Here is a 56,227-nt window from a genome sequence, read left to right on the forward strand (position 1 = left end):
CTTCGCCGCCCGCGGGGGAGAGATCGCCGCGGTCATCACCGAGGCGGCCGCGGGCAACATGGGCGTCGTGCCGCCCGCCCCGGGCTTCACCGAGGCCCTGCGCCGGGTCACCCGCGAGCACGGCGCGCTCCTCATCTCGGACGAGGTCATGACCGGCTTCCGCTGCAGCAAGGCGGGGTGGTTCGGTCTCGAGGGCCCGTATGCCGCCGGCGCACCCGACCTGTTCACCTTCGGCAAGGTCATGGGCGGTGGCTTCCCGGCTGCCGCCTTCGGTGGCAGCGCCGAGCTCATGAGCCACCTCGCGCCGCTGGGCCCGGTCTACCAGGCGGGCACGCTCAGCGGGAACCCCGTCGCCACCGCGGCCGGACTCGCCACCCTCAAGGGCTGCACCGACGACCTCTACCCGCGGCTCGAGGCCACGGCCCACACCATCGCCGACGCGGCCAGCGCGGCGCTGTCCGCCGAGGGAGTGGCGCACACCGTGCAGTGGGCCGGCTCGATGTTCTCGGTCTTCTTCCGCGACTCCGCGGTCACGAACTACGACGAGGCGCGCGACCAGGACACCGCGGCATACGGGCGGTTCTTCCACTCGATGCTCGAGTCGGGAGTGCACCTGCCGCCGAGCGCCTTCGAGGCCTGGTTCGTCAGCGGTGCGCACGACGACGAGGCCATCGGCCAGGTCGTCGAGGCGCTGCCCGCGGCGGCCCGGGCGGCCGCCCACGGGGGTTGACGGAACGCTCAGGTTCGTTTGCGACAATCGGCGTCATGACCCCGCCCGCCCACGCCTCCGACGCGGTCGACCGCACGGTCGTGCACCTCGTGCGGCACGGTGAGGTCCACAACCCCGACCGGATCCTCTACGGCCGGCTGCCGGAGTTCCACCTCTCGCAGCTCGGCCGCGAGATGGCCGACCTCGTCGCCGTGCACCTCGCCGACCACGACGTCACCCAGGTGATCTCGAGCCCGCTCGAGCGCGCGCGCGAGACCGCGGCCCCCATCGCGGCGGCGCACGGTCTCGAGGTCGAGCTCGACGAGCGCGCGCTCGAGGCCGAGAACGCGTTCGAGGGGCGCGCCGTCGCCGGCGGCAAGGGCATCTTCCGCGACCCGAAGATGTGGCGTCTCATGGCCAACCCGATGCGCCCGTCGTGGGGCGAGCCCTACGTCGACCTCGCTGCGCGGATGCAGGCCGCCGTGGACTCCGCCCGCGAGCTGGCCCGCGGCCACGAGGCCGTCATCGTGTCGCACCAGGCCCCGATCTGGATGCTGCGGCTCGCGATCGAGGGCCGCCGCTTCGTCCACGACCCCCGCAAGCGCCAGTGCACGCTCGCCTCGTTCACCTCGCTGACCTACCGCGGTGACGAGCTCGAGTCGCTCGCCTACAGCGAGCCCGCCGCCGCGCTGCTGCCGATGGCCCACTCCGGAGCAGGTGCATGACCCCTCGAACCCCGCGGTATGCCGTGTCCCGCCGCCGTGCCCTCGGCGTCGCCTCCGTCGCTGCGCTCCTCGCGCTCGGCGCGTGCTCGTCGGACCCCAACTCGATCGCCGAGCAGGCCAAGAAGGGCGACCAGAAGGGCTACATCGCTGGCGACGGGACGATCGAGCAGATTCCCGTCGACCAGCGGCTCGACCCGATCACGCTCGAGGGCGAGACCCTCGACGGCCGCCAGTGGTCGAGCACCCGCGAGCGCGGCAAGCAGGTCGTCGTCGTCAACATGTGGGCGTCGTGGTGCGGCCCCTGTCTCGTCGAGATCCCGCACCTCGAGAAGGTCTGGACCGACGTCCAGGCCGCCGGCAAGCCGGTGCAGTTCATGGGGATCAACTTCCGCGAGAGCCCTGAGCGCGCTGCTGCCGCCGCCGACAAGGCGAAGATGACCTACCCCAGCCTCAGTGACGAGTCGGGCGTGCTCATCCTCGCCTTCGGCCGGCAGGCCCCGACGACGACGCCGTCCACGCTCGTGCTCGACACGCAGGGCCGGGTCGCCGCCCGGGCCAGCGGTCCGGTGTCGGAGACCACGCTGCGAGGCCTCGTCGACGACGTGCTGAAGTCCGAGTCCTGACCGACGTGACCGACCAGATCGCCTCCGGAGCGCTCCCGCTCGCCGTCCTCGTGGCGGCGCTGGCCGGGCTCGTCTCGTTCGCGTCCCCGTGCGTGCTGCCCCTCGTGCCGGGCTTCCTCGGCTACGTCACGGGGCTGAGCGACACCGCGCTGGAGCAGCGGTCGAAGGGTCGGATGGTGCTCGGCGCCCTGCTCTTCGTCCTCGGCTTCGCGCTGGTCTTCGTGGTGGGCTCGATCTTCATCGCCACGCTGGGCCGCTCGCTCGTCGAGAACCGTGTGCTCCTGATGCGCGTCGGGGGCGCGTTCGTCATCCTCATGGGGCTCGTCTTCCTCGGGGTCGGTGCGCGCGCCGGGTCCCAGCGGCAGTTCGCCCCGACGTGGCGGCCGCGCGCCGGCCTCCTCGGCGCCCCGGTCCTCGGCGCCGTGTTCGGCCTTGGCTGGGCGCCCTGCACCGGCCCGACCCTCGCTGCCGTCATGACCCTGTCCGCCTCGACCACGAACCCGAGCACGGGCCGCGCGATGACGCTCGCGACGGCATACGCGCTGGGTCTGGGACTGCCGTTCATCCTCGCGGCGGCCGGGATCGAGAGGTTCGGGAGCGTCTCGCGGTGGGTCAGCCGGCACCACCGCGTCGTCCAGCTCGTCGGTGGCGGGCTCCTCGTCGTCGTCGGTGTGCTGCTGCTCACCGGTGTGTGGGAGTCGCTCACGCGCTGGCTCCAGTCCGAGCTGGTCAACGGGTTCCAGGTGCCGATCTGATGAGTCTGTCCACCCAGCCCAAGGACCCGCGGACCGAGCGCGACGACATCACCCAGCCCTCCCTCGGGCCCGTCGGGCTGCTGCGGTTCGCCTGGCGCCAGCTCACGTCGATGCGCACGGCGCTGTTCCTGCTGCTCCTGCTGGCCGTGGCCGCGCTGCCCGGCTCGATCTTCCCGCAGCGCTCCATCGACGCCGTCCGCACCGCCGACTGGATCGCCCGGCACGAGACGGCGGGCCCGTGGCTCGACAAGCTCGGCTTCTTCGAGGTCTACGCGTCGCCATGGTTCGCGGCGATCTACCTGCTGCTCCTCGTCTCGCTCGTCGGCTGCGTCCTGCCGCGCTCGAAGGTCCACTGGAAAGCCATGCGCTCGCAGCCCCCGCGCGCGCCCAAGCGTCTCGAGCGGCTCGCCGCGCACGACAGCGTGACCGTCGACGGGACGCCCGACGAGGTGCTGGAACGCGTGCGCGGCGCCCTCAAGGACGGCCGCTTCCGCACCCACTCGCACGACGCCTCGACGGTGTCGGCCGAGAAGGGCTACCTCAAGGAGACGGGCAACCTCTTCTTCCACCTCGCGCTCATCGGCGTCATCCTCGGGATGGCCGGCGGCCACCTCTTCGGCTGGAAGGCCGACATCATCCTGCCGGTGGGCGAGTCGATGGCCAACGTCGCGGCCCGCTACGACACCCTCAACACCGGCCCGCTCGTGGACCCGGCCGACTTCACGCCGTTCACGATGAAGCTCACGCGCTTCGACGCCGAGTTCGAGAGCGACGTCAAGGGCAAGGGCCAGTTCGGCTCGCCGCGTGACTTCACGGCCCACGTCGACTTCACCAAGGAGCCCGGCGCCAAGGTCGAGAAGAAGGTCATCCGGGTCAACGGCCCGCTCGAGACCGGCGGCGGCACGGCGTTTCTGCTCGGCAACGGCTACGCGCCGAAGATCACCGTCAAGGACGCCCAGGGCAACGTCACCTACTCGGACGCGACGCCGTTCCTCGCCCAGGACAACAACTACACGTCGGTCGGCGCGGTCAAGGTCGCCGGCGCGGGCCCTGCCGGCAAGCAGCTCGGGTTCGCCGGGCTCTTCCTGCCGACCGCGGTCCTCGACGAGCAGGGGCCGCACTCGGTCTTCCCCGACCTGCTCGAGCCGGCGCTCGCGCTGTCGGCCTTCGAGGGCACGCTCTTCCCGGGTGGGCGGCCGCAGTCGGTCTACTCGCTCGACACCGAGGGCATGACCCAGCTCAAGAACAAGGAGGGCACCGACCTCCTGCGCATCTGGCTCAAGCCGGGCGAGACCTACACGCTGCCCGGTGGTCAGGGCTCGATCACGTTCGACGGGGTCGAGCGGTTCGCCGGGATCTCGGTGCGCAACGACCCGGGCAAGGAGCTCACTCTCGTCGCCGCGCTCGTCGCGCTGCTCGGGCTCATCCTCTCCCTGACGATCCGGCGGCGCCGGGTCTTCGTGCGGGTTGTGCCCGCGCAGGAGGAGGGTCGTACCGTAGTGAGCATCGGCGGACTGGCCAAGGACGACGACGAGGGCATGGGCGATGAGCTCGAGGACGTCCTCACCCGACTGAAGGAACGACGCACGTGACCCACGAGACCCTGGCGAGCTACTCCAACCTCAGCCTGTACTCCGCGATGGCGGTCCTCACGCTCTCGATGCTCGGGTATGCCGGCTACCTCGCCGGCCTGCTCCCGGCACGTGAGCGACGGGGCGAGTCCGTCGACACCGCCGAGGCTCCCGAGCGCGAGCTCGTCGCGGCCGGTGGCGGACCCGTCGGTGGCGGCTCCGCTGCCGCGGCGGCTGCTGCGCCGGGCTCCGACTCCGAGGGCGAGGTGCCGTTGCGGGCCCGCAAGGCCGGCGGCGTCGCGCACATGTTCGCGATCCTCGGCACCGTCCTGCTGTTCGTGTCCGCCGCGCTGCGCGGTGGGTCGGTGGAGCGCTGGCCGCTGGGCAACATGTTCGAGTTCGGTGTGGCCGCCGCGCTGTTCACGATGGTCGTCTTCGTGGGCTGGGGCGTGCGCCGCGACCTCACGTGGCTCGGCCTGTTCGTCGTGGCGCCCGTGCTCATCCTGCTCGGCCTCGCCAACACGGTCTGGTACACCGAGGCCGCCGAGCTCATGCCGTCGCTCAAGAGCGTCTGGCTCATCATCCACGTCACCGTCGCGACGATCTCAGTGGGCCTGTTCGCCGTCGGGTTCATCGTCGCCCTGCTCTACCTCGCCAAGGACCGGTTCGGGGCCGACCGCGGCATCCTGCGTGCCCTGCCCTCCGAGAAGTCGCTCGAGCGCCTGACCTACGGGCTGCACATCGTCGCCTTCCCGCTGTGGACGTTCACCCTCATCGCCGGCGCCATCTGGGCCCGCCAGGCCTGGGGCTCCTACTGGAACTGGGACCCCAAGGAGGTCTGGACGTTCATCATCTGGGTCGTCTACGCGGCATACCTGCACGCGCGGGTGACCCGGGGCTGGCGTCGGCAGTCGGCCAGCTGGGTCGCCGTCGCGGGGTTCGTCTGCATCATCGTCAACTACGCCGTCGTCAACGTGTACTTCGTCGGCCAGCACTCGTACTCGGGACTCTGACCACATGTCGATGGTTCGCTACCTCATCCTGCGCACGCTGATCTTCGTCGGCTGCCTCGCCGCGACCTGGCTGCTCGGCATGCGTGACCGCGAGGAGCAGCTGCTCGCCGTGGTCATCGCCGCTGTCGCCTCGCTCGTCATCTCGGCGTTCGTGCTCAAGCCGTTCCGGCAGCAGGCCTCGGCCGCCCTCGCCGAGCGCGTCGACCGACGGGTGGAGCGCCGGCGCGAGCACACCACCGGCGTCGACGAGGACGCCGAGGACGCCGAGATCCAGCGCCCGCAGCGGCGTTCCGACGACACGGGCAGCGACTCCGACTTCCGCTAGGCCGCCCGAGGCAGCCGCATGTCGCGGCACGGCGACGGTCGAGATAGCACGACACGCCGCACCGAAGCGTCGGTGGCGGCGTGTCGTGCTATCTCGACCCGGCGGGGTCGTGGGAGCTGCGCGGTCGCGGGTCAGGCGAGGACGCGCGAGGCGAGGATGCCCGCGAAGACCGCCACGGCATACACGAGCTCGTAGCGACCGGTGGACCCGAGCACGGGCACGAGCCCGCGGCCCTCGACGCCACCCATGACAACCTGGACCGCGCGCCAGATGGCGGCGATCGACAGCAGGCCGACGAGCGCCCACGGGTCCCAGATGGCCATGACGCCGATGCAGAGGATGCTCAGCACGATGAGGCCGAGCCAGAGGCGGCGGGTGCCCGCGTCGCCGAGGCGCACGGCGAGGGTGTGCTTGCCGGTCTGCGAGTCCGTGGGGATGTCGCGCAGATTGTTGACGACGAGGATCGCCGACGCGATGGCGCCCACACCGACCGCCGCAGCCACGCCGAACCAAGTGAGGGTGCCGACCTGGGCGTACTGCGTGCCGAGGGTGGCGACCAGCCCGAAGAAGACGAAGACGAAGACCTCGCCGAGCCCCATGTAGCCGTAGGGGTTCTCGCCGCCGGTGTACTTCCACGCCGCGACGATCGACAGGATGCCGAGCGGCAGCAGCCACCACGCTTCGGCCAGCGCGACGAGTGCGAGCCCGGTGACCGCCGCGAACCCGAACGACAGGAACGCCGCCGCCTTGACGCTGCTCGGCTGCGCGAGCTTCTGCCCGACGAGACGCACCGGTCCGACGCGCGAGTCGTCTGTGCCGCGGATGCCGTCGGAGTAGTCGTTGGCGTAGTTCACACCGACCTGGAGCGCGAGGGCGACGACGCCTGCGAGGATCGCGATCGCGTAGCTCGGGTGGGAGTGCTGGGCGGCCGCGGCGGTGCCGATGACGACGGGGGCGACGGCAGCGAAGAGCGTGCGGGGGCGCGCACCGGCGACCCACTGATCGAAAGTGGCCATGAGCAGGGGTGCCTAGAGTCCTTTGAGGAAGTCGGGGTCGTCATCGGGTCCGCGCGGCATCGGGCGACGCGGCGCGGGCGGGGCCGCCTTGGGCCGTCCGGCGAGGAGCCAGGCGGCGGAGCCGGCGAACGGGAACAGCAGGATGACGAAGACCCAGATGAGCTTGGGCAGGCCCCGGACCTGCGAGTCGTCGGTCTGAACGCAGTCGACGACGCAGTAGATCGACAGCGCGAGCGCGAGCAGGAACGGCAGGAAGCGGAGCACGCCCCTATTCTCCCACGGCCCCGAACAGCGCCCGGATGGCCGCCCGGTCGGGCTTGCCGGGCCCGCGCACAGGGATCGCGTCGACCTCCCGGACCGCTCGGGGCAGGGCGTGGTCGGGGAGTATGCCGCGCAGCTGCTCGCGCAGCCCGCTCACCGTGGGTGCGGGGCCGGGTGTGCTCGACGAGCGCTCGCGGACGACTACGACGGCGAGCACCTCGCCCCACTCGGGGTCGGGGACGCCGACGGCGACGGCCTCGCTGATGCCGTCGAGGCGGGAGACGGCCTCCTCGACGAGGCGGGGTGCGACCTTGAGCCCGCCGGTGTTGACGAGGTCGTCGATGCGCCCGTCGACCCGCAGCCGTCCGTCGGGGTCGAGGTGGCCGATGTCGTCGGTGCGGAAGGTGCCGGGGCTCGGGAAGGCGTCGTGGGTGCGGGCGGGGTCACCGAGGTAGCCGGAGGCGACGGTAGCGCCGCGCAGCGAGATGCGGCCGTCGGTGTCGAGGTCGACGGACATGCCGTCGAGCGGGCGACCGTCGTAGACGCAGCCGCCGGCGGTCTCGCTCATGCCGTAGGTCGTCACCGCGGTGACGCCGGCCGCGGCCGCGCGGGTGAGCAGGTCGGGGTGGGTGGCGGCACCGCCGACGAGGACGGCGGTGAACCGGGCGAGGCGCCCGGTGGCGTCGTCGTCGGCGAGGAGGCGGGTGAGCTGGGTCGGGACGACCGAGACGTAGGTCGGCAGGTCGGTGTCCGGCATCGCGTCGACGGCGGCGACCCAGGTGGCCGGGGAGAAACCGTCGGAGAGGTCCATGACGTGAGGGGTCGTCCCGGCGACGACGGACCGCAGCAGCACCTGCAGCCCGGCGATGTGGTGCCCGGGGACGGTGAGCAGCCACTGGCCATGGCCCCCGAGCCGGGCAGCGGTGGCGTCGATGCTGCTGCGCAGGTTGGCGGCCGTGAGCATCGCCCGCTTCGGGGCGCCGGTGGAGCCGGACGTGCCGATCGCGACGGCGAGGCCGGCGGGGGGCTCGTCCACACCCTCGTCCACGGCGGCGGGTGCGAGGTCCGGGGGAGGTGAGCCCACGGCATACGGGGCGACGGGGGACCCGCCCTCGAGGGCGAGCGCGAGACGGGGGAGGACCTCGAGCGCGGCCGCGCCGGCGGGCACGGCGAGCGGCTCGATCCTCATGGGACAACTCTAGGCAGGGCGGGTCCCGGTGAGGATGATGGGCGCATGGACCCCGAGTTCGCGGCCTACCTCGAGCGGGTTCGCGCCCACCGAGCCGAGCTCGGCGAGTCGCTGGCCGCGCTCGACGCGGCGCTCGCGCTCCCGATCGGGCTGGGTGTGCTGTGGCGGCGGCGCGTGCGGGCTGCGCTCACCGAGCTCGAGCACGACCTGCGCGACCACCGTGCCATCACCGAGGAGCCCGGAGGCCTGTACTCCGACGCGGTGGCCCGGGCGCCCCGGCTGGCCTCCCTGGCGAAGCGCCAGATGGAGGACCACCTCGACTTCGTCGAGGTCGTGCAACGGCTCCTGGGCGAGCGCGAGGCCGGGCTCCAGAGCGCCGAAGCCGTTGCGGCGCACCGCGAAGCGGCGACCGAGCTCGTCGGGCGGATCATCCGTCACCGGCAGCGCGGCGCCGACCTCATCTACGAGGCGTACGAGGTCGACATCGGCGGCAGCGGCTGACCGGTCAGAAGTACCACGGGAACGGCGACCAGTCGGGCTCGCGCTTCTCGAGGAACTGGTCGCGCCCCTCGACCGCCTCGTCGGTCATGTAGGCGAGGCGGGTCGCCTCACCGGCGAAGACCTGCTGGCCCATGAGCCCGTCGTCGGTGAGGTTGAAGGCGAACTTGAGCATGCGCTGCGCCTGCGGCGACTTGGACATGATCTCGCGGGCGACCTGGAGGGCGTCGGACTCGAGCTCGGCGTGGGCGCTGACGATGTTGACCGCCCCCATCCGGTGCATGTCGTCGGCGGTGTAGGTGCGGCCGAGGAAGAAGATCTCGCGGGCGAACTTCTGCCCGACCATCTTGGCGAGGTAGGCGCTGCCGTAGCCCCCGTCGAATGAGCCCACGTCGGCGTCGGTCTGCTTGAAGCGGGCGTGCTCGCGCGAGGCCATCGTGAGGTCGCAGACGACGTGCAGCGAGTGGCCACCACCGGCCGCCCAGCCGTTCACGAGGCAGACGACGACCTTGGGCATCGTGCGGATGAGGCGCTGCACCTCGAGGATGTGGAGCCGCCCGCCCTCGGCCTTGACCCGGCGCTCGTCCACGCCGGCGGCGGTGACGTCGTCGGTGCCCTCCTGGGCGTACTGGTAACCCGAGCGTCCACGGATGCGCTGGTCGCCGCCGGAGCAGAACGCCCACTTGCCCTCGCTGCCCGTGCCCGACGGGCCCGGCCCGTTGCCCGTGAGCAGGACGACACCCACGTCGGCGCTGCGGCGGGCGTGGTCGAGCGCGCGGTAGAGCTCGTCGACGGTGTGCGGCCGGAAGGCGTTGAGCACCTCGGGCCGGTCGAAGGCGATGCGCACGGCACCGAGCCCGCGAGCCCGGTGGTAGGTGATGTCGGTGAAGTCGAAGCCCTCGACCTCGTCCCACGCCGCCGGGTCGAACGTCTCACTCACACCATCGATCGCAGTCACGCGTCGGAGCCTAACCGCGAGACGTGGAACGGCGTCAGGGCGTCAGCGCTGCCAGTCGTAGTCGGCGGCACCCTCGGCCGCCACGAGCTCGTCCGGCACGACGACGAAGTGGGTGCGCTCGGCCTCGGTGAGCGTGGCCGGGTCGACGGTGCCGTCGGGGTCGACGACCTCGAGGTGCGCTCGCAGGGCACCTTCCGCGAACTCGTTCCACGTGAGGCCCGAGCGCTTGGCGTAGGCGCGGGCCTGCTTGAGGAGGGCGGAGTCGAGGCTGATCGTGGTCTGCATGCTCCCAGAGTAGGTTCGCACCATGTGTTTGCTCCCTCCCACACGCGGCCGATGAGCCGGCCGACCCTCGACGACGTCCTCGCCTCGCTGCGGGTCGTGTCGATCCCGATGCGGGTGCGCTTCCGTGGCGTGACCGAGCGCGAGGTCGCGCTCGTCGAGGGCCCGGCCGGGTGGGGCGAGTTCGGGCCGTTCCTCGAGTACGGACCGGCCGAGGCCAGTCGCTGGCTGGCGTCCGCGGTCGAGGCGGCGTGGGTCGGGTGGCCGGACGCGGTGCGCGACTCGGTGCCGGTCAACGCGACCGTCCCGGCGGTGGGTCCCGAGGCCGTCCCCGGCGTGCTGCAGCGCTTCCCGGGGTGCACGACGGCCAAGGTCAAGGTCGCCGAGCCCGGGCAGACCGCGGACGACGACGTATGCCGTGTGGCCGCCGTCCGTGATGCGATGGGACCTGCCGCTCGGGTCCGGGTCGACGCCAACGGCGCCTGGGACGTCGACACCGCGACCGACGTGCTCGGGCGGCTCACGGCATACGACATCGAGTACGCCGAGCAGCCGTGCGCCACGGTCGAGGAGCTGCGCGACCTGCGAGTCGTGCTGGCGCGCAGCGGGATCGACGTGCCGGTCGCTGCCGACGAGTCGATCCGCAAGGCCGAGGACCCCATGCGCGTGCGCGACCTCGAGGCCGCCGACATCATCGTCATCAAGGCGGCGCCGCTCGGGGGAGTGCGGCGGGCGCTCGACATCGTGCAGGAGTGCGGGCTGCCCGCCGTGGTGTCGTCGGCCCTCGACACGAGCGTCGGCATGGCGGCCGGCGTGGCACTGGCCGCCGCCCTGCCACGGCTCGACCACGCGTGCGGACTCGGGACGGTGGCGCTGCTCGACGGTGACGTGACCACCGAGTCGCTCACGCCGGTCGACGGCGCCCTCCCGGTGCGCCGGGTGGTCGCCGACCCCGGCCTGCTCGACCGTCACGCCGCGGCGCCCGAGCGGGCCGCGTGGTGGCGCGACCGGGTGAGCGCTGCCTGGGGGCTCGCATGATCGACGTCCGTTGGGTCTGGGCCTTCCTCGACACCGTCGAGGCAGACGCCGACCGCTCGTGGGAGTTCTGGAGCACGGTGACGAGAGCTGCCCTCGCGCCGGCTCGTGGCCCGCGCGACGAGTTCTCGACGCTCGTCCCTGCCACTGGCGACGCGTGGGTCAAGCTCCAGAAGGTCCTCGACGGCGGTGGCGTGCACCTCGACCTGGACGTCGACGTCCCGCTGGCGGAGGCGGCGGAGGAGGCGGCCCGGCTCGGTGCCGCCGAGGTCCACCGCGCCGACGACGTCGTCGTCATGCGGTCACCGGCCGGCTTCACCTTCTGCCTCACGTCGTGGACCAACGCCGGCTCGGCCGCGGCACAGGTCCGCGACGGCGAGCCCGACCTGCTCGACCAGGTCTGCCTCGACGTCCCCGCCGACGGGTACGCCCGTGAGGTGGACTTCTGGGAGTCGCTCACCGGCTGGCCGAAGCGGCCCGGGTCGCTCCCGGAGTTCGTCTCGCTGACGCGACCGGACGGCATACCCGTGCGGTTGCTGTTCCAACGTCTCGGTGAGGCGAGCGGTGCGGCCCGCGGCCATGTCGACTTCGCCTGCCGCGACCGCGGGGCGAGCCGGGAGGTCCACGTCGCCGCCGGGGCGGGCGTCGTGTCCGAGCACGACTTCTGGACCGTGATGCGCGACCCCGTGGGGCGGGTCTACTGCCTCACCCACCGGCAGCCCTGAGGATTCGCCCGCCACGTCACAGGCTGGCGGGTTAGCGTCGTCGGGAGCGACGGAGATGGAGGGTCGATGGCGACCAAGGGTCTGCGAGGTCGGCGCAGTGCGCTCGAGCGTGCGCGCTCGGCGTGGGCGGACCGGCTCGGCCCCCGCCCCGTGACGACCGACGTCGACGACACGATCGTCGACAGCTGGGACCGCAGCGCCGGCCACGTGTCCGAGGGCATGACCGAGGCGCCCATGGCCGACCCCGACCAGACCCGCGCCGAGTTCGAGGACTCGCCCCTGCACGTCGCCGTCGGCAACATCTCGACCGAGCTCCGCAGGGCCGCCGAGGACGGTGACCTCGTCGTCGCCGTCACCGACCGCGACACCCGGATCCTGTGGACCTACGGCGGACGCGTCATGCGGCGCAAGGCCGAGCGGGTGAACTTCGTCCCCGGTGGGCGGTGGGACGAGGAGAGCGTCGGCACCAACGCGCTCAGCCTCGCGCAGCAGACCGGCCGGACGCAGACGGTCTTCTCGGCCGAGCACTTCGCGCCGATCGTCCACAACTGGGTCTGCTGGGCCGCGCCGGTCCACGACCCGACGACGGGCGAGCAGATCGGCGTCCTCGACCTGTCGACGACGTGGGACCGCACCCACCCCATCGGCGCCGCCACCGCGACGGCCCTCGCGGCCCTCCTCGAGCGCGAGATCCCGCGCGGCGGGCTCGCGGGGGTGACGCCCCAGCTGGGCACGGGGCTGACGCTGCGGATCCTCGGTGCCGCCGAGGCCCACCTCGACGGGGCCCGGCTGCTGCTCACCCGGCGCCAGAGCGAGATCCTCGCCCTGCTCGCCCTCCATCCCGAGGGGCTCACCCTCGACGCCCTGCACGCCGCGCTCTACGGCGATGCCCGGGTCTCGCCGTCGACCCTCAAGGCCGAGGTGTCGCACTTGCGGCACGCCCTCGGCGGCCGGCTCTCGTCCCGGCCCTACCGCCTCGACCTGCCCGTGACCTGCGACGCCCTCACCGTCACCGAGGCGGTCCGCGCCCGGGATGTGCAGCGAGCGGTCGAGCACTACGGCGGGGACCTCGTCCCGGGCACCGAGTCGCCCGAGCTGACGTCCACGGGGGAGTACCTCGCCGTCGCCGTCCGCGAGTCGCTGCTCGCCGACCCGCGCCCGGACGTCGTCGTCCGCTACGCCCGGGCGGTGCCGTGGGACGTCGAGGTCGTCGAGCGGGCGCTCGCGGTCCTGGGCGACCGGCCGCACCCGGCGCGGGCCGAGCTCGTGGCCCAGGCGCGCGCCGCCAACCTCTGACGGGGTCGGCCAACCTTCGACCAACCCTCCCCGACCTAGCGTCCGTCCCAGACGGTGATGCAGTGGCGCGTCGCCCGTGGACAAGGAGGTCCGGTCATGGTCTTTGCACCCCCGAACACCGACGGCTCGAAGGTGACGCTCCCGTCGCACCTCGACAACTTCATCGGTGGCAAGTGGGTCCCGGCGCAGGACGGTGAGACGTTCGAGGACATCTCGCCGGTCGACGGCAAGGCGTTCGTCACCGTGGCGCGCAGCAAGGCGGCCGACATCGACGCCGCCGTGCAGGCAGGGACCGACGCCAAGGATGCCTGGGGTCGCACCTCGACCACGGAGCGCAGCAACATCCTGCTCAAGATCGCCGACCGGCTCGAGTCACACCTCGAGGAGCTCGCCGTCCTCGAGTGCTGGGAGAACGGCAAGCCGGTGCGCGAGACCCTCGCAGCGGACCTGCCGCTCGCGATCGACCACTTCCGCTACTTCGCCGGCTGCGTGCGCGCCCAGGAGGGCGGCATCTCCGAGATCGACCACGACACGATGGCCTACCACTTCCACGAGCCGCTCGGCGTCGTCGGCCAGATCATCCCGTGGAACTTCCCGATCCTCATGGCGACGTGGAAGCTCGCCCCGGCCCTGGCCGCCGGCAACTGCGTCGTCCTCAAGCCGGCCGAGCAGACGCCCGCGTCGATCCTCAAGGTCGTCGAGCTCATCGCGGACCTGCTGCCCGACGGTGTCCTCAACGTCGTCAACGGCTTCGGCGTCGAGGCCGGCAAGCCGCTCGCCTCGCACGACGGCATCAGCAAGATCGCCTTCACCGGTGAGACGACGACCGGCCGCCTCATCATGCAGTACGCCTCGCAGAAGATCATCCCCGTCACCCTCGAGCTCGGTGGCAAGAGCCCCAACGTCTTCTTCGGCGACGTCATGGCACAGGACGACGCGTTCCTCGACAAGGCCCTCGAGGGCTTCACGATGTTCGCGCTCAACCAGGGCGAGGTCTGCACGTGTCCCTCCCGCGCCCTCGTCCAGGAGTCGATCTACGACGAGTTCATGGAGAAGGCGATCGCCCGGGTCGAGGCCATCACGGTCGGCAACCCGCTCGACCCGAACGTCATGGTCGGCGCCCAGGCGAGCAACGACCAGTACGAGAAGATCCTCAGCTACCTCGACATCGGCCGCCAAGAGGGTGCCAGGGTCCTCACCGGCGGCAGCAAGCGCACGGTCGACGGTCTCGAGGGCGGCTTCTACATCGAGCCGACCGTCTTCGAGGGCGACAACTCGATGCGCGTGTTCCAGGAGGAGATCTTCGGGCCGGTCCTGTCGGTCACGAAGTTCACCGACCAGGAGGACGCCCTGCGCATCGCCAACGACACCCTCTACGGCCTCGGGGCGGGAGTCTGGTCGCGCGACACGAACACGGCATACCGGATGGGCCGCGGCATCGAGGCGGGACGCGTCTGGGTCAACTGCTACCACCAGTACCCCGCGCACGCCGCGTTCGGTGGCTACAAGCAGTCCGGCATCGGTCGCGAGAACCACAAGATGATGCTCGACCACTACCAGCAGACGAAGAACCTGCTCGTGTCCTACAGCCCCGACAAGCTCGGGTTTTTCTGAGATGACCAAGCCATCGGTGGCGACCCGCGTCGAGCTCACGGACCCTGCCGCGGAGCTCCTCGCGCGACTGGAGCGCATCCACGGTGCGCTCATGTTCCACCAGTCGGGCGGGTGCTGCGACGGGTCGTCACCGATGTGCTTTCCGGCCGGGGAGTTCATCACCTCGGATGCCGACGTGCTGCTCGGCACGTTGGCGCCCGAGGGCGTGACGCCGATCGAGTTCTGGATGAGCCGCTCGCAGTACGAGTACTGGAAGCACACCCACCTCACCGTCGACGTCGTCCCCGGGCGCGGCTCGGGGTTCTCGGTCGAGGCACCCGAGGGCGTGCGCTTCCTGATCCGGAGCCGGCTCATGACCCAGGAGGAGCTGGAGGCGTTCGACCTGCTGTGAGACGGCCTCCGTCGCGTATGCCGTCCGCCCACGTCCGGACATAGGCTTCCTCGCGTGCCGCTGCTCCTCGACCTCGAACCGCTGAGGAGCAACACCGACTACCGGCGCCTGTATGCCGGGTTCACCCTGTCGAACATCGGCTCCCAGCTCGCTGTCGTCGCGATCGGGCTCCAGGTCTACGACCTGACCCGGTCGACGGCGTCGGTGGGCGTCGTCGGGCTCTGCGCCCTCGTGCCGCTCGTCGTCATGGGCCTCTACGGCGGGACGCTCGTCGACCACTTCGACCGGCGCATCGTCGGGCTCGTGGCGCAGTCGGTCGCGTTCGTCGTGTCCGTGCTCTGCGCGCTGCAGGCGTGGATGGGCAACAGCTCGGTGCTCGTGCTCTACGCGCTCGTCGCCGCGTGGAACGCCGCGTTCGCGGTGTCGTCGCCGGCCCGCACGTCGATCTATCCGCGCATCCTGCGCCGCGAGCAGCTGCCCGCCGCCAACGCGCTGTCGGTGTTCGCGATGAACGCCTCGATGACCGTCGGGCCGCTGCTCGCCGGCCTGCTCGTCGACTGGGGCGGGTTCCGCGCGGCCTACACCGTCGACGCCGTCATCACCACGGCCGCGCTGTGGGGCCTGGCCCGGTTGCCCTCCCTCCCACCGGAACCCGGCGACTCCGGTGAGGCGACGTCCACGAGGCGAGCACCCGGCATACGGTCGGTTCTCGATGGCTTCTCGTTCCTCGCGACCCGGCCCAACGTCCGGATGACCTTCATCGCCGACATCTGCGCGATGGTGCTCGCCCAGCCCCGCGTGCTCTTCCCGGCGGCCGGTGCGGTGATCTTCGGCGGGGGCGCGACGACCGTCGGGCTGCTGTCGGCGGCGGCCGCGGTGGGCGGCATCGGGGCGATGTTCTTCTCGGGCCGGCTGGGCTCGGTGATCCACCAGGGCAGGGCGATCCTCGTCTCGATCGTCGGGTGGGGCGCGGCGATCGCGGGGCTGGGCGCGGCGATGCTCGCCGCCGGCGACGTGCTCACCCGTGGGCAGGCGCTCTGGGTCGGGCTCGTGGCGATGGCCGTCGCGGGTGGGTCGGACTCGGTGAGCGCGGTGTTCCGGACGACGATCCTCCAGTCAGCGACGCCGGACCACCTGCGTGGTCGCCTCCAGGGCGTGTTCATCGTCGTCGTCGCGGGTGGGCCGCGCCTGGGTGAGCTGCTCGGCGGGTTCGTCGCCGAGAACATCGGTGAGGGGATGACGGCTCTGGTGGGCGGGTTCGCCTGTGTCGCAGCGATCGTCGTCCTCGCGCGGGTGACGCCGGGGTTCCTGCGCTACGACGCGCGCAACCCCACCCCCTGACCGTTCACGCCCCGGTCGGCGGCTCGATCCACGTGCCGGTGTCGTCGACGACGCGGGAGCCGTCGAGGTCCGCGAGCGAGAGTCCGACGAAGGTCCGCGCGGCCTCGGAGGTCTGCCACCGGAAGCGGTACTCGGCGCTCGTCGCCGCGTCCGCGACGGCCGCACCGGCGTCGGCGGCGCTCTGGGCGTTGGCGAACGACCCGGCCGCGCGCGCCAGGTAGGCGTCGAGCTGGGCGGCATACGGCCCGGGGGCGATGCGCACGCCGTTGTCGACGAAGTCGCTCCCGACGGCGGCGGGCTCGACGACGCTGACCCACACCCCGACCGAGCGGGCGACCGGGGCGAGCGACTGCATGAAGCCCTCGACCGCGAACTTCGCGCCGCAGTAGGCATCGGCGAACGGCTGGCCGACGACACCACCGACGCTGCTCACGGTGAGGATGCGCCCCTCGCCGGCCTCGCGCATGAGGGGGAGGGCGGCGCGGGTGAGGTTCACCGGGCCGAGGTAGTTGACGTCGAGCTGGGCCTGCACGTCGGCCGTCGACAGCTGCTCGGCCGTCCCCACGAGCCCCTGGCCGGCATTGTTGACGAGGACGTCGAGCCGGCCGTGGTCGGCGTGCACCTGCTCCACGAGGGCCGTCGCCGCGGCGTGGTCGGTGACGTCGAGCGGCCGGACGTCGAGCGTGACGCCTGCTGCGTCGGCGGCCTCGCGCAGCCGTGTCGCACGACCCGTGTCGCGCATCGTCGCCACGACCGTGTGGCCGCGGCGGGCCAGCTCGACGGCGGCGTGCAGGCCGATGCCGGAGGACGTGCCGGTGAGAAGTGCGACGGGTCCCATGGTCACTCTCCGGGGAGGTCGAGTCCGAGGAGGGCGTTCTCGACGACCTCGGCGAGGGCGGGGTGGATCCAGTACTGGCCGCGGGCGACCTCGCGCGCCGACTGCCCGAACGACGCCGCCTGGATGAGCGGCTGGATGAGCGTCGACGCCTGCGGGCCCATGCAGTGCGCGGACAGCAGCAGGCCCGTGGTCGGGTCGGCGTAGACGGAGAGGATGCCGGTGGTGTCCTCGAGGGCCCACCCGTATGCCGTGTCGCCGAAGGACTGCGTGTAGCTCACGTAGGGCGTGCCGGCCTCGTCGAGCTCGGCCCGCGTGGGTCCGAACGCGGCGATCTGGGGGTGTCCGAAGACGGCGTGCGGGACGAAGCGGTGGTCGGCGTCCATGGGCGTGGCGTCGGGGTCGCGGTGGCGGCCGGTGTCGACGGCGAGGTTGTGCGCGACGACGCGCGCCTCGTGGTTGGCGACGTGCTTGAGCTGCCACGTGTTCGCGACGTCACCGAGCGCCCAGACCCCGTCGGCGGTGGTGCGCTGCTGCTCGTCGACGACGACCACGCCGCGGTCGTCGAGCTCGATGCCGGCGGCCTCGACCCCGAGCCGTGAGCCGTTGGGCGTGCGGCCGACCGCGACGAGGACCGCGTCGACCTCGACGTCGGTGTCGCCGTCGAGCCCCTTGAGGGCGAGGGTCCACGTGCCGGTGTCGGAGCGCGTGGCCGACGACACGACGGTCTCGAGCCGCAGGTCGTGGCGCCCGCGGGCCAGCTCGGTGTAGCGCCGCGAGATGGCCTCGTCCTCGGCCCGGAGCAGGCGGCCCGAGCGCTGGACCTGGGTGACCTCGACGCCCAGCGAGCTGAAGACGTGCGCGAACTCGCAGGCGACGAACCCGCCGCCGATGATCGCCATCCGCTGAGGCAGCTCGTCCATGCGCATCACGGTGTCGCTCGTGTGGACGCCACGGGCGGGGTCGACCCGGTCGAGACCGTCGACGTCGAGCAGGTCCGCGCGCGAGCCGGCGGCCACGACGACGCGGTCGGCCGTGATCTCCTCACCGGTCGACAGCGCGAGGCGACGCTCGCCGACGAAACGGGCGGTCGCGGCATACACGGTCACGAAGTCCTGGCTGCGCCGGTAGCGCTCACCACCCGCGGCGATCTGGTCGATCCGGTCGGTGAAGATCCGGTCGCGGATGGCCGGCCAGTCGACCTCGACCTCGCGGCTGATGTGCACCCCGAGCCGCTCGGCCTCGCGGGACTCGAGCACGCGGTCGGCGGGCAGGACGAGCATCTTGGTCGGGATGCAGCCGACGTTGAGGCAGGTGCCCCCGAACGTGCCCTCCTCGACGATGGCGATGTCGAGCCCGTCGAGCTCCGGGGTGAGGAGCGAGTTGCCCGACCCGGTGCCGATGATGATCAGGTCGTGGTGGGTCGCCATGACAGCAGCGTATGCCGGGTGCCCGCGTGCCGTTCCGGCCGCCGGTCGGCTCACCTTTCCCGCCCGGAGTGGGTTCCGTGCACTGGGCCCGGCGTCGGCACCCCTGCGAAGCGCACGTTTCCGGGGTGCAGTCGCGTTCGCGCCACGAACCCGACCGGGGCGCGCCGACGACTTCACCTCGCCCCAGTGCTCGGCGCAGGCTGGTCACCCCGCCGACTCGACGACCTCGAACCCCCGTACGACCCCACCGACCAGCGCTACGTCCCCGACGACTGGGTCCCCGATGACGAAATCTCAGCCGCCTGACCAACCTGTCCAGCCTCGCCCACCTCGTCGAGGTCGGTGAGGTCGTGCAGCGTGCGGATTCGACTCAACAGGACGATCGCCACCTGGACCGCCCCGACCGCAGCGAACGCGACGAGCGCCCACCGCGCCCCGACCCACGTCGCCACGAGACCCGCGACGAGACCGCCGACCGGGATCGCGCCCCACGACACGAACCGCACCGTCGCCATGACGCGCGACAGCATCTCGGGCGGACTCGCCTGCTGCCGGTAGGTCCGGGTCGCGGTGCTGAACACGACCACGCCGCCCGAGAAGACGATGTTGCCGAGCGCGAAGGCGGCCCACGCCAGCCACCCGGTCCCGAGCGGGATGAGCAGCCCGCCGACGAACGACACGACCGACGCTGCGACGCAGGCCCGCGCGGACCCGAGCGCACGGACGATGCGAGGGGACAGTGCCGCACCGATGAGGGCGCCGACCCCCTCAGCGGCGAGCAGAAAGCCGACGAACGCAGCAGGGGTGTCGAGGTCGCGCACGAGATAGAGCGCGAAGAGCGCCATCTGGGCGCCGCACACGAAGTTCACGGCGGTGGCCGACCACATGCACGGGGCCATCACCGGGTGCCGTGACACGAACCGCCACCCCTCGCCGATCATCTGCCGCATCGGCGGGCGGTCGTCGGAAGTCGTCGCGGCGGGCCGACTCGGCAGTGTCCGCAGGAGCACCGCGGACACCAGATAGCTCACGGCATCGACGAGCAGCGTCGGCACCGCGCCGAGCAGCTGGATCGCGAGTCCGCCGACCGAGGGCCCGCCGAGCTGCGTCGTCGCGTGCGTCCCCGACATGAGGCTGTTGCGCTCGTGCAGCTGGTCCCGGGGGACGACGAGCGGCAGGAAGGTCGAGTTCGCCACGTCGAAGACCACGTCCGCGAACCCGACGACGAGGGCCACGACGACGAGCTGGGCGATGCTGAGGTGGCCGGTCCACCACGTGACGGGCACCGAGGCGACCGCGACGGCTCGGGCGAGGTCCATGGTCACCTGTGTGCCGCGTAGGGGGAGCCGGGCCACGAGCGCACCGGCGGGCAGGCCCATGACGAGCCACGCGGCATACGCGGCGGCAGCGATGAGTCCCATCTGGAACGGTGTCGCGTCGAGCACGGTGATCGCGGTGAGCGGCAGGGCGATCGACCCGACCGCCGAGCCCAGGTTGCTCGTCGCGCTGGCTCCCCAGTAGGTCCAGAACGACCGTGCGTTCCCGGTCATGCCATGCCCTCCGCATCTAATGAGTTCCAATATGGAACGGACTATACTCACGTCATGCGCCGAGAGGACCTGTCCGACGAGGACTGCGGCATCGCCCAGTCCCTCGGCGTGCTCCGGGACTGGTGGACCTTCCTCATCGTCCGCGACGTCGCCGGCGGGGCCACCCGCTTCGACGCCCTCCAGGCTGAGCTGGGCATCAGCCGTCGCGCGCTCAGCGAACGGCTCACCGGCCTCGTCGACGACGGCGTGCTCGACCGCGTCGCCTACTCGCAGCGCCCGCTGCGCCACGAGTACGTCCTCACGGCAAAGGGCGAGGCGCTCCTCCCGGTCCTCGTCGCCCTCCAGGACTGGGGTGCCCGCCACGTCCTCGGCGACGGCTCGGTGAGCGCCGGAATCACCCTGGGCTCGGCCGAGGCGCGCCGCGTCGGTGACCTCGTGGGCCAGGCGCTGCCAGCGGTCATCCTGACCGGCCACGACGGCATACCGGTCGATCTGTCGTCCCTGGGCTCGTGCGCCGTTCTCTTCTGTATGCCGGGGGCCTGGGCCCCTGCGGCACAGGGCTATCCGCCGGGCTGGGGTGAGATCCCCGGTGCGGCCGGGTGCACCGTCGAGGCGAAGGCGTATGCCGCGGCGCAGACCGCGTTCGTCGAGCGTGGCGTCGTAGTGCACGGCGTGAGCACCCAGAGGCCGGACCAGCAGGCGGCGTTCGCCGGGCATGCGGACCTGCCCTACGTGCTGCTGTCCGACGAGGACCTGCGGTTAGCGGGGTCGCTGCGGCTGCCGACCTTCCGGTCCGGGGGCGTCGACCGGCTCAAGCGCTGCACGCTGGTGCTCGACCCGGCGGGGGTGGTCCGGGCGGTACAGGCTCCGGTGACAGACCCGGCGGCCTCGGCCCTCGAGGTGCTGGCGATCGTCGACGACCTCGTCGAGGGGGCCATGGCTCGACGCTGAGATCTGTCCACAGGCGACCCAGCGCGCCCGCGTCGTCCACAACTTCTACCGGTGAGGTCGACGGGGAAAGCGCTGTCGGAGTTGGCTGTTCGCATGGTCGATGCAGCGGATCTCAGACGACGGGCCGGACGCTGGCGAGAGGCGGCCGAGGTGACGAGGCAGGAGTGTGCCGTGCTGCGCCAGGTGGCCGAGCTCAGCTGGCGGTCACCGTCGGCCGCCGAGTTCCGGCGGGTCCTCGAGGTCCGTCTGCGCGAGCTGCGCGACCTCGCCGAGCGTGAGGACGCGGTCGCCGACCTGCTCGACCGCGTCGCGGACACCGCCGAGCGCGCGGCGTGAGCGACCTCGACGTCACCGGGGGCGTCGGCGGGATCGAGGTCGCGATCGAGGACCTCCGCCGCGCCGCGTCGCGGCTGCGCCGGGCCGCCGACGTCGTCGAGGGTGCGGTGCCCGAGCGCTGGCGTGCGCCCTCGTGGGACCTGCTGACCGCAGCGCCCGACCTCGCGCACCTCGTCGTCCGGGCCCGGCTGGCGTCGACCGCGGCCGCAGATGCGGTCGGCCACAGCGTGCAGCGGCTGCGGGCCCTCGCCGTCTCGACCGACCGCGCGGCAACGGCATACGAACGGGCCGAGGCGACGACCCGTGGGCTCCTGGCCGGGCTGCACGACCAGGCCATGTCGATCGCGTGGTTGGTGTCGGCGGTCACCGGCAGGGCGTTCGGCCTGCTCGACGAGGGGAAGGGGTGGGACGTCACGCTGACCCCGGTGCCAGCGCCCGACTGCGTTCCGTCGCCCACGTCCGCCGACTCGATGCTGGCCGGTGTCGAGACCCTCGGCGACCGCGACAGCACCGGCGGTGTGCGCGTCGTCGAACTCGCCGCCACCGACGGCACCACCACGTGGGTCGTGCAGGTGCCGGGCACGCACGGCGGCTGGGCGGAGGGCGGCCGCGTCCCGATGGACTGGCCGGCCAACGTCTCGCTCATGCTCAGTGCCACGAGCGCCTCCAAGGTCGCGGCCACGCGGGCGCTCGACCTCGCCCAGGCCGGCCGGGCGGGGCCACACGACCGGGTCGTCCTCGTCGGCCACAGCCAGGGCGGCATCGTCGCGGCCGCCCTCGCCTCCGACCCCGCGTTCACGCGCACCCACCGGGTGAGCCACGTCCTCACCGCGGGCTCGCCCATCGACGACTTCCCGATCCCCGACTCGACGCAGGTCCTCTCGCTCCAGCACGGGACCGACCCGGTGCACGCGCTCGACGCCTCGCCACCGCCCGACCGGCGGAGCTGGACGACGGTCGAGGCGCCGGCCCCGGTCGACGTCCGCACCCACCTCACCGCGGGGGCCCACGCCCTCTCCGCCTACCGCGCGACGGCCTCGAAGGTCGACCGGTCCGGCGACGTCTCGCTGCGCCGGTGGCGGGCGGGGATCGCCCCTGCCCTCACGCTCGCCCCGGGCGCCGAGCCTGTGGTGCATGAGTTCCGCTCGGAGCGGCGGTGGCAGAATCGCGACTCGTGACCCCCAAACTGCTGTTCCGCCGCGTGGCCGTCGCCGAGGCGTTCACCTGGGCCCTGCTCCTCATCGGCATGTTCCTCAAGTACGTCGCGGGGACCACCGACCTCGGCGTCCGGATCTTCGGCATGGTGCACGGGGTCGTCTTCATCGCCTACGGGCTCATCGCCATCACGACGTGGGTCAACCAGCGCTGGCAGCTCGGCGTGGGCATGCTCGCCCTCGTGAGCGCCGTCCCGCCGTTCGTGACGATCCTCTTCGACCGTCGCGTCGAGGCCGCCGGGCTGCTTGAGGGCCCGTGGCGCTTCGGCGCCGGCGGTGAGACGCCGAGCACCCTGCCCGAGCGCGTCCTCGCCTGGCTGACCCGCAACCCCGGCCTCGCCGCCGTCGTGGGCATCGTGGCCGTGGCCGGGCTCACCGGCGTCGCGCTCGTCGTCGGCCCGCCCGCCTCGGGCAGCTGATGAACCCCTCCACCGCGCTCGCTCGCGTGCTCGTCGACGAGCTCATTCGCGGTGGGGTGCGTGACGTCGTCCTCGCCCCCGGTTCGCGCTCCGCGCCCCTCGCGTATGCCGTCCAGCAGGCCGAGCGCGACGGCCGACTCCGGCTGCACGTCCGGGTGGACGAGCGCACGGCAGGATTCCTCGCGCTGGGTCTCGCGAAGGGCTCCGGCGCACCGGTTCCCGTCATCACGACATCGGGCACGGCCGTCGCGAACCTCCATCCCGCGGTGCTCGAGGCACACCACACCGGCATCCCGCTCGTGGTGCTCTCGGCCGACCGCCCGGCAGAGCTGCGTGGAACCGGCGCCAACCAGACGACGGTCCAACCCGGCATGTTCGGCCCGGCGGTGCGGTGGTCCGCGGACCTCCCCGCGCCGGAGGCGGTCGGGTCCGTGGGTGCCTTCCACCGCAGTTCCGTATGCCGTGCCCTCGCCGCCGCCCTCGGCGCGCCGGGCAGCGGCGTCCCCGCGTCCTCCCGTGGTCCGGTCCACCTCAACGTCTCCTTCCGTGACCCCCTCACCCCCGCCGCCCCAGATCGCGATCAGTCGGAGGTCCATGCGGGGCGGGCCGACGGCCGGCCGTGGGTCGAGGTGCCCCAGGACGCCCACCTCGCCGGGCACGGCGGCATCCCAGACGTGCCACGCACGCTCGTCGTCCTCGGTGACCTCACGCCGTCCCCGGTGAGCTCGCAACAGGTCCTCCGGTGGGCGGCGGGTCGTTCGTACCCCGTCATCGCCGAACCCTTCGGCGACCACGCCCGGGACGGCGTCGTGCCGCACGGCCCGCTCGTCCTCACCGACGCCGACTGGCTCGCCGAGCACCTGCCGGAGCGGGTGCTCGTCGTCGGGCGCATCACCCTCTCGCGCGCCGTGGCCGGTCTCCTTCGCAACCCGGCCGTGCGCGTCGAGGTGCTCAGCGGTCAGCCCCAGTGGTCGGACCCCGGTCACGTCGCCCACGCGGTCCATCCTCTGGTGCACCTTGCCGGCGACGCCGAGGTCGAGGGCGACGCAGCCTGGGCGGCGGCGTGGGCTGACGCGGGCTCGGCCGTCGCGAAGGCGGTCTCGGTCTCCCCACCGCAGTGGGGCACCGGACTGGCGGTCGGCGAGCTCCTCGGCGAGGTGCTGCCCGAGGACGCCCGGCTCTTCATCGGCTCGTCGAACCCGGTCCGCGACCTCGACCTCGGACTCGCGCCCCGGCGCGCCCCGCTCACGGTCGTCGGCAACCGCGGTCTCGCTGGCATTGACGGCTGCCTCTCGACCGCCATCGGGCTCGCCCTGACGACCGAGGCACCCAGCTATGCCTGGGTCGGCGACCTCACCTTCCTCCACGACTCCAACGCGCTCGCCCTCGGTCCCGACGAGCCCCGTCCGGACCTCACGGTCCTCGTCACCAACGACGACGGCGGTGGCATCTTCCGCACCCTCGAGCACGGCGCACCCGAGCGGGCCGACGACTTCGGCCGCATCTTCGGCACCCCGACGGGGACCGACTTCGGGGCACTGTGCCGGGCACACGGCATACGCCATGTCCTTGCCGAGTCCCGCGACGCGGCAGCCGAGGCGCTGCGCGCGACTCCCGAAGGGATCACCGTCGTCGAGGTGCCGGTCGACGCCGAGTCGCACCGTGGGGCGCACGAGCGTCTGCGGCAGGTCGCGCGCGGGGCCCTGGCGATTTCGGCCTGAGCCGACCGCTTGCGAGAATGAGCGCGTGACCACCCCCCAGCGCACGGACGTCCTCGTCGTCGGAGCCGGCCCAGCCGGCTCCGCTGCAGCGGCCTGGGCGGCGCGTGACGGCCGAGATGTCGTCCTCGCCGACGCCGCCGTCTTCCCCCGTGACAAGACCTGTGGCGACGGGCTCACCCCGCGGGCCATCGGTGAGCTCGAACGCCTGGGCCTGCGCGACTGGGTCCGTGCCCACACCGTGAACAAGGGCCTGCGCGCACACGGCTTCGGCCAGACACTCGAGCTCGAGTGGCCCGGCGGGACACTGCCCGACTACGGCTCTGCCGTGGCCCGCACGGAGCTCGACGACCACCTCCGGACCACCGCGCTCAAGTCCGGCGCGCTCGGGGTCGAGGGGGCCAAGGCGGTCGACGCGCGCATCGAGGGCGGGCGCGTGCGCGGTGTGACGTTCCAGCGCGACGGCGAGACCTTCGAGATCGAGTGCGAGCGGCTCATCGTCGCCGACGGCGTGCGCTCGCCGCTCGGCAAGGTGCTCGGTCGTGAGTGGCACAAGGACACCGTGTATGCCGTGGCCGGCCGGTGCTACGTCGACTCCGGGATGTCCGACGACCCGTGGATCAGCAGCCACCTCGAGCTGCGTGGTGAGCAGGGCGAGATCCTCTCGGGCTACGGCTGGATCTTCCCGCTCGGCGACGGCTCCGTGAACGTCGGTGCGGGCACGCTCGCCACGACGAAGCGCCCGGCCGAGGTGGCGATCAAGCCGCTCATGGCCCACTACGTCGAGCAGCGCCGGACCGACTTCCAGCTCAGCGGCGAGGCTCGGATGCCCACGAGCGCGCTCCTGCCCATGGGCGGCGCGGTGAGCAACATCGCCGGGCCCAACTGGGCGCTCATCGGCGACGCCGCCGCGTGCGTCAACCCGCTCAACGGCGAGGGCATCGACTACGGGCTCGAGGGTGGTCGCCTGGTCGTCGACGTGCTCGACACCGATCTCTCGGTGACGTGGCCGGCGACGCTCCAGGAGCACTACGGCGAGTCGTTCTCCATCGCCCGCCGCCTGGCCGGTGTCGTCACCGTGCCGCGGGTGCTCCCCGCACTCGGCCCGGCCGGGATGCGCTCGGACTGGCTCATGACCCTCGCGCTCCGCTGGATGGGCAACCTCGTCACCGACGAGGACGCCGACCGCGCCGCCCGTGTGTGGCGCTGGGCCGGTCGCCGGTCGATCGCGCTCGACCACCGCCCGCCCTTCACCTGATGCGTGGGGTGGCGTCGGGCCGTCGCCTGATGCTGCGCGGGTCCGGCTACCTGACCCTGGTCGTCGTCATCCTCACGGTCTTCCTGGCCGCTGGCGTCATGGGGTTCCTCGACCCCGCGATGGATGCCTCGTCCGATCCCGACTGGATGTTCTGGGTGTGGACGGCAGCGAATGTGGGGTTGTTGGCCCGAGCGCCCTTCGTCGGCCTCCTCATCGACGAGGACAGGGTGGTGCGCAGGGGATGGGTGCGCAGCCGGACCTACGCCGCGTCCGACGTGGTCGGGGTGGGGTCGCGCGGCTACTCGGGCCTCCTCAACCGGGGCTCGCAGTCACGTCGGTTCACGATGCTCACGCTGAAGAGAGCCAACGGACCGACCGTCGAGGTCCCGGAGGTCACGGGCCGTGCGGCCACCACCGCCCACTCGGTGAGCGCCGCTCGTTCCGTGCTCGGCCTTGACGGCAGGTAGGCGCGTCCCGGTCGACCTGTTGTCGCCGCCACCTCGCGTCGTCGGGGCTGAAGATGGGCCCGACAACGCAGGTTGGCCCCGACAAAAGGAGACGCACCCCCGCAGCCCGCAGCGGCGACCGGCGCCTCAGGAGGTCCGGGCCAGGGCGTCGCGGACGCCGGGCTCCGGGTCTCCGAGCACCGGGTCGCGACGGCTCACCACGTCGGCGACGGCCTTGAGGTTCGCGACCTTCTCGCGGGCCCAGCCGATCCGCCAGTCCCGAGGGAAGCGGTCGCGCACCGAGACGTCGCCGACCCCCTGCGTCGTCATCCCCGCCGCCCGGCACAGCGCCACGGCGCGCCCGACGTGGTAGCGCTGTGAGACGACGGTGACCTCGTCGACGCCGAAGATCCGGTGGGCACGCTGGCACGAGTCATAGGTGTCGCGCCCGGCGAAGTCGAGCACGACCGCCTCCGTCGGCACCCCGGCCGCGACGAGGTAGTCGCGCATCGCCGTCGGCTCGTCGTAGGCGTGGGTGCGGTTATCGCCGGACACGAGCAGCACCCGCACCTTGCCCGCCCTGTAGAGCTCGACCCCGGCGTCGAGCCGGGCCTTGAGATAGGGCGAGGGAACCCCGTTCGCATCGATGCCAGCGCCCAGGACGAGGGCCACGGGAGTCGTCGGCGCCTCCGCCACAGAGTGCACGCGGCCGGCCGAGGCCACCGAGACCCACAGCCACGGCCCGAGCACCGCGACCAGCCCGAGGACCACGGGCACGGTGAGCACCCGGACCCAGCGCCGCCCCCAGAACCTCTTCACCGCAGCAGTGTGTCGCACCGGATGTGTCCGTCGTGGGAGGGAACCGTGAAGGTCCTGCGACGGCGGGTCAGGGGCGGGTGGCGGTGAGGGCGTCGCGCATCGGGATGAGCTTGGCGTCCGACTCGGCCACCTCGGCCTCGGGCACCGAACCGGCGACGATGCCGCAGCCGGCATAGAGCGACATGCGCTGCGGGTCCTCGGCCGAGATCGCGCCCGACCGCAGGGCGATGCCCCACTCGCCGTCGCCGCTCGTGTCCATCCAGCCCACCGGCCCGGCGTAGCGACCGCGGTCCATGTGCTCGAGCTCGGAGATCAACGCGTCCGCCACCGGGGTCGGGGTGCCGCACACCGCCGCGCTCGGGTGGAGCGACGCGGCCAGCGCCAGCGACGAGGTCGCGTCGGTGAGGACGCCTGCCACGTCGGTCGCCAGGTGCATGACGTTGGACAGGTGCAGGACGAACGGCGCCTCGGGGACGTTCATCGAGGAGCAGTGCGGCGCAAGGGCATCGGCGACCGAGCGCACGGCGTACTCGTGCTCCTCGAGGTCCTTCGACGACCGCGCCAGGGAGGCAGCCAGGGCCAGGTCGTGGTCGTCGTCGCCGGTGCGCCGGATGGTGCCGGCGAGCACGCGCGAGGTGACGAGGCCCTTCTCGCGGCGCACGAGCATCTCGGGCGTCGCGCCGACCAGGCCGTCGACGGCGAACACCCACGTCGACTCGTAGCTCTCGGCCAGCCGTGACAGCAGCCACCGCACGTCGACCGGCGCGGCGGTGCGCACGTCGAGGTCGCGCGCGAGCACGACCTTGTCGAGGTCGCCGCGCTGGATCCGCGTGACCGCCTCGGCCACGGCTCCGGCCCACTCGGCCGGCGAGAGGGAGCCGTCGGCGAAGGCCACCTCGCCGGGCGCCTCGACGTCGTCGTGGACGACCGGGTCCACCGTCGGGGGCAGCGCGTCGGGGGTGGTCGTCGTCGTGACCCACCACTGGTCGCCGCGCCGGCCGATGACGACCGAGGGTACGACGAGCGTTGCGCCGGAAGGGGAGTCGGCGGCATACGAGATGGCGCCGAAGGCGACGGGTCCAGTGCCGGGCAGGTCGACCTCGTCGCGCACGACCGCGGAGGCCGCGACCGACTGCCACCACGACTCGAGCAGCGCGAACCGCGACTCACCGTGCGCCGTCACCGACGCCGCGCGGCCCCAGCCGACGAGGCCCTCGCCGCGACGCACCCAGGAGGTGGTGTCGTGGGGGCTCGTCGCGGGCAGGAGCGACAGCAGTGCCGTGCCGTCCGCGGGGGACAGGGCAACGGTGCGCGTGACCAGCGGCGCGAGGGGTGCAGTGTCCGGGTGGGACGTGGGCAGGGACGTCATCACCGGGAAGCGTAGCCCCGCCCCCACCGGAGTCCCGCACTGGAGCAGTCGCCGCGCGGTGAGAGGATGACGCCATGAGCCGCGCCTCCCTCGACAAGCAACCGCGCGACGTCGCCGCGATGTTCGACGACGTCGCCGAGAGGTACGACGTCACCAACGACGTGCTGTCCCTCGGCCAGGACCGCCTGTGGCGGCGTGCCGTCCTCAAGGCCGTCGACGCCAAGCCGGGGGAGCGGGTCCTCGACATCGCCGCCGGCACGGGCACGTCGAGCGAGCCGTTCGCCGACACGGGCGTCCACGTCGTCCCCGCCGACTTCTCGCTCGGCATGCTCCGCGTGGGCAAGGAGCGCCGCGACGACCTCGGCTTCACCGCCGCCGACGCGATGCGCCTGCCGTTCGCCGACGCGAGCTTCGACGCCGTGACGATGTCGTTCGGCCTGCGCAACGTCGCCGACATCGACGCCGCCCTGCGCGAGTTCGCGCGGGTGAGCAAGCCGGGTGGGCGCCTCGTCGTCTGCGAGTTCAGCCAGCCGGTCAACGGCGCCTTCCGCAAGGTCTACAGCGAGTACCTCATGGAGGCGCTCCCGCGCGTGGCCCGCAAGGTGAGCTCCAACCCCGAGTCCTACGTCTACCTCGCCGAGTCGATCCAGGCGTGGCCGGACCAGCGCGCGCTCGCGACCCGGGTCGCCGCGGCCGGCTGGGGGAGCGTCGAGTGGCGCAACCTCAGCGGTGGGATCGTCGCCCTGCACCGCGCCGTCAAGTCCGCCTGAGCGCCCCGAGAGGTCAACTTAGGGTCGCCTGAGTGAACCGCCCGGAATCGCCTGCATAGAGTGGTCCGAAGTTCGTGAAGGCTTTCACAAGCAAGGTGTGTCGTTGAGTTTCGTGCCAGATGCCGCAGGCGTCGTCGTCATCGGAGCCGGCCCGGCCGGTTCCGCTGCTGCGGCACACCTGAGCGCAGCCGGGTGCGACGTCCTCGTCCTCGAGCGCACGCCCGACGCCTCCGACCGGACCGGCGCCGCGGCGCTCACGCCCGCAGCCGTCCGCGAGCTCGAGGTCCTCGGCCTCGGTGAGGCCGACACCGCCGGCTGGCACCGCACCACCGGCGTCCGCTTCGTCGGCGGCGGCATGCGCCTCGCGCTCGCCTGGCCCGACGCCTCCGGCCGTCCGGCCCACGGCCTCGTCACCTCACGTTCCGTCCTCGACGAGACCCTCGTGTCGTATGCCGTCCGCTCCGGTGCGCGCGTCGTGCGCGGCACGGAGGTCACCGGGCTCACGCGCGACGCCGCCGGCCGCGTCGACGGCGTCGCCACCTCCGGCGGCGCCGTCCGCGCCGACCTCGTCATCGACGCCTCCGGCGCCACGTCCGTCTCTCACGAGGGCACGACGTCGCGTGGCGCCGTCGCCGTCACCGCCGACTTCGAGAGCCCCCGCCACACCGACGACCACGTCGAGTCGTGGCTGCGGCTGTCCGCCGGCGACGGCGCGCAGCTGCCCGGGCACGGCTGGATCGTCGGCCGCGGCGACGGACACGTCAGCGTCGGTGTCGGCGCCCTCGCCGACGACACGACCGCGACCCCCGACGCCTGCGCCGGAGTCCTCCGCCAGTGGCTCACCGCGTTGCCCGCGAACTGGCAGCTCACCGAGTCGACGATGACCGGCCCCGTCTCCGGCGCCCGCCTCTCCACCGGCCGCCCCGCCTCGCCCCGATACGCCGACGGTGTCCTCGCCGTCGGTGACGCCGCGGCCGTCGCCAACCCGGTCACCGGCGAGGGCCTCGCCGCCGCCCTGACCTCCGCGCGCCTCGCCGCCGTCACCGTCGCCCGTGCCCTCGGGCACCCGGGTGAGGAGCAGCGCGAGGCCGAGCTCACGGCATACGACGCGGTGCTCGCCCGTGCGCTGGGAGGCCACCGGACCCTCGGACGCGCCGTCGCGCGACTCGCCGACCGCCCGCTCGTCACCCGGCTCGCGACGACGTGGGCCCTGCCGCACGAGCCGCTGATGTCGTTCGTCCTCACCCGCGCCACCGCTCCCGCCCCTGCCCACGTTGAGACCGGCGTCACTCCCTCTACGATGGGGCCCGTGACCCGAGCCGCCGCACACCCTGGCACCGAAAGGGGAGTTGACCAGCGATGAGCAACCCCTACGTCCCGATCCTCTTCCTCCTGGCTCTCGGCTTCGTCTTCGCCGCCGGCTCGGTCTTCACCAGCCTCGTGGTCGGACCCAAGCGCTACAACCGCGCCAAGTCCGAGCCCTACGAGTGCGGCATCCAGCCGTCGCCGCGCGCCGAGGGTGGCGGCCGCGTGCCGATCAAGTACTTCCTCACGGCGATGCTCTTCATCATCTTCGACATCGAGTCGGTGTTCCTCTACCCGTTCGCCGTCGCCTTCGACCAGCTCGGGCTCTTCGCGCTCGTCGAGATGGTCATGTTCATCATCACCGTCTTCGTCGCCTACGCCTACGTGTGGAAGCGCGGCGGTCTGGAGTGGGACTGATGAGATTCGCCACCGCTGTGCCTGACCCGACTGGAAGGGGTCTCTGATGGGACTCGAGGAGAAGCTGCCCGCCGGCTTCGTGCTCACGACGCTCGAGAGCGTCGTCGGCTACATGCGCAAGGCCTCCATCTGGCCGGCGACGTTCGGCCTCGCCTGCTGCGCCATCGAGATGATGGCCGTCGGCACACCGGACTACGACATCGCCCGCTTCGGCATGGAGCGCTTCTCGGCGACGCCGCGCCAGGCCGACCTCATGATCGTGGCCGGACGCGTCTCCAACAAGATGGCGCCGGTCGTCCGCCAGGTCTACGACCAGATGCCCAACCCCAAGTGGGTCATCTCCATGGGTGTCTGCGCGAGCTCCGGCGGCATGTTCAACAACTACGCGATCGTCCAGGGCGTCGACCACATCATCCCGGTCGACATCTACCTGCCGGGCTGCCCGCCGCGCCCCGAGATGCTGCTCAACGCGATCATCGAGCTGCACGACCAGATCCAGAACTCCAAGCTCGGCGTCAACCGGGTCGCCGCCGCACGAGCCGCCGAGGAGGCCGCCCTGCGCGCCGTCCCGACGTCGCTCATGCCCCCGACCCACGACCACGGCGCCCTCACCGCGACGCCCGGGAGGAACCTCCTCGCATGAGCGACAAGCCAGCAGAGAAGGCCACCCCTCCCGAGCCCGTCACCGGCTCCGAGGACCTGCACGCCACCGACCTCGACGTCACCGAGGCCAACGCGTACGGCGACACGGCGCCCGTCCGGATCGGCGAGCGTCAGGGCATGTTCGGCCCGACCAAGGGCAGCGACACCACCGGCTACGGCGGCCTGCGCACCCCGATCCTCTTCCCGGGAGCGGCGCAGAAGCCCTACGGCGGCTACTTCGACGAGGTCACGGCCACGCTCGAGCAGGCGCTCGGCGACACGGGTGACACGGCATACGGCTCCGCCATCGAGCGGGTCGTCGTCGACCGCGGCGAGCTCACCCTCCACGTGCGGCGCGAGGCGCTGCCGACCGTCGCCCGCGCGATGCGCGACGACCCGGCCCTGCGCTTCGAGATCTGCACCGGCGTGTCCGGTGTGCACTACCCCGGCGAGGTCGGCCGCGAGCTGCACGCGGTCTACCACCTGCTCTCGATCACCCACAACCGTCGCGTCCGCCTCGAGGTGAGCGCGCCGGACTCCGACGCGACCATCCCGTCGGTCGTCGACACGTGGCCCGCTGCCGACTGGCACGAGCGCGAGACGTGGGACATGTTCGGGATCATCTTCGAGGGCCACCCGGCGCTGACCCGGATCCTCATGCCCGACGACTGGCCGGGCCACCCGCAGCGCAAGGACTATCCCCTGGGTGGAATCCCGGTGGAGTACAAGGGCGGCACCGTCCCGCCGCCCGACGAGCGGAGGTCGTACAACTGATGGCGACTCACGAAGAGACCGTCTACGAGGACGTTCCCGCAGGCGAGGACAGCCCGGGCCTCGACCCGGACCTCGGTGCGAACGACCCCTACGCCACGACCGACGCCGACCGTGAGGACGGCGCGCGGGTCTTCAACGCCTCCGGTGGTGACTGGGGCGACCTCGTCGACGAGGCGACCGCCCTCCACGAGGAGCGGATCGTCGTCAACATGGGGCCGCAGCACCCGTCGACGCACGGCGTGCTCCGCCTCATCCTCGAGCTCGACGGCGAGACGGTGACCGAGGCCCGCGCTGGCATCGGCTACCTCCACACCGGCATCGAGAAGAACATGGAGTACCGCAGCTGGGTGCAGGGCGTGACGTTCTGCACGCGCATGGACTACCTCACCCCGATGTTCCAGGAGGCGACCTACTGCCTGGGCATCGAGCGGCTCCTCGGCATCGAGGACAAGATCCCCGAGCGGGCGAGCATCATCCGCGTCCTCATGATGGAGCTCACCCGGATCAACTCCCACCTCGTGTGCCTCGGCACCGGCGGCATGGAGCTCGGTGCGACCACCGTCATGACGGTCGGCTTCCGTGAGCGCGAGCGCATCCTGCGGATCTTCGAGGCCGTCACCGGCCTGCGCATGAACAACGCCTACATCCGCCCCGGCGGTGTGGCGCAGGACCTCCCGCACGGCTGCCTCGACCAGATCCACGCCACGGTCCCCGAGCTGCGTGCCGGCCTGCGTGAGCTCGAGCTGCTGCTCAACGAGAACCCGATCCTCAAGGGACGCACCAAGGAGGTCGGCTACCTCGACCTCGCCGGCTGCATGGCGCTCGGCATCACCGGGCCGATCCTGCGCTCGACGGGCCTCCCGCACGACCTGCGCAAGAGCCAGCCCTACTGCGGCTACGAGACCTACGACTTCGAGGTCGTCACCCGCACCGGCGCCGACGCCTACGACCGCATCCGGATCCGCCTCGACGAGATGTACGAGTCGCTCAAGATCATCGAGCAGTGCGTCGAGCGCCTCAAGAAGGTCCACGGCCCGGTCATGGTCGAGGACAAGAAGATCGCGTGGCCGGCCCAGCTCTCCGTCGGCAGCGACGGCCAGGGCAACAGCCTCGACCACATCCGCGAGATCATGGGCACCTCGATGGAGTCCCTGATCCACCACTTCAAGCTCGTCACCGAGGGCTTCCGCGTTCCTGCCGGTCAGGCCTACGTGCCGATCGAGTCGCCCAAGGGCGAGCTCGGCGCGCACGTCGTCTCCGACGGCGGCACGCGTCCCTTCCGGGCGCACTTCCGGGACCCGAGCTTCAACAACCTGCAGGCCGTGGCCGCGCTGTCCGAGGGCGGCCAGGTCGCCGACGTCATCGTCGCCGTGGCCTCGATCGACCCCGTCATGGGAGGCGTGGACCGCTGATGGAGCACTACGGATTGCAGACGGCCGCCGGGCACCTCACGGTGTCGCCGGAGTCCAAGGAGCCGTATGCCGCGGAGCAGCTCGCGCAGCTGCACGCGGACGCGGAGCTGGTGCTCGCCCGCTACCCGCAGAAGCGCTCGGCGCTGCTGCCCCTGCTGCACCTCGTCCAGTCTGTCGACGGCTACGTCACCGGTCGCGGCATCGACTTCTGCGCCGAGGTCCTCGACCTCACCCGCGCCGAGGTCTCCGGTGTGGCGACGTTCTACACCCAGTACAAGCGCCACCCCAACGGTGAGTACACCGTCGGTGTCTGCACCAACACGCTCTGCGCGATCATGGGCGGCGACGAGATCTGGGACTCGGTCTCGGACCACCTCGGCATCGGCCACGACGAGACGACCGAGGACGGCAAGGTCACCCTCGAGCGCATCGAGTGCAACGCCGCGTGCGACTACGCCCCCGTCGTCATGGCCAACTGGGAGTTCTTCGACAACCAGACGCCGGAGTCGACCAACCAGCTCGTCGACGACCTGCGCTCCGGGGTCCCGGTCAAGCCGACCCGCGGCCCCGACTCGGTCTGCACCTTCAAGCAGATGTCGCGCGTCCTCGCCGGCTTCCACGATGGTCTCGCCGACCAGGGCGTCGGTGCCGGACCCGCCTCGCTGCGCGGCCTCGAGGTCGCCCACCAGAACGGCTGGGAGGCCCCCCGGGCCGACCAGGGTGGCGCCAAGGACGGCAGCGGCCAGGAGAGCGACACCCGGGCCAGCGCCGGCGGCGCTGCCGTCGAGGGCAAGGCCCCCGGACGCCACAGCTCGACGGACACCCCCGCCAACGACGCCGACGAGAAGCCGGGTGGCAAGACCGCCACGAAGCCGGCGAAGAAGTCGGCCAAGAAGCCCGAGCAGCCGTCCACCGTCCAGGCGGAGGCCGAGCCGGCCTCGCTGTTCGACGACGGCGCCACGACCGCCGAGGCCGAGCCCAGGGGCGACGCCCCGCTCACCGGCACCCCCGCCGCCGCCTCCTCGCAGGGCGCGACGCCGCAGACCGGTGGCGACCGCCCGGAGGAGTTCGTCAGCTCCTACGGCGAGGACACGACCGCCCCCGGTGAGGACGCGGCCAAGGAGCCCGGCTCCACCGAGGCCACCAAGCGCAGGAAGCGCGAGAGCGGCAAGAACGGGAAGGACGACGCATGAGCACCACGCTGACCCCGATCCTCACGAAGTTCTGGGACGACCCCCAGAGCTGGACGCTCGAGACCTACGAGAAGAACGAGGGCTACCAGGCCCTGAAGAAGGCGCTCGCCATGGCGCCGGCCGACCTCGTCCAGATGACCAAGGACTCCGGTCTGCGTGGTCGTGGTGGCGCCGGCTTCCCCACCGGCATGAAGTGGGGCTTCCTGCCCCCGCCGGACGGCGGCCCCCGCTACCTCGTCGTCAACGCCGACGAGTCCGAGCCGGGCACCTGCAAGGACATCCCGCTCATGATGGCGGCCCCGCAGTTCCTCATCGAGGGCGTCGCGATCACGTCGTTCGCGATCGGCTGCAACCACGCCTTCATCTACCTGCGCGGTGAGGTCGTCCACGTCTACCGCCGCCTGCTGCGCGCGGTCGAGGAGGCCTACGCGGCCGGGCACCTCGGCAAGAACATCCACGGCTCGGGCTTCGACCTCGACGTCACCGTCCACGCGGGCGCCGGCGCCTACATCTGTGGTGAGGAGACCGCGCTCCTCGACAGCCTCGAGGGCCGTCGCGGACAGCCGCGCCTCAAGCCGCCGTTCCCCGCCGTCGCCGGGCTCTACGCCCGCCCGACCGTGGTCAACAACGTCGAGTCGATCGCGTCGGTCCCGCCGATCCTGCTCCACGGCTCCGAGTGGTTCGGCGACATGGGCACCGAGAAGTCGCAGGGCTTCGGCATCTTCAGCCTCTCGGGCCACGTCAAGAACCCCGGCCAGTACGAAGCACCGCTCGGCATCACGCTGCGCGAGCTGCTCGACATGGCCGGTGGCATGCGCGACCCCGACAAGGCGCTGAAGTTCTGGACCCCCGGCGGGTCCTCGACGCCGCTGTTCACGGCCGAGCACCTCGACACCCCGCTCGACTTCGAGTCGGTCGCCGCGGCCGGCTCGATGCTCGGCACCCGCGCCCTGCAGATCTTCGACGAGACGACCTGCGTCGTGCGCGCTGTCGACCGCTGGACCGACTTCTACAAGCACGAGTCCTGCGGCAAGTGCACCCCGTGCCGCGAGGGCACGTGGTGGCTCAAGCAGATCCTCGGCCGGCTCGAGCACGGGCAGGGGAGCGAGGAGGACCTCGACAAGCTCCTCGACATCTGCGACAACATCCTGGGCCGCAGCTTCTGCGCGCTCGGCGACGGTGCGACCAGCCCGATCACGAGCTCCATCCAGTACTTCCGCGACGAGTACCGCGCCCACCTCACCGAGGGCCGCTGCCCGTTCGACTCGCGTGAGTCCACGCTCTTCCACAAGGACCGAGTGACCGCATGACTGTGACCGACGACAAGAAGACGGCGACGACCGACAAGCCCGCCGTCGAGATGGTCGACCTCTCGATCGACGGCATCGACGTCTCCGTCCCCAAGAACACCCTCGTCATCCGGGCGGCCGAGGAGGCCGGGATCGAGATCCCGCGCTTCTGCGACCACCCCCTCCTCGAGCCGGTCGGCGCCTGCCGCCAGTGCCTCGTCGAGGTCGCGACGCCGGGCCCCGACGGGACGCTGCGTCCGATGCCGAAGCCCCAGGCCTCGTGCACCATGACGGTCTCGCCCGGCATGGAGGTCAAGACCCAGCACAGCTCGCCCGTCGCCGACAAGGCGCAGCAGGGCGTCATGGAGCTTCTCCTCATCAACCACCCGCTCGACTGCCCGGTCTGCGACAAGGGCGGCGAGTGCCCCCTGCAGAACCAGGCGATGAGCAGCGGCCGTCCGGTGAGCCGCTTCGAGGACGTCAAGCGGACCTACCCCAAGCCGATCAACATCTCGAGCCAGGTCCTCCTCGACCGCGAGCGCTGCGTTCTCTGTGCGCGCTGCACCCGCTTCTCCGACCAGGTCGCCGGTGACCCGTTCATCGCCCTCGTCGAGCGTGGGGCGCTGCAGCAGGTCGGCATCTACGAGGAGAAGCCGTTCGAGTCGTACTTCTCCGGCAACACCGTCCAGATCTGCCCCGTGGGCGCGCTCACCGGTGCCGCCTACCGCTTCCGCGCCCGTCCGTTCGACCTCGTGTCGACGCCGAGCGTGTGCGAGCACTGCGCGGCCGGCTGCGCGACGCGCACCGACCACCGTCGTGGCTCGGTCCTGCGCCGCATGGCCGCCAACGACCCGGCGGTCAACGAGGAGTGGAACTGCGACAAGGGCCGCTGGGCCTTCCAGTACGCCACGACCCCCGCCCGCCTCGAGCTGCCGCTCGTGCGTGAGGACGGCGAGCTCCGCGTCGCCTCCTGGCGCGAGGCCCTCGAGGTCGCCGCCGCCGGGCTCAAGGCGGCCTCGGCCGCCGGTGTGCTCGTCGGTGGCCGCGTCAGCACCGAGGACGCCTACGCCTACGGCAAGTTCGCGCGCACGATCCTCGGCACCAACGACGTCGACTTCCGTGCGCGTCCGCACTCCGCCGAGGAGGCCGACTTCCTCGCCTCGAGCGTCGTGGCCACCGGTCCCGAAGGCGGCGCGGTCACCTACGCCGACCTCGAGTCGGCCAAGACCGTCGTCCTCGCGGGCTTCGAGCCCGAGGACGAGAGCCCGATCGTCTTCCTTCGCCTGCGCAAGGCGTCGCGCAAGTCCAAGACGGCCGTGTATGCCGTGTCGCCCGTCGCGACCCGCGGCCTCGCCAAGGTGTCCGGTCGCCTCATCCCGACCGCGCCCGGCACCGAGCCCGAGGTCCTCGACGCCCTCGGCAAGGGCTCGGCCAGCGGTGCGCCCGGCGACGGCCCCGACACCGTGCGTGACGCCGCCGAGGCGCTGCGCGGCGAGGGCGCGATCATCCTCGTCGGCGAGCGTCTCGCGACCGTGCCCGGCGCCCTGAGCGCCGCCGCACGTCTGGCCGAGACCACCGGCGCCCGGCTCGCCTGGGTCCCGCGGCGTGCGGGGGAGCGCGGTGCCCTCGAGGCCGGCGCCTTCCCGACGCTGCTGCCCGGCGGACGCCCGGTCACCGACGCCGCGGCCCGTGCCGACGTCGCCACCGCATGGGGAGTCGTCGGCCTGCCCGATGCCGCCGGTCGTGACTCCGCCGCCATCCTCGAGGCCGCGCGCACCGGCAAGGTCGGCGCCCTCGTCGTCGGTGGCGTCGACCCGCTCGACTTCGGTCGCGCGGACGCCCTGCAGGCCTTCGAGAACACCTTCGTCGTCTCGCTCGAGATCCGCGAGTCCGCGGTCACCGCGCTCGCCGACGTCGTCCTGCCCGTCGCGGCCCACGCCGAGAAGGCCGGCAGCTTCGTCGACTGGGAGGGGCGCGTGCGTCCGTTCCAGCAGGCGATCGAGACCGGCTTCGTCAGCGACCACCGAGCGCTCGACATGCTCGCCGACGAGCTCGGTGAGTTCCTCGGCTGCCGCACCGTCGGCGAGATCCGCTCCGAGATGGAGCGCATCGGCCCGGCCACCGGCGCCCGGGTGGGCGCACCCAGCGTCGACGCCGGTGAGGTCCCCAGCGCCGAGGACGGGCACCTCGTCCTCGCGACGTGGCGCCACCTGCTCGACAAGGGCCTGCTCCAGGACGGCGAGCCGTTCCTCGCGGGCACCGCGCCGAAGGCCGCGGCCAAGGTCTCGCCGGTGACCGCCGACTCGCTCGGTGTCTCCGACGGTGACGCCGTCACCGTCGTCGCCGGCGACTCGACCGTCACGGTCCCCGTCGCCGTCACCGACATGGCCGACCACGTCGTCTGGCTCCCGACCAACTCCGAGGGCTGTGACCTGCGGGGCACGCTCGCGGACGCCCCGGGCATCCGCGTCTCCGTCACCAAGGTGGACCAAGCATGAGCACCCTTCTCAGCCTCCACGAGGCGGCCGGCACGTTCAGCGAGAGTGCGCTGCACGGCATACAGACGCTTGCTGCCGAAGGCAAGGACAACCCGCGGGCCGACTTCTCGGACACCCCGTGGTGGCTGTCGCTGGTCAAGGCGCTCATCATCTTCGTCTACCTGCTCGTCTCGACGCTCATGGTCATCTGGTTCGAGCGCCGGGTCATCGGCCGGATGCAGCAGCGCCCCGGGCCCAACCGCAACGGCCCGTTCGGCCTCCTGCAGACCCTCGCCGACGGCATGAAGGCGATGCTCAAGGAGGACAACACCCCCGCCAAGGCGGACCGGTTCGTCTTCACCCTGGCGCCGCTCATCACCGCGACGATGTGCTTCATCGGCTTCGCGATCATCCCGCTCGCGGGTGAGGTGAGCATGTTCGGGCACCGCACGCCGTTCCAGCTCGCCGACTCGCCGATCGCCGTGCTCTTCGTGCTCGCGATCGCCGGCATCGGCATCTACGGCGTCGTGCTCGCCGGCTGGTCCTCGGGCTCGCCCTACCCGCTCATGGGTGGCCTGCGCTCCTCGGCGCAGATGATCTCCTACGAGATCGCGATGGGCCTCTCGCTCGTCGCCGTCTTCCTCTACAGCGGCTCGATGTCGACCTCGCAGATCGTCGGCTCGCAGGGCAGCGTCTGGTACATCGTCCCGGCGTTCTTCAGCTTCTTCGTCTACGTCATCACGATGGTCGGCGAGACCAACCGCCTGCCGTTCGACCTCGCCGAGGGCGAGGGCGAGCTCACCGGTGGCTTCCACACCGAGTACGGCTCGATGCGCTTCGCCATGTTCTTCCTCGGCGAGTACATCAACATGTTCACCGTCGCGGCGCTGGCCACGACGATGTTCCTCGGTGGCTGGCAGGCGCCTCCCGGCATCGCCGCCATCAACGACGGCATGTTCAACGAGGGCTGGTGGGGCCTGCTCTGGTTCACCATCAAGCTCTGGATGTTCATGTTCGTCTTCGTGTGGCTGCGCGGCTCGCTGCCCCGCACGCGCTACGACCAGTTCATGCGCTTCGGCTGGAAGTTCCTCATCCCGGCCACCCTCGGGTGGGTCGTGCTCGTGGCGTTCTTCCGCGGTGCGCAGAACGGCTGGTTCGGGGACGCCGCGCTCGAGATCGCCGGCCGCCGCTTCCCGGTGTCGTCGCTGGCGATCGTCGGGCTGGTCGCCGTCGGCGCGCTCGCCTTCGGCTGGTGGTGGGACAACCGCGCCATGGCCAGGGAGGCGGCCGCCAACGAGACCGCGCCCGAGGAGATCGACCCGTATGCCGGTGGGTTCGTCGTGCCGCCGCTGCCCGGTCAGCGTCTGCGCGAGACCGCCCGTGTCGGCGCGCCCGCGCTGCCCGAGGCCGACCCCGTGACCGAGAGGCCGAGCGGTCCTGCCGTGTTCGACTTCACCGACAAGGAGGCCCCTCGTGGCTGACGACAAAAAGGGCGGGTTCCTCTCCGACCTCTTCGCCCCCGTGGGCGGCTTCGGGGTGACCTTCGCGACGATGTTCCGCAAGGTCGCCACGACCGAGTACCCCGAGGTGAAGCGCCCGACCGCGCAGCGCTTCCACGGCCGCCACCAGCTCAACCGTCACCCCGACGGTCTCGAGAAGTGCGTCGGCTGCGAGCTGTGCGCGTGGGCCTGCCCCGCGGACGCGATCCTCGTCGAGGGCGCCAACAACGACGACGCCTCGGGCCAGCGGTTCAGCCCTGGCGAGCGCTACGGCCGCGTCTACCAGATCAACTACCTGCGCTGCATCTTCTGCGGCCTGTGCATCGAGGCCTGCCCGACGCGCGCGCTGACGATGACCAACGAGTACGAGATCGCCGACAACAACCGCGCCGACCTCATCTTCACCAAGGAGCAGCTGCTCGCCCCGCTCCAGGGCGGCATGGTCCCGGCCCCGCACCCGATGGTGCAGGGCATGGAGGAGCGCGACTACTACCTGGGCAAGGTCTCGCAGGCCACGCCCGAGCAGAAGGAGTGGGCGCAGGCGCACCACGCCGGCGACCCGCAGACGCAGGAGGCCACGTCATGACCAGTGGTGGAGAAGCGATCCTCTTCTGGGTCCTCGCCCCCATGGCCGTCGCCGGCTCGCTCGGCCTCGTCTTCGCCCGCAAGGCCGTCCACGCCGCCCTCGGCATGGCGCTGACGATGATCGTCCTCGGCGTCTTCTACCTCGCCCAGGGCGCGGACTTCCTCGGTGTCATCCAGATCTTCGTCTACACCGGCGCCGTGATGATGCTCTTCCTCTTCGTCGTCATGCTCGTCGGCGTCGACTCCTCGGACAGCATCGTCGAGACCCTCAAGGGACAGCGCGCCGCGACCGTCGTGCTCTCGCTCGGTCTCGGGGTCCTGCTCGCCGGGGCCCTCGGCCGCGTCACCATCGGCGACGCGCCGGCCGACAAGGTCCACGCGCTCAACGCCCAGAACGGCAACGTCTCCGGCGTCGCCGAGCTGATCTTCGGCCGCTACGTCTGGGTCTTCGAGGCCACCTCCGCCCTGCTCATCACCGCCGCGCTCGCCGCGATGGTGCTCGCCCACCGCGAGCGCCTCGGGTCGCGTCCGAGCCAGCGCGCCTGGTCCGAGCGCCGGATCCGCTCCGGCGAGAACCTCGCCGGCCTGCCGGTGCCCGGTGTCTACGCCCGTCACAACGCGGTCGACACCCCGGCCCTGCTGCCCGACGGCTCGCCGAGCGAGCTCTCGGTCTCGCGCGTCCTCACCGCCCGCGACCAGGTCGGCAACGCCACCCCGTGGGTCGAGGCCGAGCGTGAGATCGAGCGCGACGTCTCGCAGGACCGTGACCGCGACGACGCCGCCAAGGAGGACCGGGCATGAGCCTGATCAACTACATCTACCTCGCGACGCTGCTCTTCGTCATCGGCGGCGCCACCGTCCTGACCCGTCGCAACGCGATCGTCGTGTTCATGGGCGTCGAGCTCATGCTCAACGCCGCCAACCTCGCGTTCGTCACCTTCGCCCGGCTGCACGGCAACCTCGACGGGCAGGTCATCGCCCTGTTCGTCATGGTCGTCGCCGCGGCCGAGGTCGTCGTCGGTCTCGCCATCATCATGGCGATCTTCCGCGCCCGCCGGTCGGCCTCGGTCGACGATGCCAACCTCCTGAAGCTCTAAGGGGCTGCACTCGTGAACTCATTGGCACTGCTCGCCGCGGAAGGTGAGGTGGCCTCGGCCACCGGCATCACGGCATACGCATGGCTTCTCGTCCTCCTCCCGCTCGCGGGAGCCGGGCTCCTCCTCCTCGGAGGCAAGGCCACGAACGCCTGGGGCCACCTGCTCGCGACGGCCCTGTCCTGGGCCAGCTTCGTCGTCGGTCTCCTCGTGCTGCTCGCGATGGTCGGTCGCGGCCACGAGGAGCGCGCCGCCCACGTGGGGGGGTGGAACTTCATCCCCGCGGGGCAGTTCCAGCTCGAGACCGGGCTGCTCGTCGACCAGCTCTCGATCGCGTTCGTCCTGCTCATCACGTTCGTCGGGTCGCTCATCCACGTGTACTCGATCGGCTACATGGCGCACGACCCGAACCGGCGCAAGTTCTTCGCGTACCTCAACCTCTTCGTCGCATCCATGTTGTTGTTGGTGCTGGCCGACTCCTACCTCCTGCTGTTCGTCGGCTGGGAGGGCGTGGGTCTGGCGTCGTACCTGCTCATCGGCTTCTGGAACCACAACCCGGCGTACGCGACCGCGGCCAACAAGGCGTTCTTCGTCAACCGTGTCGGTGACGTCGGCATGTCGATCGCGATCATGCTCATGTTCGCGACGTTCGGCTCGGTCGACTTCGCCACCGTCCACGCGGGCGCGGCGGAGGCCGGCTCGACGACGATGACGGTCCTCGGGCTGCTGCTGCTCGTCGGCGCCTGCGCCAAGTCCGCGCAGTTCCCGCTGCAGTCGTGGCTGGGCGACGCCATGGCCGGTCCCACCCCGGTCTCGGCGCTCATCCACGCGGCGACCATGGTCACCGCCGGCGTCTACCTCGTCGTCCGGTCGCACTCGATCTTCGACGCCGCGCCCAACGCGCAGCTCGCCGTCGCCATCGTCGGTGCGATCACCCTGCTCTACGGCGCGATCGTCGGTTGCGCCAAGGACGACATCAAGAAAGCCCTCGCCGCCTCGACGATGAGCCAGATCGGCTACATGATGCTCGCCGCGGGTCTCGGCCCGGTCGGCTACGCCTTCGCGATCTTCCACCTCATCACCCACGGCTTCTTCAAGGCCGGGATGTTCCTCGGCGCCGGCTCGGTCATGCACGGCATGAAGGACCGCGTCGACATGCGCGGCTTCGGTGGCCTGTCCGGGTTCATGAAGATCACCTGGGTGACCTTCGGCCTGGGCTGGCTCGCCATCCTCGGTGTCCCGCCGTTCTCGGGCTTCTGGTCCAAGGACAAGATCATCGAGGCCGCGTTCATCGGCGAGGGCTGGCGACCGTGGGTCTTCGGTGGCATCGCGATGATCGGCGCCGGGATCACCGCCTTCTACATGTCCCGCCTGTTCTTCATGACCTTCCACGGCAAGAAGCGCTGGGTCGACGAGCACGAGGACGCCGAGCGCGGGGTGCACCCGCACGAGTCGCCGCTCACCATGACCGTCCCGATGATGGTGCTCGCCGTCGGCTCCGGCCTGCTCGGTCTCGTCCTGTCGTGGGGTGGCATGTTCACCCACTGGCTCGAGCCGGTCGTCGGCGCCCACGGTGAGGAGCACCCGGTCCTCGCGGTGCCCGTCATCATGGCGCTCACGCTGCTGCTCGTCGCCGGCGGCGCGGCCTACGCGTGGATGCTCTACTGGCGCGACGAGGTCGCGGTCGTTGCACCGCGTGGCTCGCTCGTCACGCAGGCCGCTCGCGCCGACCTCTACCAGGACGCGATCAACGAGGGCCTGTTCATGCGGCCCGGCACGCACCTCACCCGCGCGCTCGTCTTCACCGACGGCAAGGGTGTCGACGGTGTCGCCGGCTCGCTGGCCGCCATGATCGGTGGCGCGTCCTCGCGACTGCGCCGCGTCCAGACCGGCTACGCCCGGTCCTATGCCCTGACGATGCTCACCGGCGTCGTCGCCGTCCTCGGAGCCCTGTGGGTGATGAACTGATGTCCTTCCCCCTGCTCACCGTGATGATGGTCGTGCCGCTCGTCGGCGCGGCGGTCGTCTGGCTGCTGCCTGCGGGCTCCTCGCGGCTCGCGCGCCCGATCGCGCTGGCCACCTCACTCGTCACGCTCGTCCTGGCGCTGCTGGCCTGGGCGCGGTTCGACACCGGCAGCTCCGCCGGGCGCTACCAGCTCACCGAGACGCACTCGTGGATCCCGCAGTTCGGTGTCTCCTACGCCCTCGGCGTCGACGGCATCGCGCTCTCGCTCATCGTCATGGCCGCGATCCTCACGCCGGTCTGTCTCCTCGCCGCGTGGAACGACCTCGAGGGCGACAGGGACGACGACGGCAGCGGTCGAAGGGAGAAGACCTACTTCGCGCTCATGCTCGTGCTCCTCACCTTCATGGTGGGTGTCTTCGCGGCGCGCGACGTCTTCCTCTTCTACGTCTTCTTCGAGGCCATGCTCATCCCGGTCTACTTCCTGATCGGGCTCTTCGGTGGCCCGCGTCGGCAGTACGCCGCGGTGAAGTTCATCCTCTTCTCGCTCGTCGGCGGGCTCATCATGCTCGTCGCCGTCATCGCGCTGTACTTCCACGGCCCCGGTGGCGAGCAGGGCTTCCTCTACGAGGCGCTCGAGGGCAACGTCACCGGCTCCACCGCGACCCAGCGCTGGCTCTTCCTCGGCTTCTTCATCGCCTTCGCCATCAAGGCGCCGATGTGGCCGGTCCACACCTGGCTGCCCGACGCCGCCTCCGAGGCGCGCCCGGCCACGGCCGTGCTCCTTGTCGGCGTGCTCGACAAGGTCGGCACCTTCGGGATGCTGCGCTTCTGCCTCGGGTTCTTCCCGGAGGCCTCGAAGTGGGCGACGCCCGTCGTCATCACCCTCGCGGTGATCTCGGTGATCTACGGCGCGCTGCTCGCCATCGGGTCGCGAGACATCATGCGGCTCATCGCGTTCACCTCGATCAGCCACTTCGGCTTCATCGTCATGGGCATCTTCGCGATGACCTCGACGGCCGGTGCCGGCTCGGCCCTCTACATGGTCAACCACGGGTTCTCGACCGCCGGGCTGTTCCTCATCGCCGGGTTCCTCGTCGCGCGCCACGGCTCGCAGCGGATCGCCGACTACGGCGGCTGGCAGCGGGTCACCCCGGTGCTCGCGGGCACGTTCCTCGTCGCCGGTCTGTCCTCGCTCGCCCTGCCGGGCCTGTCGTCCTACGTGTCCGAGTTCCTCGTGCTCGCCGGGACGTTCCAGCGCTACGAGTGGGCCGCGGCGATCGGGACGATCGGCATCGTGCTGGCCGCCCTCTACATCCTGCTGACCTACCAGCGCGTCTTCACCGGCCCGCGTCCGACGTTCGCCGAGGCGGCCGAGCCGCGTGACCTCGGCCTGCGCGAGAAGCTCGTGGTGGCACCGATCATCGCCTCCTTCCTGCTGCTCGGCTTCTTCCCGAAGCCGGTCCTCGACCTCGTCAACCCTGCCGTGAGCAAGACGCTCGAACTCGTCGGTGTCACTGATCCTGCGCCGACCAACGCCTCCGGGAGTGCCCAGTGACCGCCGCCCTGACCGCCCTGCCGACGGCCTTCGAGGCTGTCAAGGTCGACTACGCCGCCGTCGGGCCGATGCTCGTCGTCGTCGCCGCCGCGCTCATCGGGGTGCTCGTCGAGGCGTTCGCGCCGCGGCTGCTGCGCCACACCATCCAAGTCGTGCTCACCCTCACCGCGCTCGTCGTGGCGTTCGTCGTCCTCGTGCTCGTCTCGGTCGACCACCACGGCGTGACCGTCGGCGGCTCGATCGTCATCGACGGGCCGGCCCTGTTCATGCAGGGCTCGCTCCTCATCTTCGCGGTCCTCGGCATCCTCACGATGTCCGAGCGCTTCGGTGGCCGCTCGGCCGACGCCTTCACCCCGATGGGTGCGGCCACGCCCGGCTCGCCGGCTGAGGCTGCGGCCGACCGTGCGGGCTATGCGACGTCGGAGGCCTTCCCGCTGACGATGTTCGCGGTGTTCGGCATGCTCATGTTCGTCTCGGCCAACGACCTCATCACGATGTTCGTCGCGCTCGAGGTCCTGTCGCTGCCGCTCTACGTCCTCACCGGGCTCGCCCGGCGTCGTCGCCTGCTCTCGCAGGAGGCGTCGCTCAAGTACTTCCTGCTCGGCGCGTTCTCGTCGGCCTTCTTCCTCTTCGGCGCGGCCCTGCTCTACGGGTATGCCGGGTCGTCCGACCTGTCGAAGATCGCCTCGGCGATCACGACGGCCAACGGCGACCTCGAGGGGCTGCTGCTCCCCGGTGTCGTCCTCACCCTCGTCGGCCTGCTCTTCAAGATCGGCGCCGTGCCGTTCCACTCGTGGACCCCGGACGCCTACCAGGGCGCCCCGAGCCCGGTCACCGGCTTCATGGCCGCGGCGACCAAGCTCGCGGCCTTCGGTGCGATCCTGCGCCTGGCCTACGTCGGTCTGGAGGCCTCGCGTCTCGAGTGGCGCCTCGGCGTCGCGGCGATCGCCGTCCTCACGATGGTCGTCGGCGCCGTCCTGTCGGTGACCCAGACCGACATCAAGCGGCTCCTGGCCTACTCGTCCGTCGCGCACGCCGGGTTCATCCTCGTCGGCGTCCTGGCGTTCGACCGCACCGGTGTCTCCGGCGTGATGTTCTACCTCGTGGCCTACGGCCTCGCGACGATCGCGGCCTTCGCCATCGTGGCGCTGGTCCGCTCGGGCGGCTCCGAGGCGACGCACCTGTCCCAGTGGGCGGGCCTGGGGCGCAAGCACCCGGTCCTCGCCGGCATCTTCGCGCTGCTCCTGCTCGCCTTCGCGGGCATCCCGCTCACCTCCGGCTTCACCGCGAAGTTCGCGGCGTTCGCCCCGGCGATCGCGCACGGCGGGCTCGCGGGTGTCGTCATGGTCGTCGTCGGTGTCCTCGCGTCGGCGGTCACGGCGTTCGTCTACTTCCGGCTCATCGTGCTCATGTACTTCACCGAGCCGACCGGTGACGACGTCGCCGCCCTCACGCCCTCGATCGCCTCGACGATCGCCATCACCGTCGGTGCCCTCGGCACCGTGATCCTCGGCATCGTCCCGGGCCCGATCCTCGACCTCGCCGGTCGGGTGTCGCAGTTCATCCAGTGACGCTGGCACTGCCCGAGGTCTCGGCCGGGCTGCAGGAACGCCTCGTCGACGGGCTGGCCCGGGTCGAGGCCCTCATCGAGCAGCGCATCGACCACGACGACCCGTTCATCGCCGAGGCCAACGTCCACCTGCTCCGCGCCGGTGGCAAGCGGTTCCGCCCGATGCTCACCATCCTCGCCGCCGAGCTCGGCGACGGGGTCAACGACGACGTCGTCACGGCGGCGGCCGCGGTCGAGCTGACCCACCTCGCCTCGCTCTACCACGACGACGTCATGGACGAGGCGGACCTGCGACGCGGGACGCCCACGGCCAACACGGCATACGGGAACTCCACGGCCATCCTCGTCGGCGACCTGCTCTTCGGGCACGCGTCGGCGCTCGTGGCCGAGCTCGGGGCCGAGGCCGTCCGCATCCAGGCCGAGACCTTCATCCGGCTGTGCACCGGCCAGATCCGCGACGACCGCCAGCCGCCCGAGGGCGAGGACTCCGGCGCCCACTACATGCGGGTGCTCGAGGACAAGACCGGCGTGCTCATCGCGACGGCGGCGCGCTACGGCGCGATGTTCTCGGGGTGCCCCGACGACGTCGTCGAGACGATGCGCGTCTACGGCGAGCGGCTCGGCATGGCGTTCCAGCTCGCCGACGACCTCATCGACATCGAGTCCAGCGAGGAGGAGCTCGGCAAGACGCCGGGCACCGACCTGCGCGAGGGCAAGCGCACGCTCGCCGTGCTCCACGCCCTGGCCTCCACCGCACCCGAGGACGCCCGCCTCCAGCAGCTGCTTCGCTCGGACCTGTCCGACGACGCCGAGCTCGCCGAGGCGCTGACGCTGCTGCGGGCCCACCCGGCACTCGCCCGCGCGCGCGACGAGACGCGGGTCGTGGGGGAGCAGGCACAGGCGGCCCTGGTCGACCTGCCCGAGGGCGAGGCCAAGACGGCCCTGCTCGCGCTGGCGACGTCGGTCACCTCCCGCGCCTCCTGACCCAAGTCCCCCTCCTTTCCCGCCCGAAGTGGGTTTCGTGCACTGGGCTCCGCCGCGGCGACGTGGCCCACTGCACCCTTCTCATGCCCAGTGTTCGTCGTCCACAGCCGGTATGCCGTCCGCTCACCGTCCACAGTCCGCTCACCGTCGCTGGCGGGACCACATCTGAGCAGCCCACGCTGGCTGGATGACTGGACTTCCACCCGAACTCTGCGCCCTCGCCGCCAGCCAGCACGGGATGTTCACGACCGGGCAGGCGGCCCGGCTGGGCCTGGGTCGGCGCTCCCTCATCGCGGCGGTGACCGCGGGCGAGCTCGTGCACCCGGGGCGAGGCCTGTATGCCGTCGCGCACCTCGTCGACCACGTCACGCCAGAGGCCTGGCACCGTCACCTTGCCGCGGGTGCCATGCTCGTCTACCCGGACGCAGCCCTCTGCGGTGTCACGTCGGTGCTGGCCCACGGCATCGGCGTGTGGGGTTGCGACCTCGCCAAGCCCTCTCTCCGGCGGCCGATCCACCGGTCCACCGGGGTGACGTGCTTCCGGGTGCGTCGGTCCCGCGGTGCAGTCGTGGCCACCGAGTGGGGGCCGGCGTCCACCGTGGCGGACAGCCTCGTCCAGATGGCCGTCGACCACGGCATCGAACAGGGTGTGGTGAGCACCGACGCAGCCCTGCGTCAGGGACGTGTCACCAAGGCCGACATCGATGAGTCGATCGACCGGTCGACGCGGGCTCCGGGGATCCACCGGGCCCGGTCGATGGCGGCCTTCGTCTGCGTGGAGCGTGAGTCGGCGGGGGAGAGCCGGTGCGGCTTCGCCCTCGAGCTGGCCGGCATACACGTCGTTCCCCAGGTCGAGATCCGGGACGCCTTCGGCAACCTCGTCGGTCGCGTCGACTTCCTCGTCGAAGGGACGACGGTCGTCGTGGAGTTCGACGGCAAGCTCAAGTTCGCGTCGGGCGACCCCGAGGTGCTGTGGGCGGAGAAGAAGCGCGAGGACCGGCTCCGGGCCCTCGGGTACACCGTTGTCCGCATCACGTGGGCCGACCTCGAACGCGGCACCGCCGTGGCCAAGGTGCGAGCTGCCCTGGCGATGGCTGCCGCAGCCTGAGGTGCCCCTCCCGGTGACTGGGCATGCGAAGCATGCACTGGGCGCCCCTGCCGCGCCCGGGCTCAGTGCACGGAACCCACTTCGGGCGGGAAAGGTGTTGCGGGGGAACCCGAGGCGGTCAGGTGGTGGGGGTGAGGAGGTCGCCGCGGCGGGGGATGGACAGCGCGATGACGACGCTGACGAAGCACAGCCCGGCCGCGAACAGCCACGCCGAGCTGTAGCTGCCCGACGACTGGCGCACCCACCCGGCGATCGAGGCACCGACCCCGGCGCCGACCATGTGCGACGCGAAGACCCACCCGAAGACGATGCCGGAGTCCGCGAGCCCGAAGTGCTGGCGGCACAGCGCCACCGTGGGCGGGACCGTCGCGACCCAGTCCAACCCGTAGAACACGATGAAGACCCAGAGCGCCGGCTTCACGTCCGGCGCGAGCACGGCGTCGATGGCGAGCAGCGAGAGCCCGCGCCCGCCGTAGTAGACCGCGAGCAGCACCCGCGAGTCGACCCGGTCGGTGAGCCAGCCCGACGCCACCGTGCCGGCGATGTCGAAGATCCCCACGAGGGCGAGCAGCCCGGCAGCCGTCTGCGTCCCCATGCCGTGGTCGTGGGCGGCGGGGATGAAGTGCGTCTGGATGAGCCCGTTCGTCGACCAGCCGCAGACCCAGAAGGTGATGACGAGCGCCCAGAACGTCCACGAGCGGCTCACCCGGGCCAGGACGGCGACGGCGTTGCGCGCGGGGGCGATCGGCGGTCGGGCCGCGACGATCGCAGCCGCCTCGGCAGCCTCGCGCTCGGAGGCCTCGGTCGCGCCGAACGGCAGCAGCCCGCGGTCCGAGGGTCGGTCGGCCATGAGCAGCCCGATGAGGACCGACACGACGAGCGCGAGCACGGAGACCACGAGCGCCGCCGAGCGCCAGCCGTGCTGGGTCGCCGCCCACGCGATCGCGGGCAGGAAGACGAGCTGTCCGGTGGCGTTGGCCGCCGAGAAGATGCCGGTCACGAGCCCCCGGTGCGACACGAACCACCGGTTGGCGACGATCGCCCCGAAGACGAGCGCCATCGAGCCGGTGCCGATCCCGATGACGAAGCCCCACAGCACCCAGAGCTGCCACGCCGAGGTCATGAGGGTCGTCGCCGCGCTGGCCAGCCCGACGGCGATGAGCGAGAACGTCGCCATCCGGCGCACCCCGAAGCGCTCCATGAGCGCGGCCGCGAACGGGGCGGTGAGCCCGTAGACGATGAGGTTGAGGCTGACCGCGCCCGAGGTCGTCGTGCGTGACCACCCGAACTCGGCCTCCACCGGCTCGAGGAGGACACCGGTCGAGGAGCGGAACGCCGCGGCCGCGACGAGACCGGCCAGCGTCACGCCGGCCACGATCCACGCGCGGTGGACGGGGCGCCGGGGTGGGTCGCCGGCGAACGGCTCGGAGGTGGCGCCCGCACCCAGGGCGACGTCGTCGGTCATGGGGACGATCCTGACATCCTGCTCAACCCTCGCCTAGTGGCAGGAACGCCACAATGTGCAAAGATCCAGCCATGAGCCGGTCCAGCCGCCACTCCCCGCACCGCGTCGTCGTCCTCCTGCTCGAACCGCTCGTGGGCTACGACGCGACCATCCCGTCGGCCGTCCTCGGGTCCGCGAAGGACGCGCAGGACCGGCCGCTCTACGACGTCGCGATGGCGTCGCTCGACGGCGGACCGGTCACCACGACGACCGGCTATGCCGTGCTGCCCCACGGCGACGCGTCGCTCCTCGCGCGCGCCGACACCGTCATCGTGCCCGGCACGCGCATCCCCGGCCCGCGCCTCGAGGGTGTGGTCCCCGGCGACCTCGCCGCGGCCCTCGCGCGCATCCGCACGGGCACCCGGGTGGTGTCGATCTGCACCGGCGCCTACGTCCTCGCAGCGGCCGGCCTGCTCGACGGCCGGCGGGCGACGACCCACTGGCAGCACACCGAGATGTTCCGCGAGCTCTACCCGCAGGTCGACCTCGACGAGGACGTGCTCTTCACCGACGACGGCGACGTCCTCACCTCCGCGGGGCTCTCCGCGGGCGTCGACCTCTGCCTCCACCTGGTCCGGCGCGACCACGGCGCCGCCGTCGCCAACGACGTCGCCCGCTACTGCGTCGTCCCCCCGTGGCGCGACGGGGGACAGGCGCAGTTCATCGAGCGGCCGATCCCCGTCGTCGACGACGCGTCGACCTCGGCGGTGCGAGCCTGGGCGTCGGGGCACGTCGCCGACGACCTCTCCGTGCCCGCGCTGGCTCGCCGGGCCCGCATGAGCGAGCGCACGTTCGCCCGCCGGTTCCGCGAGGAGACGGGTCTGACGCCCGCGGCATGGGTCACCCAGCAGCGGGTGCGCCAGGCCCAGCACCTGCTCGAGACAACCGATCTCACCGTCGACGACATCGCGACACGCGCCGGCTTCGGCACGGGTGCCTCGCTGCGCAAGCACTGTGCTGCCACGCTGGGGGTCTCACCGCAGGCCTACCGCCGCACCTTCCGCGGCGCCGTCGAGAGCAGGAGCGCATGAGCCGCCGCCGCCACAAGGACGAGTCGGGCGTCGACGTCGACGCGCTCGAGAGGGCGACCGCCGGGCTGCCCGCGCCGCTCGTCACCGTCGACCTCGACGCCTTCGACGCCAACGCCGACGACCTCGCCCGACGCGCGGCCGGTCGCCCGATCCGCGTCGCGAGCAAGTCCGTGCGCTGCCGCTCCCTGCTGCGTCGCGTCCTCGACCGTCCCGGCTTCGCCGGGGTGATGGCGTATGCCGTGCCCGAGGCGGTCTGGCTCGTGCGGCACGGCTTCACGGACGTCTTCGTGGCGTACCCGAGCGTCGACGCCGACTGGATCCGGTCGGTCGCCGAGGACGAGCACCTGCGCGACGAGATCACGCTCGCCGTCGACAGCGTCGAGCACGTGCGCCTGCTCACCGACCTGCTCGGCGTCGGCAGCGGCGTGCGCGTCGCCCTCGACGTCGACTGCTCGCTGCGCGTCGGGCGCCTGCACCTCGGCGTGCGACGCTCGCCGTTGCGCACGCCGGCCGACGCGCTGGTGGTGACATGCGCTTCCCTCGACGCCGGGCTCCGGGTCGTGGGCCTGATGTTCTACGACGCCCAGGTCGCCGGGCTCCCCGACAAGGGGCCGCACCTCTCGACCCTCAAGAAGCGCAGCCTCGCCGACCTCGCCGAGCGCCGGGCGCCCCTCGTCGAGGCGGTGCGGGCCCTCACCGACCTCGACTTCGTCAACGGGGGCGGCACCGGCAGCCTCGGCCGCCTCGCCGCCGCCGACACCCTCACCGAGTTCGCGGCCGGCTCGGGGCTCTACGGCCCGACGCTCTTCGACGCCTACGACGACTTCACCCCGCGACCCGCCATGACCTACGCCCTGCCCGTAGTGCGCCGGCCCGGGAAGGGGATCGTCACGGCATACAGCGGGGGTTACGTCGCGAGCGGCGAGCCCGGGTGGTCGCGCGTCCCGAGCCCCGTCAGCCGCGCGCTGACGCTCATCCGGAGCGAGGCGGCCGGCGAGGTCCAGACCCCGCTGCGGGGCAGCGCCGCCGACCGGATGGCCCCCGGCGACCGGGTCTGGATGCGCGGGGCCAAGGCGGGCGAGCTGCTCGAGCGGTTCGACCACGTGCACCTCGTGCAGCAGGGACGGCTCGTCGAGACCGTGCCGAGCTATCGCGGAGAAGGGCAGAACTTCGGATGAGCGCGACGCCGAGCTGGAGCAACTGGGCCGGCAACGTCACGGCCTCACCGGCGCGGCTCGTCGAGCCGAGGTCGGTCGAGGACGTCGTCACCGCCGTCAAGCAGGCGGGCGAGCGCGGCCAGCGGGTGCGCGTCGTCGGTGCCGGGCACTCGTTCACACCGCTCGTCGCCACCGACGGGACGCTGCTGCGCCTCACCGCGCTGAGCGGGATCGTCGACGTCGACCTGGCCCGGCAGCGGGTGCGGGTCGCCGCCGGCACCCCGCTGCACGTCCTCAACCCGCTGCTCGACGGTCTCGGTCTCGCGCTGCCCAACCTCGGCGACATCGACCGGCAGAGCATCGCCGGGGCCATCGCGACGGGCACCCACGGCACGGGGGTCCGGCATCAGGGGATCGCCGCCGCCGTCACCGGGCTGACTCTCGTGCTCGCCGACGGGTCGGTCGTCTCAGTGGACGACTCGCACGACCCGGACCTGTTCCGGGCGGCGACGGTCGGGCTCGGGGCGTTCGGTGTCGTCGTCGAGGTCGAGCTCCAGTGCGTGCCTGCGTTCCGGCTGCGCGCGCTCGAGTCACCGGGCCGGCTCGACGAGGTCGTGGAGGGCTACGAAAGTCTCATCGCCGAGCACGACCACGTCGACTTCCACTGGTTCCCGCACACCGACCGCGTCCTCCTCAAGCGCAACTCACGCGTCGACCATTCCGATCCCGGACGGCCGCAGCCCCGGTGGCGCGAGTGGCTCGACGAGGACCTGCTGAGCAACACCGTCTTCGAGGGCCTCAACCGGGCCGCCGCCGCGCGACCGGCGATCGTCCCTCGGCTCAACCAGGTGAGCGCCCGCGTGCTCGGCGCCAAGGAGTACACCGACACCTCGTGGCGCGTCTTCTGCACCTCGCGTGACGTGCGCTTCCGCGAGTCGGAGTATGCCGTCCCGCGCGCCTCCCTGCCCGCCGTCATCGCCGAGCTCCGCGAGTGGATCGACGGCCACGACGTGTCGCTGCCCTTCCCCGTCGAGGTGCGCTCGACGGGAGCCGACGACGTGTGGCTGTCGACGGCATACGAGCGGGAGAACGCCTACGTCGCGGTCCACCAGTATCACCGGATGGACGACGGCGGAGTGTTCGCTGCCTTCGAGGCGATGGTGCGCGAGCACGCCGGGCGTCCGCACTGGGGCAAGCTGCACACGCTCGGGGCGCAGGAGCTGGCCCGCCACTACCCGAGGTTCGCGGAGGTGCAGCTGGTGCGCAACCGGGTCGACCCCGAGCGCCGGTTCGGCAACGCGCACCTCAGCCACGTGCTGGGTCCCTGACGCCGCTGTGCACTGCTGCGCTGGGGTGCAGCAGTGCACTGCCAGACTGTGCGCTGCTGCGCTGGGGTGCAGCAGTGCACAGCGCCGAGAGACCAAGCCAGCAGGCCAGCAGGTCGGCGGTCGGCGCTCAGGGGCAGGGGTCGGGCTCGAGGGCGGCGAGGCGGGTGCGCCGGTTGCTGCGCGCCTGGCGCAGCGAGTCGATCGACAGCAGCACCAGCGCCACCCAGACGATCGCGAAGCCGACCCACAGCGCGCCGGACACGTGCTCACCGAGCACCAGCACGCCGATGAGCAGCTGCAGCATGGGCGTGAGGAACTGGATGAGCCCGATCGTCACCAGCGGGATGCGACGCGCCGCCGCGGCGAAGAACAGCAGCGGGATCGCCGTGACGACACCGGCCGCCACGAGCAGACCCGTGTGCCACCCACCGTGCGAGCCGAACGTCGTCGAGCCCTGCGCCGACAGCCAGACGAGCACGCCGACCGCGACGGGCGCGAGCACCATCGTCTCGACGGTGAGCGAGTGCATCGCGTCGAGCGTGGCGCCGACCTTCTTCTTGACGAGCCCGTAGAACGCGAACGAGAACGCGAGCGACACCGCGATCCACGGGAACTCGCCGCCGGCCACCGTGAGGTAGACGGCCGCCACCGCACCCACCGTCACCGCTGCCCACTGCAGCGGTCGCAGCCGCTCGCGAAGCACGAGCACCCCCAGCGCGACCGTGACGATGGGGTTGAGGAAGTAGCCGAGCGCCGCGGCATACGTGCGTCCGGTGATGACCGCCAGCACGTAGATGACCCAGTTCGCCGCGATGAGCAGCGCCGCGATCGTCAGCCCCCCGAGGAGGCGGGGTCGCGCGGCCACCGTCCGCAGCCACCCGAAGTCGCGCCGCACGAGCAGTACGACCGCGCAGAACGCCAGCGTCCACAGGATCCGGTGCGCGAGGATCTCGAACGCGCCCGACGGCTTGAGGGCGTGGAAGTAGAGCGGGAAGAGTCCCCAGATGCCGTAGGCGAGGAAGGCGTATGCCGTCCCCCGCCTCAGCTCTGCGTCGTCACCCGCGAGGGGTGCGCTCACGCCCCGGTCACCCGAGGGTCCAGCGTCACCCGAACGTCCAGCGTCACCCGACGGTCCAGGTGTCGCGACCACGCAGCAGGGCGGCGAGGTCGTCGTCGGTCGCGGGGCCACCGGCGGTGTCGACGGCCGCCCGGACCTGGGCGCGCACACCGTCGTCGTAGGTCGGGCGCGAGACCGAGCGGAAGATGCCCATGGGGACGTGCGTCATCTCGGGGGTGTTGAGCCGCGAGAGCGCGAACGCCTGGCTCGGGTCCTCGGCGCCGGCGTCGTGGACGACGACCTCGGCACCCTCCGGGAGCGAGTCCGCAGCGACGAACTCCTGGCGACCTCCCGGCATACGGACGAGGGTCTTGCGGTCGTCCTCGGGACCGACCTGCACCGGCTCGCCGTCGAGGAGGTGCACGATGCGCGCCTCCTGCTGCGTGCGGTCCTTGATGAGCTCGAACGCGCCGTCGTTGAAGATCGGGCAGTTCTGGTAGATCTCGACGAGCGAGGTGCCGCGGTGCTCGGCGGCGGCGCGCAGGATCGCGGTGAGGTGCTTGCGGTCGCTGTCCATGGTGCGCGCGACGAACGTCGCCTCGGCACCGAGCGCGAGCGACACCGGGTTGAACGGCTGGTCCACCGACCCGAGCGGCGAGGACTTCGTCACTTGGCCGACGCGCGACGTGGGGGAGTACTGGCCCTTGGTCAGTCCGTAGATCTCGTTGTTGAACAGCAGGATCGTCATGTTGACGTTGCGGCGCAGCGCGTGGATGAGGTGGTTGCCACCGATCGACAGCGCGTCGCCGTCACCGGTGACGACCCAGACGTTCTGGTC

General features: G+C 71.7%; 54 protein-coding genes and 1 pseudogene (2 of these 55 only partly in view). 42 read left to right on the forward strand and 13 right to left on the reverse strand.

Annotated elements, in window-relative coordinates; translation table 11 throughout:
- The 7 genes in view from hemL to KLO01_RS09560 are tightly spaced (at most 35 nt apart) and all read left to right on the forward strand, a layout consistent with a single transcriptional unit that may run on beyond the window.
- A protein-coding gene (gene hemL, locus KLO01_RS09530) for a glutamate-1-semialdehyde 2,1-aminomutase (protein WP_147064464.1) crosses the window boundary here: on the forward strand, positions 1–730 show its 3' portion. It extends 605 nt beyond the left edge of the window; the window shows 730 of its 1,335 coding nt (coding positions 606–1,335); the start codon falls outside the window, past its left edge; it ends in the stop codon at positions 728–730.
- Positions 731–765: 35 nt separating this feature from the next.
- Positions 766–1,434 carry a histidine phosphatase family protein gene (locus KLO01_RS09535; protein ID WP_147064466.1) on the forward strand — a complete coding sequence of 223 codons (669 nt, stop codon included), beginning with the start codon at positions 766–768 and terminating at the stop codon, positions 1,432–1,434.
- Entirely contained in the window at positions 1,431–2,057 is a 627-nt protein-coding gene (locus KLO01_RS09540; RefSeq protein WP_147064468.1) for a TlpA family protein disulfide reductase, read from the forward strand. The genes KLO01_RS09535 and KLO01_RS09540 overlap by 4 nt, the downstream gene beginning before the upstream one ends.
- Before the next feature lie 5 nt (positions 2,058–2,062).
- The gene (locus tag KLO01_RS09545) at positions 2,063–2,812 is read left to right on the forward strand and encodes a cytochrome c biogenesis CcdA family protein (protein ID WP_147064470.1); all 750 of its coding nucleotides are present in this window, start codon (positions 2,063–2,065) and stop codon (positions 2,810–2,812) included.
- Complete coding sequence (gene resB, locus KLO01_RS09550) at positions 2,812–4,404, forward strand: cytochrome c biogenesis protein ResB (RefSeq protein ID WP_147064472.1); 1,593 nt, start codon at positions 2,812–2,814, stop codon at positions 4,402–4,404. The genes KLO01_RS09545 and resB overlap by 1 nt, the downstream gene beginning before the upstream one ends.
- Positions 4,401–5,396 (forward strand): c-type cytochrome biogenesis protein CcsB, encoded by a 996-nt coding sequence (gene ccsB / locus KLO01_RS09555; RefSeq protein ID WP_147064474.1) that lies wholly within the window; start codon positions 4,401–4,403, stop codon positions 5,394–5,396. The genes resB and ccsB overlap by 4 nt, the downstream gene beginning before the upstream one ends.
- A 4-nt stretch (positions 5,397–5,400) precedes the next feature.
- Positions 5,401–5,721, forward strand: coding sequence for a DUF4229 domain-containing protein (locus KLO01_RS09560; protein ID WP_147064476.1), 321 nt, complete (start codon positions 5,401–5,403; stop codon positions 5,719–5,721).
- A 131-nt stretch (positions 5,722–5,852) separates the two neighbouring features.
- Here the strand turns inward: KLO01_RS09560 and KLO01_RS09565 are convergent, their stop codons facing one another.
- From KLO01_RS09565 to menE, 3 genes are read right to left on the reverse strand one after another with little or no spacing between them, the layout of a single operon-like run.
- A complete protein-coding gene (locus KLO01_RS09565; RefSeq protein WP_147064478.1) occupies positions 5,853–6,737 on the reverse strand; it encodes a 1,4-dihydroxy-2-naphthoate polyprenyltransferase in 885 nt (294 codons plus the stop codon).
- A gap of 12 nt (positions 6,738–6,749) precedes the next feature.
- A complete protein-coding gene (locus KLO01_RS09570) occupies positions 6,750–7,001 on the reverse strand; it encodes a PLDc N-terminal domain-containing protein (RefSeq protein ID WP_147064480.1) in 252 nt (83 codons plus the stop codon).
- Positions 7,002–7,005: 4 nt separating this feature from the next.
- Positions 7,006–8,187, reverse strand: a complete 1,182-nt coding sequence (gene menE / locus KLO01_RS09575; RefSeq protein WP_147064483.1) for an o-succinylbenzoate--CoA ligase — start codon at positions 8,185–8,187, stop codon at positions 7,006–7,008.
- 45 nt (positions 8,188–8,232) lie between these two features.
- Here menE and KLO01_RS09580 point away from each other — a divergent pair, with 45 nt between their 5' ends.
- Positions 8,233–8,688 carry a hypothetical protein gene (locus KLO01_RS09580; RefSeq protein WP_147064485.1) on the forward strand — a complete coding sequence of 152 codons (456 nt, stop codon included), beginning with the start codon at positions 8,233–8,235 and terminating at the stop codon, positions 8,686–8,688.
- A gap of 4 nt (positions 8,689–8,692) precedes the next feature.
- On the opposite strand, the gene KLO01_RS09585 is transcribed toward KLO01_RS09580, so the two are convergent.
- Together KLO01_RS09585 and KLO01_RS09590 are read right to left on the reverse strand one after the other, a co-directional pair.
- Complete coding sequence (locus KLO01_RS09585) at positions 8,693–9,643, reverse strand: 1,4-dihydroxy-2-naphthoyl-CoA synthase (RefSeq protein WP_147064487.1); 951 nt, start codon at positions 9,641–9,643, stop codon at positions 8,693–8,695.
- Positions 9,644–9,685: 42 nt separating this feature from the next.
- Positions 9,686–9,928: a hypothetical protein gene (locus tag KLO01_RS09590; protein WP_147064489.1), complete on the reverse strand. Its 243-nt coding sequence runs from the start codon at positions 9,926–9,928 to the stop codon at positions 9,686–9,688.
- 51 nt (positions 9,929–9,979) lie between these two features.
- On the opposite strand from KLO01_RS09590, the gene KLO01_RS09595 reads away from it, so the two are divergent.
- From KLO01_RS09595 to KLO01_RS09620, 6 genes are all read left to right on the forward strand, one after another.
- Positions 9,980–10,963, forward strand: a complete 984-nt coding sequence (locus KLO01_RS09595; protein ID WP_147064491.1) for an o-succinylbenzoate synthase — start codon at positions 9,980–9,982, stop codon at positions 10,961–10,963.
- On the forward strand, positions 10,960–11,685 hold the full coding sequence (locus tag KLO01_RS09600; protein ID WP_147064493.1) for a VOC family protein: 726 nt from the start codon (positions 10,960–10,962) through the stop codon (positions 11,683–11,685). Before KLO01_RS09595 ends, KLO01_RS09600 begins: the two co-directional genes overlap by 4 nt.
- A 66-nt stretch (positions 11,686–11,751) precedes the next feature.
- Positions 11,752–12,981 (forward strand): sigma-54-dependent transcriptional regulator family protein, encoded by a 1,230-nt coding sequence (locus KLO01_RS09605; protein ID WP_147064495.1) that lies wholly within the window; start codon positions 11,752–11,754, stop codon positions 12,979–12,981.
- Positions 12,982–13,077: 96 nt separating this feature from the next.
- Complete coding sequence (gene exaC / locus KLO01_RS09610) at positions 13,078–14,595, forward strand: acetaldehyde dehydrogenase ExaC (protein WP_147064497.1); 1,518 nt, start codon at positions 13,078–13,080, stop codon at positions 14,593–14,595.
- 1 nt (position 14,596) lies between these two features.
- A complete protein-coding gene (locus tag KLO01_RS09615) occupies positions 14,597–14,986 on the forward strand; it encodes a DUF779 domain-containing protein (RefSeq protein WP_147064500.1) in 390 nt (129 codons plus the stop codon).
- 54 nt (positions 14,987–15,040) lie between these two features.
- The gene (locus KLO01_RS09620) at positions 15,041–16,327 is read left to right on the forward strand and encodes an MFS transporter (RefSeq protein WP_147064501.1); all 1,287 of its coding nucleotides are present in this window, start codon (positions 15,041–15,043) and stop codon (positions 16,325–16,327) included.
- Between the two features lie 4 nt (positions 16,328–16,331).
- Here the strand turns inward: KLO01_RS09620 and KLO01_RS09625 are convergent, their stop codons facing one another.
- The 3 genes from KLO01_RS09625 to KLO01_RS09635 all read right to left on the reverse strand — a co-directional run bounded on the left by KLO01_RS09625 (position 16,332) and on the right by KLO01_RS09635 (position 20,142).
- Positions 16,332–17,165, reverse strand: coding sequence for an SDR family oxidoreductase (locus KLO01_RS09625; RefSeq protein WP_147064503.1), 834 nt, complete (start codon positions 17,163–17,165; stop codon positions 16,332–16,334).
- 2 nt (positions 17,166–17,167) lie between these two features.
- Entirely contained in the window at positions 17,168–18,592 is a 1,425-nt protein-coding gene (locus KLO01_RS09630) for a mycothione reductase (RefSeq protein WP_147064505.1), read from the reverse strand.
- A gap of 257 nt (positions 18,593–18,849) precedes the next feature.
- A complete protein-coding gene (locus KLO01_RS09635; RefSeq protein ID WP_147064507.1) occupies positions 18,850–20,142 on the reverse strand; it encodes an MFS transporter in 1,293 nt (430 codons plus the stop codon).
- A gap of 54 nt (positions 20,143–20,196) precedes the next feature.
- Here KLO01_RS09635 and KLO01_RS09640 point away from each other — a divergent pair, with 54 nt between their 5' ends.
- The 7 genes from KLO01_RS09640 (at position 20,197) to KLO01_RS09665 (ending at position 26,505) form a co-directional block, all read left to right on the forward strand.
- Positions 20,197–21,093 (forward strand): winged helix-turn-helix transcriptional regulator, encoded by an 897-nt coding sequence (locus tag KLO01_RS09640; protein ID WP_147064509.1) that lies wholly within the window; start codon positions 20,197–20,199, stop codon positions 21,091–21,093.
- Positions 21,094–21,264: 171 nt separating this feature from the next.
- A complete protein-coding gene (locus KLO01_RS17170) occupies positions 21,265–21,429 on the forward strand; it encodes a hypothetical protein (RefSeq protein WP_186827989.1) in 165 nt (54 codons plus the stop codon).
- A complete protein-coding gene (locus KLO01_RS09645) occupies positions 21,426–22,607 on the forward strand; it encodes a PGAP1-like alpha/beta domain-containing protein (protein WP_147064511.1) in 1,182 nt (393 codons plus the stop codon). The genes KLO01_RS17170 and KLO01_RS09645 overlap by 4 nt, the downstream gene beginning before the upstream one ends.
- Positions 22,604–23,062, forward strand: a complete 459-nt coding sequence (locus tag KLO01_RS09650) for a DUF3817 domain-containing protein (RefSeq protein WP_147064513.1) — start codon at positions 22,604–22,606, stop codon at positions 23,060–23,062. Before KLO01_RS09645 ends, KLO01_RS09650 begins: the two co-directional genes overlap by 4 nt.
- Positions 23,062–24,783, forward strand: coding sequence for a 2-succinyl-5-enolpyruvyl-6-hydroxy-3-cyclohexene-1-carboxylic-acid synthase (menD, locus tag KLO01_RS09655; RefSeq protein ID WP_147064515.1), 1,722 nt, complete (start codon positions 23,062–23,064; stop codon positions 24,781–24,783). The genes KLO01_RS09650 and menD overlap by 1 nt, the downstream gene beginning before the upstream one ends.
- A 25-nt stretch (positions 24,784–24,808) precedes the next feature.
- Complete coding sequence (locus KLO01_RS09660; RefSeq protein ID WP_147064517.1) at positions 24,809–26,038, forward strand: geranylgeranyl reductase family protein; 1,230 nt, start codon at positions 24,809–24,811, stop codon at positions 26,036–26,038.
- Complete coding sequence (locus tag KLO01_RS09665; RefSeq protein ID WP_147064519.1) at positions 26,038–26,505, forward strand: hypothetical protein; 468 nt, start codon at positions 26,038–26,040, stop codon at positions 26,503–26,505. The genes KLO01_RS09660 and KLO01_RS09665 overlap by 1 nt, the downstream gene beginning before the upstream one ends.
- A gap of 126 nt (positions 26,506–26,631) precedes the next feature.
- On the opposite strand, the gene KLO01_RS09670 is transcribed toward KLO01_RS09665, so the two are convergent.
- Positions 26,632–27,303, reverse strand: coding sequence for a SanA/YdcF family protein (locus KLO01_RS09670; protein WP_147064522.1), 672 nt, complete (start codon positions 27,301–27,303; stop codon positions 26,632–26,634).
- Between the two features lie 67 nt (positions 27,304–27,370).
- Complete coding sequence (locus tag KLO01_RS09675) at positions 27,371–28,672, reverse strand: isochorismate synthase (protein WP_147064524.1); 1,302 nt, start codon at positions 28,670–28,672, stop codon at positions 27,371–27,373.
- Between the two features lie 74 nt (positions 28,673–28,746).
- Here KLO01_RS09675 and KLO01_RS09680 point away from each other — a divergent pair, with 74 nt between their 5' ends.
- From KLO01_RS09680 to KLO01_RS09765, 18 genes and pseudogenes are all read left to right on the forward strand, one after another.
- The gene (locus KLO01_RS09680) at positions 28,747–29,442 is read left to right on the forward strand and encodes a demethylmenaquinone methyltransferase (RefSeq protein WP_147064526.1); all 696 of its coding nucleotides are present in this window, start codon (positions 28,747–28,749) and stop codon (positions 29,440–29,442) included.
- A 112-nt stretch (positions 29,443–29,554) separates the two neighbouring features.
- Positions 29,555–30,805 (forward strand): NAD(P)/FAD-dependent oxidoreductase, encoded by a 1,251-nt coding sequence (locus KLO01_RS09685; protein WP_246136168.1) that lies wholly within the window; start codon positions 29,555–29,557, stop codon positions 30,803–30,805.
- Positions 30,802–31,164 (forward strand): NADH-quinone oxidoreductase subunit A, encoded by a 363-nt coding sequence (locus tag KLO01_RS09690; protein WP_147064531.1) that lies wholly within the window; start codon positions 30,802–30,804, stop codon positions 31,162–31,164. Before KLO01_RS09685 ends, KLO01_RS09690 begins: the two co-directional genes overlap by 4 nt.
- A 46-nt stretch (positions 31,165–31,210) precedes the next feature.
- Entirely contained in the window at positions 31,211–31,807 is a 597-nt protein-coding gene (locus KLO01_RS09695; protein WP_147064533.1) for a NuoB/complex I 20 kDa subunit family protein, read from the forward strand.
- Positions 31,804–32,580: an NADH-quinone oxidoreductase subunit C gene (locus tag KLO01_RS09700; RefSeq protein ID WP_147064535.1), complete on the forward strand. Its 777-nt coding sequence runs from the start codon at positions 31,804–31,806 to the stop codon at positions 32,578–32,580. The genes KLO01_RS09695 and KLO01_RS09700 overlap by 4 nt, the downstream gene beginning before the upstream one ends.
- The gene (locus tag KLO01_RS09705) at positions 32,580–33,992 is read left to right on the forward strand and encodes an NADH-quinone oxidoreductase subunit D (protein ID WP_147064537.1); all 1,413 of its coding nucleotides are present in this window, start codon (positions 32,580–32,582) and stop codon (positions 33,990–33,992) included. The genes KLO01_RS09700 and KLO01_RS09705 overlap by 1 nt, the downstream gene beginning before the upstream one ends.
- Positions 33,992–34,843: pseudogene (gene nuoE / locus KLO01_RS09710) on the forward strand (NADH-quinone oxidoreductase subunit NuoE); the annotation flags it as partial. The gene KLO01_RS09705 and the pseudogene nuoE, both read left to right, overlap by 1 nt.
- A 338-nt stretch (positions 34,844–35,181) precedes the next feature.
- A complete protein-coding gene (nuoF, locus tag KLO01_RS09715) occupies positions 35,182–36,495 on the forward strand; it encodes an NADH-quinone oxidoreductase subunit NuoF (protein WP_147064539.1) in 1,314 nt (437 codons plus the stop codon).
- Positions 36,492–38,972, forward strand: a complete 2,481-nt coding sequence (locus KLO01_RS09720; protein ID WP_147064541.1) for an NADH-quinone oxidoreductase subunit G — start codon at positions 36,492–36,494, stop codon at positions 38,970–38,972. The genes nuoF and KLO01_RS09720 overlap by 4 nt, the downstream gene beginning before the upstream one ends.
- Complete coding sequence (nuoH, locus tag KLO01_RS09725; RefSeq protein ID WP_147064544.1) at positions 38,969–40,432, forward strand: NADH-quinone oxidoreductase subunit NuoH; 1,464 nt, start codon at positions 38,969–38,971, stop codon at positions 40,430–40,432. Before KLO01_RS09720 ends, nuoH begins: the two co-directional genes overlap by 4 nt.
- Positions 40,425–41,036, forward strand: a complete 612-nt coding sequence (gene nuoI, locus KLO01_RS09730; protein ID WP_147064546.1) for an NADH-quinone oxidoreductase subunit NuoI — start codon at positions 40,425–40,427, stop codon at positions 41,034–41,036. The genes nuoH and nuoI overlap by 8 nt, the downstream gene beginning before the upstream one ends.
- Positions 41,033–41,836, forward strand: a complete 804-nt coding sequence (locus KLO01_RS09735) for an NADH-quinone oxidoreductase subunit J (protein ID WP_147064548.1) — start codon at positions 41,033–41,035, stop codon at positions 41,834–41,836. The genes nuoI and KLO01_RS09735 overlap by 4 nt, the downstream gene beginning before the upstream one ends.
- On the forward strand, positions 41,833–42,132 hold the full coding sequence (gene nuoK / locus KLO01_RS09740; protein WP_147064549.1) for an NADH-quinone oxidoreductase subunit NuoK: 300 nt from the start codon (positions 41,833–41,835) through the stop codon (positions 42,130–42,132). Before KLO01_RS09735 ends, nuoK begins: the two co-directional genes overlap by 4 nt.
- A 12-nt stretch (positions 42,133–42,144) precedes the next feature.
- A complete protein-coding gene (gene nuoL, locus KLO01_RS09745; protein WP_147064550.1) occupies positions 42,145–44,097 on the forward strand; it encodes an NADH-quinone oxidoreductase subunit L in 1,953 nt (650 codons plus the stop codon).
- Positions 44,097–45,650, forward strand: a complete 1,554-nt coding sequence (locus tag KLO01_RS09750; protein WP_186827992.1) for an NADH-quinone oxidoreductase subunit M — start codon at positions 44,097–44,099, stop codon at positions 45,648–45,650. Before nuoL ends, KLO01_RS09750 begins: the two co-directional genes overlap by 1 nt.
- Positions 45,647–47,221 (forward strand): NADH-quinone oxidoreductase subunit NuoN, encoded by a 1,575-nt coding sequence (gene nuoN, locus KLO01_RS09755; protein ID WP_147064552.1) that lies wholly within the window; start codon positions 45,647–45,649, stop codon positions 47,219–47,221. The genes KLO01_RS09750 and nuoN overlap by 4 nt, the downstream gene beginning before the upstream one ends.
- Positions 47,218–48,204 (forward strand): polyprenyl synthetase family protein, encoded by a 987-nt coding sequence (locus KLO01_RS09760; protein ID WP_147064554.1) that lies wholly within the window; start codon positions 47,218–47,220, stop codon positions 48,202–48,204. The genes nuoN and KLO01_RS09760 overlap by 4 nt, the downstream gene beginning before the upstream one ends.
- A gap of 187 nt (positions 48,205–48,391) precedes the next feature.
- Positions 48,392–49,312 (forward strand): type IV toxin-antitoxin system AbiEi family antitoxin domain-containing protein, encoded by a 921-nt coding sequence (locus tag KLO01_RS09765; RefSeq protein WP_147064556.1) that lies wholly within the window; start codon positions 48,392–48,394, stop codon positions 49,310–49,312.
- Positions 49,313–49,430: 118 nt separating this feature from the next.
- Here the strand turns inward: KLO01_RS09765 and KLO01_RS09770 are convergent, their stop codons facing one another.
- The gene (locus KLO01_RS09770; RefSeq protein WP_147064558.1) at positions 49,431–50,777 is read right to left on the reverse strand and encodes an MFS transporter; all 1,347 of its coding nucleotides are present in this window, start codon (positions 50,775–50,777) and stop codon (positions 49,431–49,433) included.
- 71 nt (positions 50,778–50,848) lie between these two features.
- Between KLO01_RS09770 and KLO01_RS09775 the strand changes: the two genes are divergently transcribed.
- The 3 genes from KLO01_RS09775 to KLO01_RS09785 are packed head-to-tail and all read left to right on the forward strand — an operon-like array spanning position 50,849 to position 54,332.
- A complete protein-coding gene (locus KLO01_RS09775; RefSeq protein ID WP_222611964.1) occupies positions 50,849–51,847 on the forward strand; it encodes a GlxA family transcriptional regulator in 999 nt (332 codons plus the stop codon).
- Positions 51,844–53,025 carry an amino acid deaminase/aldolase gene (locus KLO01_RS09780; RefSeq protein ID WP_147064563.1) on the forward strand — a complete coding sequence of 394 codons (1,182 nt, stop codon included), beginning with the start codon at positions 51,844–51,846 and terminating at the stop codon, positions 53,023–53,025. Before KLO01_RS09775 ends, KLO01_RS09780 begins: the two co-directional genes overlap by 4 nt.
- Positions 53,022–54,332 carry a D-arabinono-1,4-lactone oxidase gene (locus KLO01_RS09785; RefSeq protein WP_147064565.1) on the forward strand — a complete coding sequence of 437 codons (1,311 nt, stop codon included), beginning with the start codon at positions 53,022–53,024 and terminating at the stop codon, positions 54,330–54,332. Before KLO01_RS09780 ends, KLO01_RS09785 begins: the two co-directional genes overlap by 4 nt.
- A gap of 127 nt (positions 54,333–54,459) precedes the next feature.
- On the opposite strand, the gene rarD is transcribed toward KLO01_RS09785, so the two are convergent.
- Both rarD and KLO01_RS09795 read right to left on the reverse strand, forming a co-directional pair.
- Positions 54,460–55,410: an EamA family transporter RarD gene (gene rarD / locus KLO01_RS09790; protein ID WP_035948144.1), complete on the reverse strand. Its 951-nt coding sequence runs from the start codon at positions 55,408–55,410 to the stop codon at positions 54,460–54,462.
- A gap of 43 nt (positions 55,411–55,453) precedes the next feature.
- Positions 55,454–56,227, reverse strand: the 3' portion of a protein-coding gene (locus KLO01_RS09795; RefSeq protein ID WP_371860268.1) for a 2-oxoacid:ferredoxin oxidoreductase subunit beta. Its footprint extends 339 nt past the window's final position; the window shows 774 of its 1,113 coding nt (coding positions 340–1,113); its start codon lies beyond the right edge, outside the window; the stop codon is at positions 55,454–55,456.

The sequence above is a fragment of the Knoellia locipacati genome (genome assembly GCF_007992835.1).
Taxonomy (GTDB): Bacteria; Actinomycetota; Actinomycetes; order Actinomycetales; family Dermatophilaceae; genus Knoellia; species Knoellia locipacati.

Excerpts from the sequence above, each read along its gene's own strand:
- KLO01_RS09535 (WP_147064466.1), top strand. The coding sequence starts at position 766 with ATGACCCCGCCCGCCCACGCCTCCGACGCGGTCGACCGCACGGTCGTG.
- KLO01_RS09540 (WP_147064468.1), top strand. The coding sequence starts at position 1,431 with ATGACCCCTCGAACCCCGCGGTATGCCGTGTCCCGCCGCCGTGCCCTC.
- resB (WP_147064472.1), top strand. The coding sequence starts at position 2,812 with ATGAGTCTGTCCACCCAGCCCAAGGACCCGCGGACCGAGCGCGACGAC.
- KLO01_RS09560 (WP_147064476.1), top strand. The coding sequence starts at position 5,401 with ATGTCGATGGTTCGCTACCTCATCCTGCGCACGCTGATCTTCGTCGGC.
- KLO01_RS09565 (WP_147064478.1), bottom strand. The coding sequence starts at position 6,737 with ATGGCCACTTTCGATCAGTGGGTCGCCGGTGCGCGCCCCCGCACGCTC.
- menE (WP_147064483.1), bottom strand. The coding sequence starts at position 8,187 with ATGAGGATCGAGCCGCTCGCCGTGCCCGCCGGCGCGGCCGCGCTCGAG.
- KLO01_RS09580 (WP_147064485.1), top strand. The coding sequence starts at position 8,233 with ATGGACCCCGAGTTCGCGGCCTACCTCGAGCGGGTTCGCGCCCACCGA.
- KLO01_RS09590 (WP_147064489.1), bottom strand. The coding sequence starts at position 9,928 with ATGCAGACCACGATCAGCCTCGACTCCGCCCTCCTCAAGCAGGCCCGC.
- KLO01_RS09595 (WP_147064491.1), top strand. The coding sequence starts at position 9,980 with ATGAGCCGGCCGACCCTCGACGACGTCCTCGCCTCGCTGCGGGTCGTG.
- KLO01_RS09600 (WP_147064493.1), top strand. The coding sequence starts at position 10,960 with ATGATCGACGTCCGTTGGGTCTGGGCCTTCCTCGACACCGTCGAGGCA.
- KLO01_RS09605 (WP_147064495.1), top strand. The coding sequence starts at position 11,752 with ATGGCGACCAAGGGTCTGCGAGGTCGGCGCAGTGCGCTCGAGCGTGCG.
- exaC (WP_147064497.1), top strand. The coding sequence starts at position 13,078 with ATGGTCTTTGCACCCCCGAACACCGACGGCTCGAAGGTGACGCTCCCG.
- KLO01_RS09615 (WP_147064500.1), top strand. The coding sequence starts at position 14,597 with ATGACCAAGCCATCGGTGGCGACCCGCGTCGAGCTCACGGACCCTGCC.
- KLO01_RS09625 (WP_147064503.1), bottom strand. The coding sequence starts at position 17,165 with ATGGGACCCGTCGCACTTCTCACCGGCACGTCCTCCGGCATCGGCCTG.
- KLO01_RS09630 (WP_147064505.1), bottom strand. The coding sequence starts at position 18,592 with ATGGCGACCCACCACGACCTGATCATCATCGGCACCGGGTCGGGCAAC.
- KLO01_RS09635 (WP_147064507.1), bottom strand. The coding sequence starts at position 20,142 with ATGACCGGGAACGCACGGTCGTTCTGGACCTACTGGGGAGCCAGCGCG.
- KLO01_RS09640 (WP_147064509.1), top strand. The coding sequence starts at position 20,197 with ATGCGCCGAGAGGACCTGTCCGACGAGGACTGCGGCATCGCCCAGTCC.
- menD (WP_147064515.1), top strand. The coding sequence starts at position 23,062 with ATGAACCCCTCCACCGCGCTCGCTCGCGTGCTCGTCGACGAGCTCATT.
- KLO01_RS09665 (WP_147064519.1), top strand. The coding sequence starts at position 26,038 with ATGCGTGGGGTGGCGTCGGGCCGTCGCCTGATGCTGCGCGGGTCCGGC.
- KLO01_RS09675 (WP_147064524.1), bottom strand. The coding sequence starts at position 28,672 with ATGACGTCCCTGCCCACGTCCCACCCGGACACTGCACCCCTCGCGCCG.
- KLO01_RS09680 (WP_147064526.1), top strand. The coding sequence starts at position 28,747 with ATGAGCCGCGCCTCCCTCGACAAGCAACCGCGCGACGTCGCCGCGATG.
- KLO01_RS09690 (WP_147064531.1), top strand. The coding sequence starts at position 30,802 with ATGAGCAACCCCTACGTCCCGATCCTCTTCCTCCTGGCTCTCGGCTTC.
- KLO01_RS09695 (WP_147064533.1), top strand. The coding sequence starts at position 31,211 with ATGGGACTCGAGGAGAAGCTGCCCGCCGGCTTCGTGCTCACGACGCTC.
- KLO01_RS09700 (WP_147064535.1), top strand. The coding sequence starts at position 31,804 with ATGAGCGACAAGCCAGCAGAGAAGGCCACCCCTCCCGAGCCCGTCACC.
- KLO01_RS09705 (WP_147064537.1), top strand. The coding sequence starts at position 32,580 with ATGGCGACTCACGAAGAGACCGTCTACGAGGACGTTCCCGCAGGCGAG.
- nuoF (WP_147064539.1), top strand. The coding sequence starts at position 35,182 with ATGAGCACCACGCTGACCCCGATCCTCACGAAGTTCTGGGACGACCCC.
- KLO01_RS09720 (WP_147064541.1), top strand. The coding sequence starts at position 36,492 with ATGACTGTGACCGACGACAAGAAGACGGCGACGACCGACAAGCCCGCC.
- nuoH (WP_147064544.1), top strand. The coding sequence starts at position 38,969 with ATGAGCACCCTTCTCAGCCTCCACGAGGCGGCCGGCACGTTCAGCGAG.
- KLO01_RS09735 (WP_147064548.1), top strand. The coding sequence starts at position 41,033 with ATGACCAGTGGTGGAGAAGCGATCCTCTTCTGGGTCCTCGCCCCCATG.
- nuoK (WP_147064549.1), top strand. The coding sequence starts at position 41,833 with ATGAGCCTGATCAACTACATCTACCTCGCGACGCTGCTCTTCGTCATC.
- KLO01_RS09750 (WP_186827992.1), top strand. The coding sequence starts at position 44,097 with ATGTCCTTCCCCCTGCTCACCGTGATGATGGTCGTGCCGCTCGTCGGC.
- KLO01_RS09765 (WP_147064556.1), top strand. The coding sequence starts at position 48,392 with ATGACTGGACTTCCACCCGAACTCTGCGCCCTCGCCGCCAGCCAGCAC.
- KLO01_RS09770 (WP_147064558.1), bottom strand. The coding sequence starts at position 50,777 with ATGACCGACGACGTCGCCCTGGGTGCGGGCGCCACCTCCGAGCCGTTC.
- KLO01_RS09775 (WP_222611964.1), top strand. The coding sequence starts at position 50,849 with ATGAGCCGGTCCAGCCGCCACTCCCCGCACCGCGTCGTCGTCCTCCTG.
- KLO01_RS09780 (WP_147064563.1), top strand. The coding sequence starts at position 51,844 with ATGAGCCGCCGCCGCCACAAGGACGAGTCGGGCGTCGACGTCGACGCG.
- KLO01_RS09785 (WP_147064565.1), top strand. The coding sequence starts at position 53,022 with ATGAGCGCGACGCCGAGCTGGAGCAACTGGGCCGGCAACGTCACGGCC.